This window comes from Streptomyces sulphureus DSM 40104, from assembly GCF_000381025.1.
Classification (GTDB): domain Bacteria; phylum Actinomycetota; class Actinomycetes; order Streptomycetales; family Streptomycetaceae; genus Streptomyces; species Streptomyces sulphureus.
In genome coordinates, this window is the sequence record NZ_KB905815.1 from 628287 (window position 1) to 685957 (window position 57671).

The following is a 57671-nucleotide window of genomic DNA, read 5'->3' on the forward strand; positions in this document are numbered from 1 at the left end:
CGGCACGACGTACGCTACGAAGCCTGCGGAAAGCTCGTCGTCGCCCAGAACCAGGGCGAGTTGGAACGCCTGCACGCGATTCACGCTCGGGCGGTGGCCAACGGGGTGCCCGATGTCCGCATGATCGGCCCCGCGGAGATCAAGGAGATCGAGCCGCACGCGCGCGGCATCGCCGCCCTGCACTCGCCGCACACCGCCATCGTCGACTACCCCGGCATCGCCCGGGCGCTGGCAAGCGATGTCGAAGCCGCCGGCGGCCAGGTCAAGTTGGGCCACGAGGTCAAAGCCGTTCACGAACGGTCCGCGGAAGCCGTGGTGGTCACCGAACACGGCGAGGAGCGCTTCGACCTGGTCATCACCTGCGCGGGGCTGCAGTCCGACCGGCTCGCCCGCAGCTCGGGCGATGCCTCCGCGCCGGCCATCGTGCCCTTCTTCGGAGACTACTTCCTCCTCCGCCGCGAGACGGCCGAACTGGTGAAGGGCCTCATCTACCCCGTTCCCGACCCCCGTTACCCCTTCCTCGGCGTCCACCTCACCCGCCGTATCGACGGAACGGTCGTCCTCGGCCCCAATGCTTTCCTCTCCCTGGCCCGAGAGGGCTACCAACGCGGCACGATCTCCCTCCCCGACCTCCGCGAAGCCGTCGGATCGCTCGCCTTCTGGCGCTTCGCCGCCCGCAACATCCCCGCTGCCTTCCGCGAGTCCAAGTCCGTCCTCAGCACCCGATCCTTCGTCGAACAGGCCCGCACCTACGTACCGGAGATCTCACTCGCCGACGTACGCCGCGGCCCCCGGGGCATCCGCGCCCAGGCGATGCACGCAGACGGCAGCCTGGCAGACGACTTCGTCATCACCGGAACCTCCCGCGTCCTCCACATCCGCAACGCCCCCTCACCGGGCGCCACCTCATCGCTGGCAATCGCCGAACACATCGTCCGCGAAGCGCTCAACCGCAAGAACCCGCAGATCGCCGAGAGTTGACGCACTCCCCCGTCAGGACCTGCTCGGGCTACCGGTGCCACGTGCTCGTGCGACTCGGGCGGTGTGCGGCAGGCGGCGGGGACGAGCGGGCCGGGGACGCCGTGCGCGGCACCGAGCAGGTGGCGCCCCTCCGGGCGCCGGCGGGCATCAACCCCGCAGTTCCGCCACCGCGTAGCTTTCCTTGACGAAGCGCAGATGGCTCCAGCTGTCGACGTCGCTGACGCCGGGGAGAGAGCGCACCCTCTCCAGCGTCTCGGTGAGTTGGCCGTGCATGAAGGTGCGCACCGTTGCCAGCAGGTCGAAGCGGCCCAGGGTGCGGGCGAGGAAGCTTATCGACGGTGTGGCGAGCAGAGCTCGGCTGACCTCGCGGTGGTCGCCGGCGAGGCGGACGCCGAGGCCCATGGCGAGTTGGTGGTCCTGCCCCGACTGACGGACGAGGGCGCCGACGCGGAGGACCTCGCCTTGCAGCAGGCGCACGACGCGGCGGCGGACGCCGGCCGGTGACAGGTCGACCAGGTCGGCGAGGTCCACGTACGAGGCGCGGCCGTCGTCCTGGAGGGCGCGGAGCAGGGCGATGTCCACGTCGTCCACCTCGTGGGTGACCTCACCGACCGGGCCGACGACGTCGCGGAGCAACTCGGTGTAGGGAAGCGTCTCGACGGCCCGGACGCCGGGCAGGGAGCGCAGTTCGCTGACCACCGCGTCGATCTGCAGCGCTGAACCGGCGCGGATCTCGGCGATGACGGACGCCTGACCGCTGGTCAGCGAAACGAAGGGCACATCGTCGCGGGCGGCGATCCGGGCGGCCACGGGCTCGGCGCGGCCGGTGACCGTGAGGCTCGCATAGGCGAGGGAACCCCGACCGATCACCGCGGGGTGGACGACTCCGCGTATCTCCACCTCGCCGGTGGAGAGCAGGCGCTGCATGCGGGACGCCACCGTGGAGCGAGACAGGCCGGACCGGCGGGCGATCTCACGGTGAGCGAGCCGGCCATCCGATTTCAGCAGTTGAATGATGGCTTCGTCGGCCATGTCCATGACGCCCCCGCGGAAATTTCCTCGAAGTCAGTTTGGCAGTCCCCACCCGCCAAAACATACAGACGACCTTCAACATCCGCCAGAAGTAACGCTTGTCGGCTGCTCTGACAAACCATTCGTGACTTGTTCCCCAGCAGCAGCGAGCGAACTGCTTGCCAGATATATCGAGCCTCCATATGGTCTCGCCAACTCGCTGCCGGACGGAGGGTCGTCGCCAGGATTGGCTCCGCGCTCGCCCGGCACTCCGGCCCGACCTGTCTGAGGAGCCGACCGTGCCAGAAGCAACAGCGGCGTCCCCGAAGGAGCACCAGAAAACCGAGAGCGGGCTGGCGCGCAACGCGCTCAACCTGCCGGAACTCGTCTTCACCGCCATGGCGGCCCTGGCGCCGCTGACCCTGGTCGCGGCCGTCATGCCGCTGCACTTCTTCGTCGGCGGAGCCGCGGTACCGGGTGGCTACCTGGTGGCGGCCGTCGTCATGGGCCTGTTCGCCGTGGGGCTCACGACGACCATGCGCTACGTCCGCAACACGGGGGCCTTCTACGCGATCATCACGCGCGGGCTCGGCAAGGAGGCGGGCTCGGCCGCCGCCCTGCTCGCCGTCATGGCGTACAACGCGCTGCAGATCTCGACCTACGGAGCCCTCGGCCTCTACGCCGGCGACGTCGCCAATCGGCTCTTCGGCGTCCATGCGCCCTGGTGGCTCTACGCCGCCGTCGCCCTCGCGGTCGTCGGCGTCCTCGGCTACCGCGGGATCACCGCCAGCGCGAAGGTGCTCAGCATCGTCCTCGCTCTGGAGATGGTGGCGCTGACGGTCCTCGCCGTGGCGATCTTCATCGACGGCGGCCCTTCGGGCTTCTCCTCCGAGCCCTTCTCGCCCTCGGCGGTGCTCGACCCCGGGAACGGCGCAATGTACGGGCTGATATTCGGCGCTTTCATGGGGTTCGAGTCGACGGTGATCTACTCCGAGGAGACCTCCGGCGGAGCCCGTACCGTGCGACGTGCCACGTACGTCGTCGTCGCGGTCATCGGGCTGTTCTACGCCGTCATGGCCTTCGCCGTCGTGACCGCCTACGGCGCCGACGACATCGCGGGAGCGGCGGGCGACAGCCCCGCCGACCTCGTACTGACACTCTTCGACAGGTACTCGGTGTCGTGGTTCGGCGAGGTCGTCACGCTCCTGCTGCTCCTCAGCGCCTTCGCGGCGCTGCTCGCCCTGCACAACGCCAGCAACCGGTACACGTACGCCCTCGGCCGGGAGCTGCTCGTCCCGCCGGTCTTCGGCCGGACGCACCCGGCGACGAAGTCGCCGTGGGTCGCCGGCGTGGCCCAATGCGGCCTCGCAGCCGTGGTGTTGGCGGTCTGCGCCGTCCTCGACGTCGACCCCTACCTCGGCCTGCTGTTGTGGGGCAGCGCGTTGGGCTTCCTCGGGATGATCGCCCTGTGGTCGATGTGTGCGCTGGCCATCGTGGCCCACATGCGCCGTCACCATCCCGGCGCCGGACTGTGGCGGACCCTCGTCGCCCCGCTGCTGTCCGCTCTGGCCCTCGCGGGCATCTTCGTCCTGGTCGTCGTGCACTTCGACCTCTTCTCCGGGGGCACGCCGGTCGTGAACACCGTCCTCTTCGTGGTCGCCGCCTCGTCGGTGGTGGGGGGTCTGGCCCGCGCCCTCTATCTGCGCGCACGGGCACCGCGGGTCTACGAGCGGTTGGGTACGACGAACGCAGCCTCGGACGACGACACCGGCGACGCCGACACCGGCACCCCGAAAGGATGATCACCATGTCCCCACGGGACACCCCGGACTACCGCCCGCTGGACCTCGGCGACGTCGCCGACACCGCGGTCGACGTCTTCGAGGACCCCGACGACGTACGACTCGGTGACCGGGTCCTGCACGGCCTGCCCTTCCGGTTCAGCAGCGACAGGGACCGCGCCGTGCTCCTCGTCCCGCCGGGCGGCTCCGCCCGGATCGCCGCCGACGGTCGGCCCACCTGGCTCGTCTTCGCCCACGCGCTTCTCGAACCCGAGCTCTTCGAGGGCGGCCGCGTCGGCGCCCCCGTGGGCACGTACCGGCTGGAGTACCGCGACGGCACCAGCGTGACGAGGACGCTGCGGCAGCGCTTCGAGATCGGTCCGACGCCGCGTCGCTGGGACGGCCGCCCCCTCCCTCTCGACTGGGGCCAGACACCGCTGCTCGCGCGCAACGACGCCGAGCACGTGCTCATGGACCGCGCCTGCGGCCGGTACGACGAGGCCGGGGCCCGCCTGGTGGGCATCGACGACCCGCAGTCACGCGTGCCGTACGTCCTGCCGTACCGCTTCTACCTGTGGGCGATGGAAAACCCCCGTACCGATGCGGAGTTGGACGGCATCGTGGTCGAGGCCGGCGGCGCGTCGGTCGTCCTCGGCGCCGTGACCCTCAGCGACCTCGACGAGGAGCCGTTCACACGGACCGTCGCCCGCGAGGTGCTGGTCGAGATGCGCGACGGGGGCGTCACCGAGTCGCTGGAGCTCGAAGTCGACCGGGGCACGGCGTCGTACGTCTACCGCACGGCGCCGGACGTGGAGACGGCCCCCGAGCTACCCGGCGGCTGGGGCCGCAGCCGCCCCGAGGAGTGGGGCACGGGCTACGCCAAGGTCTCCGCCTCCCCCTCGGCCACGGTCAGCGTCCGCGACGGCGGCCGGGAGCAGGGCGCGTTCCGCTGGGGCGACCTCGTCGAGCGCGGGGCCCTCACCTTCGGTTGGGGCAGCGTCCGTCTGCCCGGGCCCGACCAGAACTGGGTGAGAACGACCGTGCGGGACGAGGCCGGAAACCCGGTGGCCTGCCGTATCCGGTTCCAGACCACCGACGGCATCCCGCTGGCCCCCTACGGCCACCACGCCCACATCAACTCCGACGGCGGCACCTGGAACCTCGACATCGGGGGCGACGTCCGGCTCGGCAGCTACACCTACGCCGCCATCGGCGGGACGTGCGAGGGCTGGCTGCCGACGGGACCGGTCCAGGTGGAGGTCGCCCGGGGCTTCGAGTACCAGCCGATCAGGGAGACCGTGACGATCGCGCCGGACCAGACGGAGCTGGAGCTGGAGCTGGTCCGCCGGTTCGACGCCCGGGCCCGCGGCTACGCGAGCGGCGACACCCATGTGCACTTCATGTCGACGCAGGGCGCCGAGCTGGAGGCGCGGGCCGAGGACCTCCAGGTGGCCAACCTGCTGCTGGCGCAGTGGGGCGAACACTTCACCAACACCGAGGAGTTCACCGGGCACCCGCACGTCTCGCACGACCACGGAACGGTGGTGTACGCGGGGCAGGAGAACCGCACGAACATGCTCGGCCACATCAATCTCCTGGGGCTGCGCGAGCCGATCATGCCCTGGTCCACCGGCGGCTCCGAAGAGGACGAGCTGGGCGGCGGCCTGGCGACGACGCTCTCGCACTGGGCGGACGAGTGCCACGCGCAGGGCGGGACGGTGGTCCTCGCCCACTTCCCTGTGCCCTACGGCGAGACCGCCGCACTGCTGGCCACCGGCCGCCTCGACGCCGTCGAAACGATCGCCTACGACGACTACAACATCAGCGAGTACTACCGCTACCTCAACGCCGGCTTCCGGGTCCCGCTCGTCGGCGGCACCGACAAGATGACCAGCGAGGTTCCGGTCGGCCTCGTGCGCACCTACGCGGCGGCGGACGCCGGCGGCGTCGAGTACGAGGCGTGGTGCGCGGGGATCAGGCGCGGCGACACCATGGTCTCGAGCGGGCCGCTGCTGTGGCTGCGCGCCGACGGGCAGCCGCCCGGCTCTCTGCTGACCGGCCGCGACTCCGTCGACCTCGGCATCGAGCTGGAGACGATCTTCCCCGTCGAGCGGATCGAGTTGATCCGCAACGGGGAGGTGGTCCGGACCGAGTACGTCGATCCGGACGCCTCCACTCACCGGCTGGACCTGACGTGGGAGGTGACCGGCTCCGACTGGTTCGCGGCGCGGTGCTTCGGCGCGGCCGACGCCGGCCCACGGCACGCCGACACCTGGAACCGACCGGTCTTCGCGCACACCTCGCCCCTCTACGTCTCCTCGCAGCCCGACTACGAGCGCCACGACCCCGAGGTCGTGACCACCATGCTCGCCATGATCGACGCCGCCCGGCGCCACATCACCGAGCACGCCCGCACCCGATGGGCCGGCACCGTGCACCACCGCCACGGCGAACCGGATCACCTCGCCTACCTCACTCGCCCCTTCGACGAGGCGAGCGCCGCCCTCCGCGCCCGCTCCGACCAGTGACCATCCCCGACGCACCCCCTCCCGCACTCCGGAGAGCAGAGCAGCAATGACACTGAACCCCGACGCCATGAGCGCGTTGACCAACACGCCCGCCCCACCGTTCGCCTGGTCGCCGAAGGGGTGGCCTTCCGAGCGGCCTTTCACCGACCCGCGGACCCCGGAGACCTGGCTCTACACCGGCCGGTACTCCTACGCACCGGGCGAGCGGGTCGACTTCCACGTCTCCTCCACGGCCGACGAGTTCGAGCTGGAGATCATCCGCGACGGCGCCGAACCCCGCACCGTCCACCGCGAGCGCGGTCTCACCGCGCCCCGGCAGGAGACACCGCAGGACGCGTACGCCTCGGGCTGCGGCTGGAAGGTCACCCACGACTGGCAGGTGCCGGAGGACCTGGAATCGGGCTTCTACCTCGTCGTGGTGCGCAACCCGATGCCGCACGGCGTCTGGGAGCGCGAGCACTTCTTCGTCGTGCGGGGCGCCGCCACGCGTCGCAACAGGATCGCGCTCGTCCTCACCACCGGCACACTGAGCGCCTACAACGACTGGGGCGGCGCCAACCACTACCGCGGCATCGGCGACGATCCGCGCAACGACTCGGGCTCGCCGCTCTCGTCGACGCAACGGCCCGTCGGCCGCGGCATGCTGCGCAAGCCGGTCGGGGCACCGCGCGAGTACCACCCGTACACGCCCGGCATCGGCTGGGTGCCGCGCTACGACTCCTACGAGTGGGCACGGCTCAACGGCTACAGCCGCCATCACGCCGACGCGTTCTGGGCGACGTACGAACGCCCCTTCGTCGTCTGGGCGGAGCAGGCGGGCTACCGGCTCGACTACCTCACGCAGATCGACCTGCACGAGGACCCGTCGGTGCTCGACGACTACGCGTGCGCGGTGGTCGTCGGCCACGACGAGTACTGGACGTGGCAGATGCGGGACGTCGTCGACGCGTTCGTCGAGCGCGGCGGCGGGTTCGCCAGGTTCGCCGGAAACTTCCAGTGGCAGGTGCGGCTCGACGAGGACAGCACCACCCAGTTCTGCTACCGGCTGCCCTCGCTCGACCCGGAGGCGGCAGCCGCTCCCCACCTGGCCACCACCAACTGGGAGGCCAAGAGCGTGGGCCGCCCCGGCGCCACCACGACCGGCCTCAACGGCCTCGGCGGCATCTACAACCGGTACGGCGCCGCCGTCCCGAGGTCCTCGGGCGGCTTCACCGTGTACCGGCCCGAGCACTGGGCCCTCGACGGCACCGACCTCTACTACGGCGACCTGCTCGGCGGGGACCCGGCCTTTCTCGCCGCCTTCGAGGTCGACTCCGTCGAGTACACGTTCCGTCGCGGTCTGCCGTACCCCACCTTCGAGGACGGCGCCCCCGAGGACTTGCAGATCCTCGCGATGTGCCCGGCCGCCAAGGGCGAGGAGGACCGGTTCTTCGGGCAGCACCCCATCGGGGGCCCCGAGGCCGAGGTCTACGCCTACAACGCCGAACTCGGCGACGACCTGCCCGACTACGTGCACGAGAACCAGATGCGCGGCGCCGGAATGATCGCCGCGTTCACCCGCGGCGCCGGCGAAGTCTTCAACGGCGGCTCGACGGAGTGGCCGCACGCGCTGGAGGTCGGGGACCCGTTCGTCGACCGCATCGTGCGCAACGTCCTGGACCGCTTCTCAGCCGGGGAGAACCGATGAACATCGAGGCGATAAAAACCGTCGGCCGCGATACCGGGCGTGCCGTCGTACCCGACCCGGCCGACTACGACCACGTCGGCGACGGATGGTCGGAGACCGAGTACCGGGCCGTCGAACTGGCCGACGACTCGTTGGGCGGCCTGTGGGAGGGAGAACCCGGCCGGGTCTCGTTCGACTCCTGGCCGTACACGGAGTTCTGCGTGCTCGTCAGCGGCCGGGTGGCGGTGATCGACGCAGCCGGAGGGCGCCGCGAGTTCGGAGCGGGCGAGGCGTTCGTCGTGCCCCGCGGATTCTGCGGCACCTGGGAGACGGTCGAGCCGTCGGTCAAGTACTTCGTGGCGATGCGATGAGCCAGGACAACGGCTCCGCCGACGGCATGACCGACCCCTTCGTCGGCCCGCTCGACAGCTCACGGACTCCCCGTTTCGCCGGGCCCGCCACGTTCGCACGGCTGCCCAGGAGGGACGAGGTGCCGCGAGCCGACGTGGTCGTGGCCGGCGTACCGTTCGACACCGGTGTCTCGTACCGTCCCGGCGCACGGTTCGGCCCGTCCCACGTCCGGGAGTCCTCACGGCTGCTGCGGCCCTACCACCCCGCGCTGGACGTGTCCCCGTTCCAACTGGCCCAGGTGGTGGACGGGGGCGACCTGGCGGTCAACCCGTTCGACATCGGCGCGGCCCTGGAGACGGTGCAGGCCGGAGCGGCCGAACTGACCGACGACGGCGCACGATTGCTCACCGTCGGGGGCGACCACACGATCGCGCTGCCGCTGCTGCGGGCCGCGGCGGAGCGCCACGGCCCGGTGGCGCTCGTCCACTTCGACGCCCATCTCGACACCTGGGACACCTACTTCGGGGCCGAGTACACCCACGGCACGCCGTTCCGCCGCGCCGTCGAGGAAGGCATCCTCGACACCGAGGCGCTCTGCCACGTCGGCACCCGGGGTCCGCTGTACGGCAGGAAGGACCTCGAGGACGACCGGCGCTTCGGCTTCGGCATCCTCACCTCGGCCGACGTCTACCACCAGGGCGTCGTTGAGGTCACCGAGCGGATTCGCGAGCGGGTCGGTGACAGGCCGCTCTACGTCTCGGTCGACATCGACGTCCTCGACCCCGCCCACGCGCCGGGGACAGGAACGCCCGAAGCCGGCGGCATGACCAGCCGCGAGCTGCTGGAGATCCTGCGCGGTCTGCGCGGACTCGACCTCGTGGGGGCCGACGTCGTGGAGGTCTCGCCGCCGTACGACCATGCCGAGCTCACGGGCATCGCGGCCTCCCACGTCGCCTACGACCTGGTGACGCTGCTGGCGCTGCGCCGGCGGACAGACCTGCCCGACAAGGAGGGACCCCACGCATGAGCAGATACGCGGTCACCGACCCGGCGTCCGGCGCCGTCGTGCGCGAGTACCCGACAGCCACCGGAGCGCAGATCGAGTCGGCCCTGGCCGACGCGGTCACCGCGGGCAGGGAGTGGGCACGCTCCACGAGTGCGGCCGGGCGCGCGGCACTCGTCGGCCGGGTGGCGGAGCTGCACGACGAGCGCAGGGACGAACTCGCGGCCGCCATCGTGCGCGAGATGGGCAAACCGCTCCTGGAGGCCGTCGAGGAGGTGGAGTTCAGCTCCGCGATCTACGCCTACTACGCGGAGAACGCCGAGAAGCTGCTCGCCGACGAACCCGTCGAGCCGCTCGACGGAACGGGCGACGCCGTCGTCAGGCGGTCGCCGTTCGGCGTGCTGCTCGGCATCATGCCGTGGAACTTTCCGAGTTATCAGGTGGCCCGGTTCGCCGGCCCGAACCTGTGCGCCGGCAACACGATCCTGCTCAAACACGCCCCGCAGTGCCCGGATTCGGCCGCGGCGCTTCAGCGGATCTTCGACGACGCCGGCTTCCCACGCGGTGCGTACGTCAACATCCACGCCACCGACGCGCAGGTGGCGACGCTCATCGCGGACCCGAGGGTGGCCGGGGTGTCCCTCACGGGCTCGGAGGCCGCCGGAGCGGCCGTCGCCGAAGTCGCCGGACGCAACCTGAAGAAGGTCGTCCTCGAGCTGGGCGGGTCCGACCCGTTCATCCTGCTCTCCACCGACGACCTCGACCGCACCGTCGAAAAGGCGGTGGCCGCCCGCCTCGACAACACCGGTCAGGTCTGCAACGCCGCGAAGCGCTTCATCGTCGCCGACGAGCTGTACGAGCCGTTCCTCGCCAAGTTCACCGACGCCCTGCTCGCGAACGCCGAGGGCATCAGCCCGCTGTCCTCGGTGGCCGCAGCCGAGCGGTTGGAGGCGCAAGTGCAGTCGGCCGTGGAGCAAGGCGCCCGCCTGACCAGCTCGGGGAAGCGCGAGGGCGCTTACTTCCCGACCGGTGTCCTCACCGACGTCACCGCGGAGAACGACGTCTACCACCAGGAGCTCTTCGGCCCGGTCGCCATGGTGTTCACAGCGGGGTCCGAGGATGAGGCGCTCGCGCTCGCCAACGACACTCCGTTCGGCCTCGGCTCCTACGTCTTCACCACGGACCCGGAGCAGGCCGCCAGGGTGGCGGACGGAATCGAGGCGGGCATGGTGTTCGTCAACGGCGTCCAGGCAGAGAGCGCCGAGCTGCCGTTCGGCGGCGTCAAGCGTTCGGGCTTCGGCCGCGAACTCGGCCGTCACGGCATCGACGAGTTCGTCAACAAGAAGCTCATCCGCACGCTCGCCTGACGCCGCCGCAGCCCGACCGCCCAGGTCGCCGGAGACCATCCCGGCGGCCTGGGCGGCACGCTCACGCTCCGAGCAGGGCATCGTTGCGTACGGGCAACTCGCGCCCCGCCCGGCTCGTCCGTGCCAGGAGAGCCGACCGCGACGGCAGGGTGCGCGCCCCTCGCACCCGCCCCGACCGACGCCTACCCCGCCCCGGGAGTCCCCCGGCGCAGCGCGAGACAGCACACCGCCGCGCAGGCGGCGAGGCCGGGGAAGACCAGCATGGAGGGCCTTCGAGGAGTACCGCACCGAGTACGGCTGCCGGGCGCTCCAGTACGAGCTGGCGAACCCGGCGCTCGCGGAGCGCCCGGAACTGATCCTCTCGCTCCTGCGGGACCAGCTCGCACAGGAGAGTGACGGGCAGCGGCCGAGCCACCCGGCGGACGACGCCCGCCAAGAGGCGGTCCGGAAGGCCCGGCGGGAGCTGGAGGGCGGCGCGGAAGCCGCCCGTTTCGACGCGCTCCTGCACGACGCCGAACACGCCTACCCGGCACGGGAGGACAACGAGTACTGGACGATCAGCGCCCCCAACGCGCTGATGCGCTGGGCGGTTCTGGAAGTCGCCCGGCGGCTGGTGGAGCGCGGCCTTCTCGCCCGCCCCGACCACGTCTTCTTCCTGGAGCCGCAGGAGGTCCGGCAGGCGCTCCTCGACGCCGCCGATGTCAGAGAGCTCACCACGCGACGGCGCGGGGAGCACCGCTGGGCCTTGGAGAACCCCGGCCCCGGCACCTACGGCGAGCGACCGGGCCCGCCGCCTCCCATGGACCAACTGCCGTCCGAGGTACGGGAGACCATGGGGGCCTTCCAGTGGACGATGCAGCAGATGAACGGCTCGGCGCCGGCGCCCCGGGACGGTGACGCGCACCGGGTGAGCGGCGTGCCGGGCGGGGCCGGCCGCTACACCGGTATCGCCCGAGTCGTGCTCAGCGAGGCCGAGTTCGACAAGATCCGCTCCGGCGACGTCCTCGTCTGCCCGATCACGTCACCGGTGTGGTCGGTGGTCTTTCCCAGCATCGGTGCACTGGTGACGGACACGGGCGGCGCACTCTCGCACGAGGCCATCATCGCCCGCGAATACGGCGTTCCGGCGGCCCTCGCCACGGAGAACGGGACCCGCGTCCTCGCCGACGGCATGCTGGTGACGGTCGACGGCATAGCGGGAACGGTCGAGATCATGGAGCGGTAGCAAGCGGTCGCCGGGGGGCCGCCTGCGTATGCGCGGTGGGCCCCCGGCGGGAGGTCACTCCTCGGGGACGCGTCCGCCCTGGGTCGGCTCGATGCGGGCCCTGACGACGGGGCCGACGATCAGGTCGTAGACGAGAACGCCCACGACGCCGCCGATGAGGGGCCCCGCAAGGGGAATCCACCAGTAGCCGCTGAACCACTGGAAGTTCCCCGGAAAGGCGATGGAGCCCCAGCCTTCGAGGTAGGTGAACAACCGCGGGCCGAAATCGCGGGCGGGGTTGATGGCGTACCCCGCGTTGGTGCCGAAGGCCAGGCCGATCACGGTGACCACCATGCCGATCAGGAACGGCCCGAGATTCGATTTCGGCGCCATGTTGCGCGTATCGGTGAGCGCGCAGATCAGCAGGAGCAGTACGCCGGTGCCGACGATCTGGTCGAGCAGCGGCCCCCACCAGGAGTCCCCGAAGTACTCGGCGGGGAACGTCGCGAAGATGGAGAAGGTGTCGAGCGACTTCTCGCGGGGGGTGCCGGCGTCGGCCGTGAACGCGTCGATCGCCCACCGGTACGTGGCGTAGACGAGCGCGGCCCCGGCGAAGGCACCGACGACCTGCGCCACCCAGTACGCCGGGACCTTGGCCCACGCGAAGGTCCGCCGCACAGCCAGCCCCAGCGTCACCGCGGGGTTGATGTGGGCACCGGTGATACCGCCGGCGACGTACACGCCGAAGACCACGGCGAAGCCCCAACCCCAGGAGATGACGAGCCAGTTGGCTGCGGTGAAATCCCCCGGCTGACGGCCCGACCCCGGCAGCCCCGCGACGGCGACAGCGACGGACCCGCACCCCAGCAGGACCAGGACGAAGGTGCCCAGGAATTCGGCGAGCAGTTCACCGCCGAGGCCCTCACGGTAGCCGCGTCGTTGTGAACCGTGCTCCGCACGGCGCTCGCCCATCGGTCCTCCCTCGCTCGGGGCGGGCGGTTCCTCCCGTCGCATGCACGACGGACCGCCCCTCTCGTGAGGGGAACGTAGGCGGAAGGCGCACCTCCTGCCGGGCGGTTGCCCGCGTGTCCGGGATTTCTCCACCGAGCGGCGCAGAGCGTGGGGGGCCGGATCGGGCGCGGACCGGGCGTCATGTGCGAGAGAGGCGCCGGCGGGCGGAGGTCGCGGACGCCGGTTCACATATCGCGGTCTCGTCGCCGCACGCCGTGCCGGTATGTCCGCCACTCAGCACAGTCGCGCCACCCTACGCGGCGGCTTCTCGCGTCTGGGCGCCACCGCACGGCTCCCTGCGGGAAGCGAAGAGTGAAGCCTGTTGGTCGTCTACTGCGTCGGCGTCGCCGTCCTCTCCGCGCTCGCCGCTTCCAGGCTGCGGGTCGGAGAACAACGGGACGCAGGCATTTCGGAGACCGGCGCTGCCTCCTCATCCGAAAGGACACCGGCGCGATGAACCGCCTCTTCCTTCCCGACACAAAACCCGTCGACACCTCGGTGCACGGCTTCGCCCGCGCCCACGGCTCCCTCGTGGAGCTGCACGAGAACCCCCTGTTCCTCACCGCGACCGCCCCGCACCCGGACCGCCGTACCGCGCTGGTGTCCGGCGGCGGCTCCGGACACGATCCGCTCCACGCCGGTTTCGTCGGCCTCGGCATGCTCGACGCCGCCGCCCCCGGCCGGATCTTCGCCTCGCCGCACAACCGCCAGGTCTACGAGGCGAGCCGCGCGGTCGCCCGGGAGGAGGGGGTACTGCACATCGTCAAGAACTACACGGGGGACCGCATCAACTTCGGCATCGCCGCCGAGCGGCTGCGTGCCGACGGCGTCGAGGTGCAGCGCGTCCTCGTCGACGACGACCTCGCCACCGAGAGCCACCAGACGGCGACGGGCCGGCGCGGCACGGGCGCCGCCCTCGTCGTCGAGAAGATCCTCGGAGCCGCCGCCGACACCGGTCTGGGCCTCGAGGAACTGGCCCGGCTCGGAGGCGACGTCGTGGCCGCCTCGCGCAGCCTCGCCGTCGCCGGCCGGGCGCAGACGTCCTCGTCGCGGGGCGGCGAGGCGTTCTCCCTCGCGGAGGACGAGTTGGAGTACGGCGTCGGCATCCACGGCGAACGGGGTGCCGCGACCATCCAGCGTCCGGCGCTCGGCCGCATCACGGAGCAGATGACCACCGAGCTCCTCGACGGCCTGCCGGATGTCGGGGACGGCGTCCTCCTGCTCGTCAACGGGCTGGGCGGGACCACTCCGCTGGAGCTGTACGCCGTCCACGAGCTCGTCAGTCAGGAACTGGAGAAGCGGCGCGTGGAGGTGGGGGCACGACTCGTCGGCACCTTCGTGCCCGCCCTGGACATGAGCGGCTTCTCCCTCACCCTGACCTCCCTGCGCCCCGGTTGGCTCGACCGGTGGCAGGCCCCCGTACGCACACCCGCCTTCCCCTGCACGGAGCCGCGCTCATGACGACGATCGACCAGGACCGCGTGGTACGCACCTACGCGCAGGCGTCCCACACCGCACACGACGCGCTCACGGCGCTGGACCAGATCTCCGGCGACGGCGACTTCGGCGACAACCTGCGAGAAGGGCTCGACCGGACGGTCGCCGCACTCGACGCCACAGACGACGCCTCGGCGACCGAGGTGGCGGGGAGCGTCTTCCTCGACGAGGTGGGCGGCACCAGCGGCCCGCTCATCGGCCTGCTCTTCAGCGAGATCGGCCGCGCACTCGCCGGCACGGCGGACGACCGTGCGGGCTGGACCGACGGGGTGCGTTCAGGACTCGCCGCGATCCAGCGGGTCGGCGAGGCCGAGCCGGGCGACCGCACGCTCGTCGACGCGCTGGTGCCGGCGCTCGCCGCGCTGGAGGGCGACGACTCGTGGACGGGCGTCGCCGAGGCCGCACTCTCCGGCGCCGCGGCGACCGCGGGCACCCGGGCCCGCCGCGGCCGCGCCTCCTACGTCGGGGAACGCGCCGTGGGCAACCCGGACCCGGGCGCCACCGGTGTCGCCCTCCTCTTCTGGGCCCTCGCCCGCGTCGCCGAACCGGACTCCGGGCTCGGCGACATCGAGGAGCTGGTGCCCGTCCCGACCGACCGGGACCGCGCCGGCTGACCGGGACGGGGTTGCCCGTCGGATCGGAACGGCGCCAAGTGCCGTCCGATCCGACGGGGTGGAAGGTCCCGCGGGCCTGCGGAAGAGGGTCCGACGGTTCCGCGGGCCTCCACCACCGCCCGCGCCCGGTCTCCGACCGACCGGCTTCCCCGCTCGGTATGCACTGCACGGTCCTCACCGGCGGGGCTTGTCGGCCACGCCCCGTCCGGGCGTCCCAACCGACCGGCGATTCCGAAGAGTTGCCGCCTCCTCCCGGCAGCGGACCGCCTCCGCACCGAGCGCGGCGCGACAGGACCGCACCCGCCCGCCACGGTGTTCACCGTGGCGGGCGGACGGCAGGCAGGCACGCAGCGCCGACGCACGACCGGCCGGCGCGGGCGTCGCCCCGGGCGAGCGGTCAGGTGCGGGTGAGCGCCTGGGTCGGCGGAGTGCGCAGGGCTCTGCGCGTGGGGAGCTCCGTCGAGAGGAAGGCGATGGCCGCGACCACCGCTGCCAGAGCGGGCAACAACCAGGCGGGCCCGGACGGCACCGGCCGGCCGAGGAAGCCTGCCGAAAGCAGCACCAGGGGGATGACCGAGAGCGCTAGCCCGCCGACGAACGCGGCGACCGTGAGCAGCGCCGCCTCGCGCCGCATCATCGCGCGGACCTGATGCGGTGTCGCCCCGACGAGTTGCAGCGTGGCGAGTTCGGTCCGCCGTGCCGCGGTGGTGGCGACGAGCTTGTTGGCGATCCCGACCAGGAGGTACGCCAGCAGCACGGCGAGTACGGCGATGTTGATCCACAGTTCGGGCGGTACACCCCCCACACCGCCCTTCTCCGCCGCGCCGGGGTCGTCGTCGAGGGCCAACCCCGGGTGCGAGGCGACGAGTTCGGTCACCTCGCGCTCGGCGGCTTCGGAGCCGTCGGTCGTGACGTAGAGCTGCTGGTCGAGTCCCGTGGTGGTGTGGGAGACGGCCAGGTCGCGGGAGAGGACGAGCTCGCCGAAGCCGAGGCCGCGCCCGTACGTCGCCACGACGCGGGCGGAGACCGGGGCGCCGTCGCCGAGGTAGAACTCCGCCGTGCTGCCCACGTGCACGTCACGCGACTTGGCGGCGTCGGCGCTGACGGCGACGGTGCGGCCCTTGAGGTCCGCGAGGTTGCCGTCGCGCACGTCGAGGTCGAGCACGCCGCGGGCCTCGTGGTCGAGCACCATCGCGGGCGCGCTCTCGACCTCGGTTTCGTTGAGCACCCGGAACGGCCACAGGGCGGTGGTCGTGGTGACGGGTGCGGCCGCTTCCACGCCCGGCCGGTCCCTGAGGTCGTCGGCGAGGTTCTCGGGGACGCCGCCGAGTCCCGGTGCACTCACGCCGAACTGCGCCCGGGTCGCGTCGCGGACCTCGCCCGAGGTGGCGGCCACCACGGTGGTCTGGGTGAGCGTGTAGGTGAGGGTGAAGACCACGGCCATCGCCAGGGTGCTGGCGGCGCCTGCGGCGCGCTGCGCATAGCCGTGGCTGTTGGCCACGGCGAGCCAGGTCGGCGCCGGCGTCGACCCGGAGAGCCTGCGGGACAGCGCCCGGCCGACGCGGCCGACCAGCACGGGCCCCACGAGCGCGAGGCCGATCGCCGCGAGGATGCCGGCGAGCGCGGTGCCCACGGCCCCGACCTGCGACCGGATCAGCAGCGGGCCGATGGAGAGCGCGGTACCCCCGATGATGAGCCCCAGCCCGATCCGCGCCCGCACGGGCGACGGCTTGCGGGGCTCGCTGCGGGACTCGGCGACCGCCTCGGTCGCCGGCATCCGCGACGTACGCCAGGCGACGCACCACGCCGCCACGCTCACCACGCCGACGAGGAACACCACGCCGGCGACGGCGGGCAACGGGCCGTAGGTGAGGGGCAGTCCGGACGGCAGCATCCCCGTCCACACCAGCAGGTCCCGGAACCGCTCGGCGAGAAGGTAGCCGAGCGCGGCCCCTGGGACGGCAGCCGCCGCCGAGGTGAGCACCGCCTGGAGGGTGACGATCCGCCGGATCTGACGCGGGGTCGCGCCGACGGCACGCATCAGCGCGAGTTCGCGCCGCTGGGACTGGACGGCGACCGAGAGGGCTCCGGCCACGATGAACCCGACGACGAGCAGCGTCACACCGGTCAACGAGCTTGCGAGGGTGGGCAGGAGGGAGCGGGCGGCGGTCGTTCCGGGGGACTCCGCGTCGCCTCGGGCGGCTCCGGTCGTCACGTTCAGGTCGTCGTCGGCGACGGCCTGGCGCACCTCGTCGGCAGCCCTGTCGGCCTCGCCCGGCTCGGCGCGCACGGCGACGAGGTCGGCGGACGCCGGGGAGTCCTCGCCCGAGGCGTCCTGCGTGCCGGCGGCGGTGCCGGGAGCGGCCAGCCGAGCCGCCGCGGCGTCGGTGAAGTACACACCGCTGCCCGGCACTTGGAGCACGGCGGAGACCCGGTAGGTGCCCGTGCGTCCGGCGGCGACCACGGTGACCCGGTCGCCCGGCTCCGCGCTCGCCGCGGCGGCCGTGCCCTGGTCGAGGGCGACCTCGCGCGGCCCCGCGGGGGCCGAGCCGCGGACGTCGTGGGCGGCGAGCAGGCCGGTCGAGGACCAGCCGTGCCCGTTGACGCTCGCGTCCGCTGCGGGTGCGGCATCGCCGCTGTCCGTGACGACGGCTGCGGGGAAGCTCCGGTCGCTCACCGTGTCGGCGACGCCGGGCAACCGCGCCAGCCTGTCGGCGAGTTCCGCGGGGACCTGGACGCGCTCGGGGAGCGAGATCGACGGGAGGAAGGGCTTCGGCGGCTGGTGGCTCTGGCTCGCCGAGACGACGACGTCGGCGCGGTCGAGCCGCTCGACCGGCGCGTGCGAGCGCCAGCCGGAGTCGGCGAGGACGCCGATGCCGGTGACCATGGCGGCACCGCCCAGCGCCGCGCAGACCACGGCGAGGAGCGCGGCGATCCTGCGGCGCACCATGTGCCATGCGCAGTACAGCATCGGCTACTCCGTCTCCAACTTCGTGACACCGGCGGCGAGTTCGGCGGCGGTGGCCTGGACGAACGTGTCCACGACGCGTCCGTCGGCCATCACGGTCGCCAGGTCGGCCCGCGCGGCGGCGGCCGGGTCGTGGGTGACCATCACGACGGTCTGTCCGAGGGTGTCGACCATGTCGCGGAGGAGCGCCAGCACTTCGCGGCCGGTACGCAGGTCGAGCGCGCCCGTCGGCTCGTCGGCGAAGACGACGGCGGGACGGGCCGCCAACGCGCGGGCGATCGCGACGCGCTGCTGCTGCCCTCCCGACAACTCGGCCGGGCGGTGGGAGAGTCGCTCGCCGATGCCCACCCGCTCGACGAGGCCGCGCACCCACTCCCGGTCCGGCGTCCGGCCGGCGAGCCGCAGCGGCAGGGTGATGTTGTCCTCGATACTCAGCGACGGCACCAGGTTGTAGGACTGGAAGACGAACCCGACGCTGTCCCTGCGCAGTTCGGTGCGGGCGGTCTCGCTCAACGTGCCGATCTCGGTGCCGTCGACGAAGACGTGCCCGGTCGTCGGCGTGTCCAGCCCGGCGGCGCAGTGCATCAGCGTGCTCTTGCCCGAGCCCGAGGGGCCCATGACGGCGAGGAACGTGCCGCGCTGCACGGTGAGGGAGACGCCGCGGAGCGCCTGCACGTCCCCGGGGTAGGTCTTCGTCACGCCTTGCAGCACCACCGCGGGCGCCTGCGGACGGCTCTGCGCGACGCCGGCCGCCGCGTCCCACGCGTACCTCACGACGCCCTCCGTATCCCGTGGCGAACGGCGAACGCGACGGCGCCGAGTGCGACTCGGTGCTCGGCGCGGGCTCCGGCGGTGCGGGGCGGGGGCGCGGGCCGTGTCCGCGGCTTCCGGGGGCTTGCGAAGCCGCTGCAGGGCTCGGTCACGTGGGGCTCCTTGCGGTGCTGATGAGTTCCTGCTCGACGTTACGGACGCTCGTCATCGGCGACGATCCGGCAGGCCGGAAGGTATGGGTACAGCAGGCTGTACCCCGTGCCGGCTGAGCGTCGGGCCCCGGCATAGAGTACGGGACGTGCCAACGACCTGCGCACTCGCACGGATTCGGGCCCTCGCGGCGTCGACCGGGCGGCGGCGCCCGGTCGACGCTCACCGGTGGGCGCGGTTCCGTACGGAGGACTCGAGCGCCCGGGCTCCCGAACGTCCCGCCGCCGCCCGGAAGTGAAGCATGCGAATCGTGATAGCCGAGGACGACCCACTGCTGCGCGAGGGGCTCGCCCTCCTGCTCCGCGCGGAGGCGCTCGAGGTGGCGGCCGCGACCGGCACGCCCGACGCCTTCCTCGCCGCCGTCGAGGCGCATGACCCGGACGTCGCCGTCGTCGACGTCCGCATGCCGCCTACCCACACCGACGAGGGGATCACCGCGGCGATGCGGGCCAGGCGGAGCCGCCCGGATTTGGCCGTGCTCGTCCTCTCCGCCCACGTGGAGCAGGCGTTCGCCACCGAGTTGCTGGCGGGTGGCAGCGCCCGGCTCGGCTACCTTCTCAAGGAGCGCGTCGGCAGGGTCGAGGACTTCCTCGACGCGTTGTACCGGGTGGCGGCGGGAGAGACCGCGATCGATCCCGAGGTCATCGCCCAACTCTTCGCGCGGGCCCGCCCGGACGCCCGGCTCGCCCGCCTGAGCCCGCGGGAACGGGAGGTACTGGCCCTGATGGCCGAAGGGTTGGGGAACACCGCCATCGCCGAGCGCCTCGCCGTCACCGAAGGCGCCGTGCACAAGCACATCCGCAGCATCTTCACCAAGCTCGACCTGACACCGACCGACCGCACCGACCGCCGCGTCGCCGCGGTCCTCCGCTACCTCGACGACGCACAGCGCAGGTCCTGACGCAACACCCGGGCCGAGCCCCGCCGGTGTCGGCGTCCCTCCCGCGGCCCGACGGTGCACGGACGCCGGGCTCGCCCGGCGGCGATGACGACGCCGCGCGCTCCGCCCGACGCCGTGCCTTGACTTCCCTGAGGCAGGCCCGACGCGGCCGACGGCAGCGCGAACCCGGCCGACGAGGCGCCCGGCAACGGGCTGCATCGCGCCGACAGCGACGCCCGGCGCCCGGCACATGCCCGGCCCCACGTCGGGGCGTGCCCCGACTCCACACTCAACAGCGCCCGTACGCAGGAGAACACCCCGCAACCTCGGCCCACGACGCACCTGGCAACGACCGGCACCGGACTTCGCCCTCGCACCGACAAGGACGCCCGCCACCCGGCCACGCTCAACTCCCGCCCCGCACCCCGCACAACGGGGCGCCCCCGCCCGCGCCTGCCTCCCGGCCGGATTCCTCCTCGTCATAGGGTTGCAGGCGAACGAAGCGGACAGGGAGCGACATGGAGCCGAGCCCCGAGTGGCCGGGCGGCGGGAGGCGGCGTACGGGGGCCGCTGCCGTCGCCGCCCGCACAATCTCCCGGGCGTTCGCTGCGCTGGAGCAGTTGGCGGGCGGGCTCGCCACCTCGGTGCTCGCGCTGCTCGTGCTGCCGTGGCTTCTCCTCGGCGTCCTCACCGTTCCGTTGGGTGTCGGGGTGCTGCTCACGCCCGTCGCACTGAGTGCGGCGCACGCGTTGGCGCACAGGGAACGTGAACGGCTCGGGCGCTGGGGTCCCGAGGTCGTGGGCCCCGAACGGCCGTCGACGCAACTGCGCTTCGCCCGGGCCGATCCCGTGACGCGCCGCACGCTGCGCTGGCTCGTACGGCACGGCACGTTCGGGCTGCTGCTCGGCGCGCTGGGCGTGCTGCTGCCGCTCTTCGCCCTGCGGGACATCAGCTTTCCGCTCTGGTGGCGCCTGGCGCCCGAGGGCGTCACGAGCACGTCCATCGGGATCGGGACCGCCCGTTCCTGGGCGGACGCCGGCGCCGCCGGGCTGCTCGGGCTCTGCTGGTGCGCCGCCGTCCTGTGCCTCTCCCCCGGCATGGCCCGATTGCAGGCAGGCGCCGGCCGGCGCCTGCTGGCGGCCAGCCCGGAGGCGGACCTGTCGCTGCGGGTCGCCGAGCTCACCGCGAGCCGGGCCGCGGCGCTGGACGCACACGCCAGCGAACTGCGGCGGATCGAGCGGGCGTTGCACGACGGTGCACAGAACCGGATGATCCGGGTCACCGTCCTGCTCGGCGCCGCCCGCCGCATGGCGGCCCGGGACCCTTCGCAAGCCGAGAGCCTGCTGGAGCAGACGCAGACCGCCGTCGAGGACGCGCTCGCCGAACTCCGCTCCGTCTCCCGGAGCATCCTGCCGCCGGTCCTCGCCGACCGGGGACTCGAAGCGGCCCTGACGGCGCTCGCCGCCGACTGCGCGGTGCCGTGCACCGTCGAAGTCGAGGCGGCGGAGCGGTGCGCCGCCTCCGTCGAAGCGACCGCGTACTTCGTCGTCGCCGAGGCGTTGACGAACATCGCCAAGCACAGCGGGGCGCACCGCGCCGCCGTGAAGGTGAGCAGCAGCGGCGGACGACTCCGCCTCCGCATCGAGGACGACGGCCACGGCGGCGCCGAGGAGGAAGGCGGCTCCGGAATCGCCGGCATCCGTCGCCGCCTCGCCGCGCACGACGGTTCGCTCACCCTGGACAGCCCACCGGGCGGCCCGACGATGCTGGAGGTGCGCCTTCCCTGCGGGGTGTGAGCCGCGCACCGAACGGACCGCGAGACACCGGGAGTTGCTCGGCCCTCCGAACCGGGGAGCCGTCGACCGAACCGGCCGAACGCCCGCGCGCCCCACCGCGCGTCGCGCACGTCGGGCGGAGCCCGTCTCGGCAGCCTGCTCGGCGCACACGTCGGAAGAGTCGCCGCACCGGTCCGCGAGCGACCGGCACGGCCCCCGGAAGGCGAGAGCCGCGGAGTCCGAGCAGGCCGACGGGCGGCACGCCGGCGGGCATCCCTCCCCAGCGAGGGGACGGGCCAACGGCCGTACGGGGAGTGCCGAACCGCAGACGCGAGCACGGCCCGCACCCTCAGCCACCCGGCTCTTCGAGCACCCCGTGGAGCACCTCCAGCGCCCGCTCCCGGTGGGCGTCGAGTTCGGCGACGAGCCGGTCGGCGTCGTCGGACCTGACCGCTTGCACGATCCGCTCGTGGGCGTGGACGGATTCGGCCCGCTCCTCGGGGAGGTTGTAGTACATCGCGCGGTACACCTCGGTCGCGTCCCAGAGCAGCCGGATCAGGCGGAGCACGTGGCGCTGGCCGGGCGCCTCCATGAGATGGAAGTGGAACCGGCGGTTCGCCGCGAGCTCCGTCGCCACGTCGCCGGCTTCCGCCGCGCGTGCGCACGCTGCGGCGTCGGCGTCGATGCGGCGCAGCGCCGCGTCGTCGAGGCGCGGCAGCGCGAACCGGACGGCGCGCTCCTCGAGCACCTGGCGCAGTTCGTAGATCTCCTGCAAGTCGCCGTACTGGAGCTCCGTCACGAAGTACCCCCGCCGGGGCCGGTAGGTCACCTGGCCCTCCTGCTCCAGGACCCGCAGGGCCTCGCGGACCGGTGCGACGCTGAGCCCGGTCCGTGAGGCGACGTCCTCCTGGTTCACCCGCTGCCCGGGCCGGAGCGTGCTGGAGACCATGAGGCGGCGCAGCGCGTCGACGGCGTGCTGCTGTGCCGTGGCAGGCGCGGAGAGTTGGGGATCGTTCACCGCCGGCATGACCCCTCGCGCCTCGGAAGCCGGTGGGCACCGGCCGGACGGTGCCTGCTCACCGGAACGCCTGGATACCGGTGAGCGCCCCGCCCACGACGAGCGCGTGGACGTCCGCCGTGCCCTCGTAAGTGACCACCGACTCCAGGTTGTTCATGTGCCGGATGACGGGGTACTCCAGCGAGATGCCGTTCGCGCCGAGCACCTGGCGCGCGGTGCGGGCGACGTCCAGCGCGGCGTTCACGTTGGCCAGCTTGCCCATGCTGATCTGTTCGGGGCGCAGCCGTTCCTCGTCCTTGAGCCGGCCCAGGTGCAGTGCGAGCAGCGTCGCGCGGTTGACCTCCAGCGCCATGGCCGCGAGCTTCTGCTGCTGGATCTGCGTCCCGGCGATCGGCTTTCCGAAGGCGGTGCGCTCCATGCTGTAGTCGAGCGCCGCCTCGAAGCAGGCGCGGGCAGCACCGGCCGCGCCCCAGACGATCCCGTACCGGGCCTCGTTGAGGCAGGAGAGCGGGCCGCGCAGGGAGGTGGCCTCGGGCAGCACGGCGTCCGCGGGCAGGCGCACGTCCTCCAGGACGAGTTCGGCCGTGACGGAGGCCCGGAGCGACAGCTTCTTGCGGATCTCGTGCGCGGAGAACCCGGGGGTGCCGCGGGGGACGAGGAAGCCGCGCGGCCCCTGGTCGGTGACGGCCCACACCACCGCGACGTCGGCGAGGGAGCCGTTGGTGATCCACATCTTCCGGCCGTTGAGGACCCAGTCGGAACCGTCCCGCCGCGCGCGGGTGCGCATGGCCCCGGGGTCGGACCCGGCGTCTGGCTCGGTGAGGCCGAAGCAGCCGACGGTCTCGCCCGCCGCCATCCCCGGCAGCCAGTGCTCCTTCTGCTCCTGGGAGCCCCACCGCCGGATCGCGTACATCGCGAGGGAGCCTTGGACGGAGACGAGGCTGCGGACGCCGCTGTCGCCCGCCTCCAGCTCGAGGCAGGCGAGACCGTACGCGGTGGCACTCGCGCCGGCGCAGCCGTACCCCTCCAGGTGCATGCCGAGGACTCCCAATCCGCCGAGCTGCGCAGGGAGTTCGCGAGGGATGCGGGCTTCCTCGTACCAGTCGCCCACGTACGGGGTGACGTGGTCCTCGACGAAGGAGCGCACCGTGTCCCGGATCTCGCGCTCCTCGTCGGAGAGTTGGTGGTCGATGTCCAGGAAGTCCCCGGGCCGTGGCCCGCTGTGGGGCTTGCCACCCTGTCGCGTCATGGTTTCCGCCTCCCTTGGCAAGAAATCCTCGAAAATCTAGGGTAGGTAACCACAGACTCGACTCCCCCTCAACGGAGAGCCGCTCCATGACCGCAGCCCTGGAAGACCTCCGCATCGTCGACTTCTCCCGCGTGCTCGCCGGGCCGTTCGCGACGATGGTCCTGGCGGACCTCGGGGCGACGGTGACCAAGGTCGAGCGTCCGGGGACGGGCGACGAGACCAGGGCGTGGGGCCCGCCCTACGACGAGACCGGTCAGGCCACGTACTTCCAGGCGGCCAACCGCAACAAGGACAGCGTCGTCCTCGACCTCCGCAGCGACGAAGGACGGGCCGAGGCGCGGCGGTTGGTGTCCGGCGCCGACGTCGTCGTGGAGAACTTCCGCCCCGGCGTCATGGACCGCCTCGGTCTCGGTTACGATGCCGTGCGCGCCGGGTCGCCCGGCGTCGTCTACTGCTCCCTCACCGGCTTCGGTGCGGGCCCCGGCGCCGCACTCCCCGGGTACGACCTGCTGATCCAGGCGGTGGGCGGACTGATGAGCATCACGGGCGAACCCGAGGGCGAGCCGCAGAAGGCGGGGGTCGCCCTCGTCGACGTGCTCAGCGGACTCTTCGCCGCCGTCGGGGTGTTGACGGCGCTGCGCCACCGCGCGCGCACGGGCGAGGGCCAGCGCGTCGAGGTGGACCTCCTCTCCTCGCTGCTCGCGGCGCTCGCCAACCAGGGCTCCGCCTACGCCGCGGCGGGACACGTCGCCGGCCGCATGGGCAACGCGCACCCGAGCATCGCACCGTACGAGCCGCTGCCCACGGCCGAGGGCGAGCTGGTGCTTGCGGTCGGCAACACTCGCCAATTCCGCTCCCTCGCTGCGGTGTTGGGCCGCCCCGAGCTCGCCGACGACCCGCGCTTCGCCGACAACGACCTCCGCGTGAGCCACCGGGACGAGCTGCGGAGCCTCCTCGTGGACGCCCTCGCCGGCCGCCCGGCCGCCGCATGGATACGCGAGCTGGAGGACGCCGGCGTGCCGGCCGGACGGGTCAACGACATCGCCGGAGCCTTCGCTCTCGCCGAGTCCCTCGGCCTCGCCCCGATCGTCGAAGTACCCCGCGCCGACGGGACGTCGGTACGGAGCGTCCGCAACCCGATCCGCCTTTCCGCGACCCCGGCCACCTACCGCTCGGCACCGCCGGAGCTGGGCGGCGCAGGGGCGCCCGTTTGCTGACGAGGCGGCAGAGGGCGCTCGGTCCCCACAGGACGCGTCGGGGCGTCGAGCTTGCCAGCACGACAACGGGAACAGCTCCGGTCAGGGTGCAGCTCTCGAGGTCTCCGGCGGACTCAGGCGGTCCCACGAGTGGTCCTCGGGCCGGGACAGACGCGGGGGTACGGCGCGTGGGCGGACTGGTTGGGTGCGCCGCGGCATACGTTCGCATCGTGTTCGGTGCGGTCATTGCGCAAAGGCGGGACTATCGGGAGACGTAGCAGATCTTCCGTCCGGGCTCTGATCCCACGAAGCCGGATGTGAAGTTCTTCGAGCACGTCATCGAGGCCACGCCCGCCGCAGCGGACGAGATCCTGTACGTAGGTGACCGGTTGGACAACGACATCCGGCCCGCGGCCGAGGCAGAGATGCTGACTGCGCTGGTTCGCCGAGGCCCGTGGGGGACGATTCAGCAGCACGACCCGGAAGCCGACACGGTCGCGACGATGCGGATCGACTCGCTGGCTGAGCTTCCAGAGCGTGTGGCGGCGTGCAATGCGCGCTGACGGTGGTTGCCCAGGCGCGGAGGCGGCGGCCAAGTCGCGCATTCGGCTTCCACGGCGTCGAGCCAAGCCCACATAGCCGAGGAGCCGTTTGCCCGGTTGTCTCCGCAAGCGGTGGCGCCGAGGTGCGACTTGGACCCGAAAATCGAACGCATGATTGAATCGCAACCATGGTCTCCGCACGATTCCCCCCAGACCTCATCGAGTTGCAACGCGCCCACAACCGCACCTACGAAGCGCTGGCCGACCACCCCGAGGACGCTGCGGCCCTGCGCCGTCGGCTGCTGCGGCTCTCCAGCCGGCTGTTCTGGCATCCTTACTTCGACTCGCCGGGAGGGGCCGCGCGTCCGGAGCTGCGCCGGCGGGCCCGGGAGGGGCCCGCCGGAGCGTGAGCGGTCGTCGGCAGGTGTTGCCGTCAGGCGGCCGTGCGTACCTCGGGTCGCGTGCTTGCGGTGCGGTGCCTGAGGAGGCGGAAGGCGGCCAGGGCGAAGAGCGCGGCGACGGCGAGGAGGAGGGCGGTCGAGACGAGTTGGAGCGGCCAGAAGTGCGACGCCGGGTGGTAGTCGTGGTAGAAGCCGACGGCGTCGAGCTTGTCGTAGGCGGCACGGCAGGGCGCGACGTCGTAGATCTGCCCGCAGCCGGAGACGAACTCGTGGCGCCCGCCCGAGGAGTCGACGACGCCCTGGTCGACGTTGATCCCGGCGCCCGGGAGGAACTCGGCGGGGCTGCTGTTCCGTGTCACCGACGGCCACAGGTGGGGCGTGACGAGGTGGAGGCCGCCCCACAGCAGCAGGAGCCCGAGCGGAGCGGTGCCGAGCGCGGCGAGGGAGCGGCGCCAGAGCAGCCCGACGAGCGCGCCGAAGGCGAGCCCGGCGAGGGCCAGCGCGACGACGACGGGACCGTTGGCGTAGTAAGTCGCCGTGCTGTACCACGACTTGGCGGAGCCGATGCGGCCCTGCCCTGTCGACCAGGCGAGACGGTGGAAGACGGCGAGCAGTCCGGTGCCGGCGGCGACAGCGGCGGCCGGCAGTGCGAGCTTCGCCGCGAGCCACCGCGAGGGCGAAACGCCCAGTGTCCAGGCGAGCCTGGCGGTGCCGCTCTCCAACTCCCGCCCCACGAGGGAGGAACCCGCCCAGGCGGCGACGACGGCGGGGACGGCGAGAAGGGCGAGGGTGGTGTAGGTGTACGCGTCCCGGTAGAGGATGATCGCGTCCTGATCGTAGGCGCACCGCTGCGAGGTGCAGGCTTCGTAATCCGCCCATGCCGAGGCCGAGGCGTCGGCGAGCGGACCGCCGACTGCCCACAGCAGCGCCGACATCACGAGGACGAACGCCACCCACAGGATGAGCGCGGGACGGTGCAGGCGCACCAGGAGGCCGGACAGCGCGAGGAGTTCGGACCGCCCGTGCGGTGCGGTGGGGGTGAGGGTGGTCATACGGCTGCTTCCTGGGTCTCGGCCGGAGCGGACGGGGCGGGGGTCTGCGGGGCGCGCAGGTAGGCGAGGACGAGCTCTTCCAGCGAGGGCTGTTCGGAGCGCCAGCCCTCGGGCACGGGGGCTTCGGCGCGGAGGAGCGCGGTGAGTTGGCGGCCCGTCCTGCGGGACTCGACGACCGTGTGCGGGTCCGGCTGGTCCGCGGCGTCCGCGGGGCCGATCGCGACGGTGTGCGACTGGAGCAGGTCGTCCGTGCCGCCGTCGAGCCGGACGCTTCCGTCGCGCAGGAGCAGCAGGTGGTCGCAGACGTCGTCGAGCTCGGCGACGACGTGCGAGGACATCACGACGGTGGTGCCGTGCTCGGCAGCCCGGGTCATCAGGAGGCCCATCAGCTCGTGGCGGGCGAGCGGGTCGAGGTCGGCCATCGGCTCGTCGAGCAGGAGGAGTTCGGGCCGTTTGGCGAGCGCGAGGGCGAGGGCGACGCGGGTGCGCTGCCCGCCCGAGAGGGAGCGGACGCGACTGCGGGGGTCGAGGTCGCCGCCGGCGACGATCTGCTCGGCGGCGTCCGCGTCCCAGCGTGCGGGGTTGAGCCCGGCGCCGGTGCGGAGCGTCTCCGCGACGGTGAGCTGCGGGTAGAGCGGCTTGTCCTGGGCCACGTACCCGACGCGGGCACGTACGGCACCCGGTTGCTCGCCGAGCGCGTGGAGCGCGCCCTCGGTCGGCGCCTCCAGCCCCGCGGCGAGCGAGAGGAGCGTCGACTTGCCCGCGCCGTTCGGGCCGACGACGGCGCACACGCACCCGGCAGGCAGACGGAAGGTGCAGTCCCGCAGCCCCCAGGTGCCGCGCCGGCCGAACTTCTTTCCGAGTTCGACCGCTTCCATAGCGGTGTTGGTCATCCTTGTTGCCTTTCGGAGTTCTCGAAGTGCTCGTCCAGTACGGCGGTGAAGAGCGCCGCCACGTCGTCCCTGTGGAGCCCGGCCGTTCGGGCGCGTACGGCCCAGTCGGCGAGTTCTGCCCGCAGCGGGGACTCGGCGGGGGCGGTGCCGAGCACTTTGCGCACGAAGGTGCCGAGGCCGCGGCGGGCCTCGACGAGCCCCTCGCGCTCCAGTTCGCGGTACGCCTTCAGGACCGTGTTCGGGTTGACGGCCGTCGCCTGGACGACCTCGCGGGCCGTGGGCAACTTGTCGCCGGGTTGCAGCAGGCCCATGCGGAGCGCCTGCTTGGTCTGCTGGACGATCTGCACGTAGGTGGCGACGCCACTGCGCCGGTCGATGCGGTACTCGACCACTCGGACAACCACCCTTTCACTAATTGAGTAGTGAAAGAGTGGTGGCAGGTGGGGTGAGTTGTCAACTGCGGCGACCGGCGGGGAACTCGGCGAATGGGACGGTCAACCCGGCGAGCGCGGCGTGTGGTTGGGCGTCGGCGGGTGTGTTGCGGCTTCCGGGGCTGTCGACGCGGGACCGTCCGCGGTGCGTCGGGGCACGTCCTGCCGTCCGCGGCGGCCGCCGGTCCCCGGCTTGCACGCCCGCAGTCCGGGCACGAGCATGACAGTTCGCACCGGCACCCGCGGATGCCGCCCGTCCACGGGACGCCGCACGAACGGCGGGAACGAGCCGTAGCCCCCGACCCCGACACCCATCCGGAACCAACGCCCAGGAATAACCGACCACTTCACCCGCACCCCGAACCACCGGGGAGTGGCTCGCGTCTCATCCCACGCCTGAGACGGGGCGGAGTCGGGCGACAGGCGCGGAGCGGAGACCCTTGGACCATGGAGACAGTTGAAGCGGAATGGCACGTCCGGCGGCTGGAGGGGCTGCTGCGCGAACTGCGGCGCCAGACGGCGGCGACGGACCCGGACCAACTGCTGCGGTGGCTCGACCGCCAGGTCGGCTCGCGCGTGGCGCTCCTCGGCGCCACCGGAGAGGTGCAGGCGGCGACGAGCGGTTTTCCGCACTCCGCGCTCGAACCGCTCGGACCGCTCCTCTCCCGCCTCCTCGACGGGCACACCGCCACGGCCGCGGTCCGCGCCGAGGGTCACCACGTCCACGCGGAAGCCGTGGAGACGTCCGGCGGACGCGGGGCTCTCGTGGTGGTCGGGGACACCCCGCTGCCGTCGGCCGCCGCCGCGCTCGTCTCGCACACCGGCAGCGTCCTCACGATCCTCGACGGCGCGCGGCGTGCCGCCGAGATGGACCGCAACTATCGCCTGAAGTCACGGCAGTTGCGGTTCGCCCTGCTCAGTTCGCTGATGGACGGCGACCCGGTGCTCGCCCGCCGGATGACGATCGGCTCCGTACCGCCGCTCCTCGACGCCGAGCGCGTCCGCGTCTACCTCCTGCACTGCGTGCCGAGGGAGCGCGACGACATCGCCGACGGCTTCCAGGACCCGTCGGGCTACCACGGCCGCGGTCTGATGGTGCAGTGTCCCGCCTTCGCCGAGCACCTCATCTGCGTCGTGCCCGAGCCGGCGGGAACGGAACCGCCGGACGAGGGGCTTGCGCCGCTGCTGCGCCGGCTGGTGCGGGAGAAGCCGCGGTACGCACTGGGGATCAGCGAGCCCCAGCCGCTCCACGGCACGGGCACTGCGTACGCGCAGTCCCTGCACTCGCTCGCCGTGGCCCGCAACCTCCCCGCGCGCGTGGCCGGTTACCGGGGCACGGCGCCGCTCGGGGACACGCTGCCCCGTCCCGAGGCGCCGGCCTGGGCGCACGACTTCCTCCGCCCGTTGGAGTCCGCCAAGGCGCTCACCCTCGACGCCGCGCGCCTCAGCGTCACCTTCCCCAGGACTCTCGTCGCGCGCCTGCTCGGGGTGAGCCGCAACACCGTCGCGGCGCACCTGCACATGGTCGAGGAGGCGCTCGGGCTCGACCTCGGCGACCTGCGCGACCGCGCGGCGCTCGGCCTGGCGCTGGCGCTCGCGCCGTCCCGCCGGCAGCCGGACGAGTCCGCTCCGCGCGCGACGCTGGAGCATCTGCTGCGCTCGGACCCCGCCGCCGCCTGGGCCTCCTCGTTCCTGCACCCGTTGCGCGACACGGGGCACGTCGAGTCGACGCTGCGGGCCTGGACGGCCGCCAACGCGGACGCGCGCAGAGCCGCCGAGCGCCTCGGCATCAGCCGCAACACCGTCAGGGCACGCTTGCGCACCGCAGAACGCCTCCTCAACCGCGACCTCTTGACGAGCGGTTCGGGCGTCCACGACCTTGTGCTGGCGCTCGACATCACGGGCGGGACGACACCGGCGGACTGAGCACCGTGCACACCCGCCGCGCGAACCTGAGCAGAGTGCACGGTGGTTCGGCGCTCGCGGCGCTCCTACGATCGTCATCGAGGGTCGGCCGACCGCACGGGGGCGAGAGGGCGATCGCCGGCGTCGCATCGGGGGAAGCGCCGCGCGGCAGCCCACGGTCGGCCGGCCCTCGACGCGGTCCGCGAGCGCCGCCCTCCGCCGTCGGCGGGGGTGTGCCGTGCGCCGCCTGCCGCCATCCGCATGCGCGTCGTCCGCCGTCGGGGTCACGGCAGGTGCAACGGGCCCACCGCTGTGGTACCTCGCCCTCGATCCAATCGACGAGCGGGAGGTCTCCCCATGCGTACAACCCTGCGCGCCGCAGTCGTCACCGTCGCTCTGGCAGGCTTCGGCCTGTCCGGTGCGGCAGCCGCCCAGGCGGACGGCTTCGGCTGGTACGACTCCTACTTCCACAAGGACAAGGGGGTGTCGGGCACCTCCATCACCACCCCGACCCTCCACCTCACGGACTTCGACGCCAAGGAGAGCACCACGGGCAAGGCCCGTGGCGGCCTCTTCTGGCACTGACGGAGCGCACCGGCACGGGCCGGCCCGGGGAGTTCCCCTCGGGCCGGCCCGTGCGCGTCCCAACTCGCCGCACCCGTAGGGCGGATGGCCGTCCCTTGCCATCCGGCGGGCCAACCGCCAGGGTGGCATTGGTCCAGACCGCAGCCTTGAACGCCCGACACCGAGGTACCCGCGATGCCGCACCCGCGCCGCAAGCCGCCGAGAGACACCCGCCCGACCCGGCGCGCGGTGACAGGGGGTTCCCGCGGCGCCAACAGGCGCCTGCTGCTGGGCAGTTACACCGGGCAGGGCGGAGCGACGGGGATCGGCGTCGCGGAGTACGCGGCGGACGGGGCCGTCTCGCTCGTCGGCGAGGTGCCCGTCGAGAACCCGTCGTACCTCGCGCTGCACCCGTCGGGCAGGACGCTCTACGCCGTCAACGAGCAGGAGAAAGGCGGGATCACGGCCGTCGCCGCGGGGGACGACGGAGCGTACGAGGTGCTCGGCACCGTGTCCGCCGGCGGGTCCGCGCCGTGCCAGGTCGCCGTGCACCCGTCGGGCGACTGGCTGTTGAGCGCCGCCTACGGCTCGGGCACCGTCGCCGTGCACGCAATCGAGCGCGACGGCGCACTGGGCGCGCTCACCGCACACGTCGTCCACGACGACCCGCCGCCCGGGCCAGGGCAACAGGGGCCGCACGCCCACCAGTTGCTCCCCTCCCCCGACGGGCGGTACGCGCTCGCCTGCGACTTGGGGACCGACACCGTCTACAGCTACGCGTTCGACGAGACGGCCGGCACCCTGCGCGAGGTCTCCCGGGCCCCACTCACCCCCGGCGCAGGCCCGCGGCACCTCACCTTCCATCCGAACGGCGTCTACGCCTACCTCGCCAACGAGTTGGACGACACGGTGGCCGTCTGCGCCTACGAAGCGGCCACCGGCACCCTCACCCCCGCGCCCCCGCAGAGCACCGGTACGACGGCGCCGAGCGCCCCCTCACAGCTCGTCGTCACGGGCGACGGCGCCCACGCCTACCTCGGCAACCGCGGCGACGAGACGCTCACCCGGTACGCCGTCGAGGACGGCGGAGCCGGCCTCCGCCTCCTCGACACCGTGCCGCTCGACGTGGCCTTCCCCCGCCACCTCGCGCTCTCGCCCGACGGGCGGCTGCTCTTCGTCGGCGGGCAGCGTTCGGACGCGGTGCAGGTCTTCGCCGTCGACGAGGCGAGCGGCGAACTCTCCCCCGTCGAGGAAAAGTTGGACGTCCCCTCGCCGGTCTTCCTGCTGCCGCTCTAGCGGCTCAGCCGCCGGGCGCGACGAGCGCGGCGAACCTGCCCGCCACCGTCCGCCAGACCCGCCGCGATTCCGCCTCGTCGCGCTCGGCGGTGCGCACCAGCTCCTCCCGGTCGAAGCCGCGCGCCGCGAGCTCCTCCCGGTCCCAGCCGGCGATCCGGGCTGCATCGGCCTCCGGGTGGAACTGCACGCCCCAAGCGCGCTCGCCGACCCGGAACGCCTGCACGGGGCACCGCTCGCTCTCGGCGAGCCACACCGCGCCGGAGGGCAGCCGGGTCACCGCGTCGACCCGGTTCTCGACGGCGGTCACGCGCTCGGGCAGCCCGGAGAAGAGCGCGTCCTCCGCCGCCTCTGGGCGGAGCGTCAGCGGAGTGCTGCCGGCCTCCGGCAGGCCGTGGCGGGCGGTGACGGCGCCGCCCGCCACGTGTGCGAGGAGCTGGCCGCCGAGGCAGACGCCGAAGACGGGCGTGCCCGACTGCAGGGCGAGGGTGGCGAGTTGGCGCGTGCGTGCGAGCCACGGCGCGCGGGCGTCCTCGTCCGGCAGGTAGCCGCCGCCGAGGACCACCAGCGCGCCGTACGCGTCGAGCGCCTCGGGGAGCGGTTCGCCGCGGTAGGCGTGGACGTGGTCGAGGGTGAGGCCGTCCTCCTCGAACCAGCCGCCGAGGCGGCCGATCCCCGAGGTCGGCGTGTGCTGAACGACGAGTGTCCGCGCCACGTGCGGTGCTCCGTTTCTCGGCTTGCGGGTCCTGCACTCCCTGACGAGGGGCTCAGGAGGTGCGGTGCTTGCGGCCGAGCCCGCCGAAGAACCAGACGTCCTCGTCGAGCCGCCGCTCCGGGTCCTCGTCCCAGCGGTTGACCGGGACGACGCCGGGGTCGAGGAGCTCGAGACCGTCGAAGAACCGCTCGATCCCCGCCACGCTTCGCGGCACCACGGGCGCGGAGACGCCGCGCTCGCGGTAGAAGACGGCCGCCTCCGCCGCGCTCGCCGGCGCCGCGTCGCCGCAGGCGTGCGAGAGGGCGACGTAGGACCCCGTCGGCAGCGCGTCGACGAGGGTGGCGACGACGTCGTACGGGTCCTCGGCGTCCTCGAGGAAGTGCATGATCGCGACGAGCGTCAGCCCGATCGGCTTGCTGAAGTCCAGGGTGCTGCGCACCTCTTCGGAGGCGAGGACGGCGGCCGGGTCGCGCAGGTCCGCCTGGACGTAGCTGGTGGTGCCTGCGGCGCTCACCGGCGTGAGGAGGGCCTGTGCGTGCGCGAGGACGACGGGGTCGTTGTCGACGTAGACGACGCGGGCGGCCGGCGCTATGTCCTGCGCGATCTCGTGGAGGTTGGGGCTGGTCGGGATGCCTGTGCCGATGTCGAGGAACTGGCGGACGCCCTGCTCGCCCGCGAGGCGGCGCACGACGCGGTGCATCCACGCCCGGTTCTCCTGGGTGCCGAGGCGTATCTCGGGCCAGCGGCGCGCGAGTTCGTCGGCGACCTCCTGGTCGACCGGGTAGTTGTCCTTGCCGTCGAGGAGGCAGTCGTACACCCGCGCCGGGTGCGGCCTCGTGGCCTCGAAGCGGTTCTGCGCGTCCTCCGGCACAGCCGTACTCCTTAGCACGCTGGATTCTCCGTCCGGGATACCTCCGCGCGTACCGCGCGGCCTGCTGGGAAGGGTGGTGCGAAGGCGCAAGAATCGCACCGGAGCGCCTGCTTGTCACCCCCGGCGATCATCCGGGCCGTCCGGACGCGTTCCCCGGTCCGGGTCCGCAACGACGGTGAGGGGTGCGGTATATCTGGGTTGCCCGCGTATGCCGTACACGGGCGGCGCTCGGCCCACGGCGGGGAGGGGTGTACGCACCGCTGATCCCGCGGAGTACCGTCGGGGGTCACGGGACGGGAACCTAGGGAGACGAAACGTTGATGGACAGCCGTACCGCAGTCGTCGAGGAGTTGATGGAGCGCTTCCCGCACATTCCGCGGGAGGCCGTACTCAAGGAGGACCTCCTCCGCGGCGGGATCAACTTCGACGAGTCGGCGCTCAGCGGCAACGAGGACGGCGACGTCAAGCCGAAGTCCTACTTCATCTTCTCCTTCGACCACCGCACCCTGCCCGAGCTGGGGGCGGCGGCGCTCAAGCGCCCGCCGGAGGAGATCGTCCTCACGGGCGGCCCGTACGAGCTGCGCCGCACCGTCGTCTCGGTGCGCGTCAATCCGGACTCGCCGTACACCGTGAAGCCGGACGACGAGGGCGTGCTCGGCCTCTACCTCGACGGCCGGTTCATCGGCGACGTCGGGCTGCCGCCCATGCCCGAGTACTACCGGCACAAGCTCTCCAACGGGAAGTCCGTGATGGAGGTGGCGCCGACGATCCAATGGGGCTACCTCATCTACCTCACCGTCTTCCGCGTCTGCCAGTACTTCGGCGCCAAGGAGGAGTGCCAGTACTGCGACATCAACCACAACTGGCGCCAGCACAAGGCCGCCGGGCGCCCGTACACGGGGGTGAAGCCGGCCGACGAGGTGCTGGAGGCGCTCGACATCATCGCGCAGTACGACACCGCCGGCACCTCCCGCGCCTACACGCTCACCGGCGGCTCGATCACCTCCAAGGTGCAGGGCCGCGACGAGGCCGACTTCTACGGCAGCTACGCCAAGGCGATCGAGGAGCGCTTCCCCGGCCGCTGGACGGGCAAGGTCGTCGCGCAGGCGCTCCCCAAGGAGGACGTCCAGCGCTTCCACGACTACGGCATCCGCATCTACCACCCCAACTACGAGGTGTGGGACCGCCGGCTCTTCGAGCTGTACTGCCCCGGCAAGGAGCGGTACGTCGGCCGTGACGAGTGGCACCGCCGCATCCTCGACTCCGCCGAGATCTTCGGGCCGCGGAACGTCATCCCCAACTTCGTCGCGGGCGTCGAGATGGCGGAGCCCTTCGGCTTCACCAACGTCGACGAGGCGATCGCGTCGACCACCGAGGGCCTTGAGTACTTCATGTCGAAGGGCATCACGCCCCGGTTCACCACCTGGTGCCCGGAGCCGACGACGCCGCTCGGCAAGACCAACCCCAAGGGCGCCCCGCTCGAGTACCACATCCGCCTCCTCGACGCGTACCGCGCCACCATGGACAAGCACGGCCTCACCTCTCCCCCCGGCTACGGCCCGGCGGGCGCGGGCAACGCCGTCTTCTCGGTGAGCTCGTTCATGGACACGCTCGCGCCCAACGAGGCCGCGGACGAGCCGTCGGCGGCGGCCGCGGGCTGAACACCGCTTACGCGCGCCCGTCTCCGCCGCCCGGCGGGGGCGGGCGCTCGGGCGTTCCGCCGGAGATCCCGCAGAGCAAGGAGAGACGCAGTGCTGGTGCTGCTGCCCCCGTCCGAAGGCAAGGCCGAGGGCGGGGAAGGACGCCCCGTCGACCCGGCGTCGCTGACGCTGCCCGAACTGGCGCCCGCGCGGCGCGCCGTCCTCGACGAGCTGGTGGCGCTCTGCTCCGGCGACGACGACGCCGTCGAGAAGGCGCGCACCGTCCTCGGGCTCAGCGCGGGCCAGCGCGCCGAGGTGGCGAAGAACGCCGCGCTGCATCAGGCACCGACGCTCCCCGCCCGCGAGCGGTACACGGGCGTCCTCTACGACGCGCTCTCCTTCGCGACGCTGAGCCGGACCGCGCGCGAGCGTGCGGCGCGCTCGGTGCTGATCTTCTCCGGGCTGTGGGGAGTTGTGGGCCCCGAGGACGCGATCCCGGCCTACCGGTGCGCGGGTGGCGTCAAGCTGCCAGGCGTGGGCGGACTCGCGGCGCACTGGCGCGGCCCGCTCGGGGAGGCGGTGCCGCAGGCAGCCGGGGAGGGGCTCGTGCTGGACCTGCGCTCCTCCGCGTACACCGGGATGTTCAAGCCGGCACGGGGGTTGGCGGAGCGCACCGCGTCGGTACGGGTGCTCCACGCGCGGACGGTGGACGGCGTGGAGAAGCGCTCCGTCGTGAGTCACTTCAACAAGGCGACCAAGGGCCGCCTCGTACGGGAGCTGCTGGAGTCGGGCGCCGAGCCCGCGGGGCCGGAGGAGTTGGCGGAGGCGCTGCGGGCGCTGGGGTACACGATCGAGGCGCGGGAGGCGCAGACCGGGCGGGTGCAGCAGTTCGACGTGGTCGTCAGCGAGCTGTAGCGGGGCTCAACCGCCGTTGCGCGTACGGAAGTCGGCAAAGTCGAAGCCGGGTGAGACGAGGACGCCGAGGAGCACCGGCTCGTCGGCGAGAGGCCGGGCCGTCTGCCAGGTCCCGGCTGGGACGAGGCCCTGGAGCTGTGCCCCTGGATCGGGGCCGAGTTCGACGGCGGTCGTCCCGTCCGGCGCGGCGCCGTTGCCGCCGAGCCGGAGCTCCAGCGGGCCGCCGAGCTGCCAGAGCCACACTTCGTCCGAGGCGACGACGTGCCAGGCCGATGCCTCGCCCGCGTCGAGGAGGTAGTGGATGAGCGTCGCCGCCGGGCGCGTGCCGCGGTCGTCGCCGAGGTGCACGGGGACGTCGCTGGTGTAGGTCCTCCGGTACCAGCCGCCTTCCGGGTGCGGCGCCAGCCCGAACCGTTCCCTCAACCGCTGCGCGTCTCTCACGCCGACCAGCTTCCCACCGTCGGCCTCCGATACCGGACATTACGGGTGCGGGTGCTGCCAACTCGGGCCTGCGCCAGGGGGGTCGCACGACGAGCGGCCCGTATTGCGCAGCGCGCAACGGCCGTTGCGCGGTATGGGTGCCGCGGGCAGGATGGCGGCATGGACCACTCCCCGCTCGACCTCGCGCCCGTGCTTCCCGTCGTCGTACTCGAAGATCCGGAGAACGCGGTTCCGTTGGCGCGCGCGCTCGCGGCGGGCGGGCTGACGGCCGTGGAGGTCACCCTCCGCACACCGGGCGCCGTCGAGGCGATTCGGCGCATCGCGGCCGAGGTGCCCGAGGTGGCCGTCGGCGCGGGTACCGTGCTCGGGCCGGAGCAGGTCGAGGAGGCACGCGCCGCAGGGGCCGGTTTCCTCGTCAGCCCGGGGTGGACGGAACGCCTCCTCGGCGCGGCGCAGCAGAGCGGGCTCCCCTACCTCCCCGGCGTCTCCACGGCGTCGGAGGCGGTCGCACTGCTGGAACGCGGAGTCCGCGAGATGAAGTTCTTCCCCGCCCAGGCGGCAGGCGGCGTCCCCTACCTCAAGGCGCTCGCCTCTCCCCTGGAGTCCGCCCGCTTCTGCCCGACGGGCGGCATCACGCCGGAGAACGCGGGGGAGTACCTGGCGCTCCCCAACGTCGGCTGCGTCGGCGGCACTTGGCTCGCCCCCGGAGACGCGCTCGCCGCGGGGGACTGGGCGCGCGTGACGCGGCTTGCGGAGCAGGCGAACGGGCTGCGGCGGTGAGGCTGCCGGCGTCGAGTCGGGCGGCCTTCGCGACTCAACCCCGCAAGTGTCCCGTGTCGTTGAAGAGCCGCACCGACGCGTTGCCGTCGGCGTAGTAGGCGACGGCGGAGAGGGAAGCCGCCGAGAGCTCCATACGGAAGAGGGACTCGGGCGGCGCACCGAGCGCCAGCCGCACCAGGGTCTTGATCGGCGTGACGTGCGTGACGAGCAGGACGGTCCTCCCCCGGTAGCGCGCGAGCAGCTCGTCCCTGGCCGCGGCGGTGCGGCGGCCCACGTCGGCGAACGACTCGCCCCCGCCCGTCGGTTGCGCCTCGGGAGAGGCGAGCCAGGCATCGAGGTCCGACGGGTGGCGCTCGCGCACCTCCCGGAAGGTGAGGCCCTCCCAAGCGCCGAAGTCGGTCTCGCGCAGGCCCTCTTCGGCGCGCACCTCCAGGCCGAGCCGCGCCGCGACGACCTCGGCCGTCTCGCGGCAGCGTCGCAACGGCGAGGTGACGACGGCCTCCACGGTGCCGCGGGCGGCGAGCGCGTCGGCGGCGGCGCGGGCCTGCGCCCTGCCCGCCTCGGAGAGTTCGGGGTCGGTGCCGCCGCTGCCGGAGAAGCGCTTCTGCGGGGTGAGGGACGTCTCGCCGTGCCGCAGGAGGACGAAGGTGGCGGGCGGACCGAGGTCGGGGCCCCACCCCTGCACGGTCCGCGGGGCGCGCTCGGCGCTCGCCCCGCCTGCCTGCACCGCCGTCTCCGCGACGGCAGCCTTCTCGGCACCCCGCCCCGCGGCCGCGGTCTGTGCCTCCAACTCCGCCGTCGACGCCCCCGGTTGCCACTCGCCGCCCTCGGCGCCCGCGTCCATCGCCTCGTTGGCGAGGCGGTCCGCGTGCTTGTTCTCGGCGCGCGGAATCCACTCGTACGTCACGGCACCCGGCGGGAAGACGCCGCGTGCCTGCTCCGCGAGGGGCTGCATGTCCGGGTGCCTGATCTGCCAGCGCCCCGACATCTGCTCCACGACGAGCTTGGAGTCCATCCGCACCAGGACGGCGGCCTCCGGGTCGAGCGTGTGCGCGGCACGAAGTCCGGCCAACAGCCCGCGGTACTCCGCCACGTTGTTGGTGGCGCGTCCGATGTACTCGGCGACCTCCTGGAGGGTCCCGCCCGTCGCGGCGTCCTTGACGACGGCGCCGTAGCCGGCGGGCCCGGGGTTGCCGCGGGAGCCGCCGTCGGCCTCGACGAGCAGGGTGCGGTGCGCAGCCGTCACAGACCGGACTCGGGCGTGCGGACCAGGATGCGGTTGCAGTTCTCGCAGCGGACGACGGTGTCGGGGGCTGCGGAACGGAGATCGTTGAGCTCGGTGATGTTGAGCTCCAGGCGGCACCCCTCGCAGCGGCGCTGGTAGAGCTTGGCCGCGCCGACGCCGCCTTCGCGCTCGCGGATGCGGTCGTAGAGCTTCAGCAGGTCTTCGGGGACCGCGCCGGCGGTGACCTCGCGCTCCTTGCGGGTGGAGGAGATCTCGCCGTCGATCTCGGCGAGCGCCGCGTCCCTGCGCTCGGTGACCTCGGCGACGCGGTTGCTCGCCGACTCGGCGCGCTCGGCGAGCTCCTCCGCACGCTCCTGCGCGGACTCGCGTCGCTCCATCACCTCCAGGACGATGTCCTCCAGGTCGCCCTGGCGCTTGGCGAGCGAGGCGAGTTCGCTCTGGAGGTTCTCCAGGTCCTTCGGGTTGGTGACGGCGCCCGAGTCGAGGCGCTGCTGGTTGCGCGCGGCGCGCTGGCGGACCTGGTCGACGTCCTGCTCGGCCTTGGTCTGCTCGCGAGTGGTGTCGCTCTCCTCGGTCTGCGCGGCGACGAGCAGGTCGCGGAGCTGCACGAGGTCGGCCTCGAGTTGCTGCACCTCCTGGTGTTCCGGGAGGTGGGAGCGGCGGTGCGCGAGCTGGGTGAGGCGGGTGTCGAGGTCCTGCACGTCGAGGAGTCGGATCTGGTCGGCTGGCGCGGCGTTCAGTTGGGGGCTCCTGGTGTGGGTCGGTCGGTGTTCCGCGCGGCGGACGCGACGGAGGAAGGGGCGGCGCCGGCGACCGGGGACGCGGCGTGTGCCGTCCACGGGTCGGTGACCGTGCGCGAGACGTGGATGCCCAGGTCCCAGCCGCGCTCCGCTGCGGCGGCGTCGAGTTGGGCTGCGGCCTGCTCGCACCAGGGCCACTCCGTGGCGAAGTGCGCGGCGTCGAGCAGGCAGAGCGGGGAGTGCTCGCGGGCCTCGGAGACGGGGTGGTGGCGCAGGTCGGAGGTGAGGAAGGCGTCGACGCCCGCGGCACGCGCCTCGCCGAAGAGGCTGTCGCCGCTGCCGCCGCTGACGGCGACCGTGCGAATCACCTGCTGCCGATCGCCCGCGGCGCGGACGCCCTGCGCCGTCGCGGGGAGGCGCTCGGCCGCGCGCCTCGTCAACTCGGCGAAGCTGAGCGGCTCCTCGGGGGCGCAGACCCGGCCGAGGCCGCGGCGCCCCGCCTCGTCGGAGGCGTCGGGGACGAGCGGCGCGACGACGCGGAGCCCGAGGGCGCCGGCGAGCGCGTCGGAGACGCCGGGGTCCGCGGTGTCGGCGTTGGTGTGCGCGACGTGGAGCGCCGTGCCGTTGCGGATGAGGGTGTGCACCACGCGGCCCTTGAAGGTGTCGGCGGCGACGGTGGTGGTGCCGCGCAGGTAGAGCGGGTGGTGTGTGACGAGCAGGTCGGCGCCGAGCGCGACGGCCTCGTCGGCGATCTGCTGCACGGGGTCGACGGCGAAGAGCACGCGGCCGACGTCCGGATCGTGGTGCAGATCGCCGACGACGGTGCCGACGGCGTCCCACTGCTCTGCGCGCTCGCGCGGCCACAGGGCGTCGAGCACGGCGATGACTTCGGAGAGTGCGGGCACGGAGGAAAGGCTACCTGCCGTCCGGCGCCGCGCGAGGGGCCCGGGGAGACCCTTGCGGACGAACTCGGCCGAGGGACCGCCGAGGCGCATGGAAGGCCGCCGCACGGCGCAGAGTTGGCGGCGGCGAGCCCGAGGAGCAGCGGTTCGACGGACCCTGTCCGCCCCGTCGGCCACAGAAACCCCAGAGGCCACAGGGGCACGCGACCGGGTGTTCTGCGCTTCACCCTTCCGCGTGAACGAACTCAACTCCCGTTGTTCGACAGGAAGTACGAGACCTAGCTTGCTTCTGTCACAGGAGGTGATCGCGTCGTGACGTCTCGTACCGACGACGGCAACGCGCCCGCGCCAGCGGCGCCCGGCAGCAGCTTCACCATCGCAGCCGACGGCTCCTACGCCGCCCGGCTGGCGCCCGCCGAGCCCGGCAGCGCCGCGCCCAACTGGTACCCGGAGCGCTGGACGCTCGCGGGTCCCGAACCCTACGCCGTTCCGCTCCCCGGCAACCAGCCGGAGGAGCCCGGAACCCAGGTCCTCCCCCTCACCGACGGCCGGGTGCTCATCGCCCGCGACGTAGGCGGCGAGTATGCGCTCGCGCTGCTCTACCCCACCGACTCGGGGACGGGCGAACTCCCCCTGGGCGCCGTCGAGTCCCCGCGGCTCACGTTGCTCCCGCCCTCCCCGTGCGGGACCCGCGTCTACGCCCTCGCGCAGGGGCGCGAGGGCGCCGCCGTCTGGCTCGTCGCCGGGGGGACGCCGGGACGGCCCGAACTGCTCGCGCGCGTACGGGGGCGGTGCAGCGGCGGCGCCTGGCTCGACCCGGAGGGCCGGCTCCTCGCCGTCGACCGGGCCGAGGCAGGGGGCGGTTCGGCGCCCGTCAAGAGCGTCGTCGTCGACCTGGCGCGGGGCGGCGAGGTGAGCCCGCTCCTCCAGATCACGGAGACGAGCAACGACCGGCTCCTCCTCGCCGACCGGGACAGCGGCCTCCTCCTCGTCCGCTCCGACGCGCCGGGCGAGGAACGCCTCGGCTGGGGCGTGCTCGGCAGCCACCGACCCGTCCGCTTCCCGGAGGCGCTCCACCCGCACGGCGTCCGCCTCACCCCCTTCGCGACGCAGCCGCGGCAGACCCTCCTCCCCGAGCGGTGCACCGTCGCGCTCCTCGCCCGGCCGATGCCCGCGCCGGGCACCGCGGCACCGCGGGACGCGGGGGCGCACGGGGTGCGCATGCCGCTCGGCGGCGAGGGCTGGCTGGCGGTCTGGCGCCCGGCGCAGCGCGGGGTGCGCCATATCCCGCCGCCGCAGGGGTGGTTGACGGGGCACGGCCTCTGGAGCGCCGAGGGCGACCTCCGCCTCCCGTACTCGGTGCCCCACGCGCTCTGCGGGCTCGCCTGCCTCCGCACTCCCCTTCCCGAGCCGCCGGAGGCCGGTGGGCAGACGCCGGCGCAGGAACGCTCCGTCACGCCGGAGGCCGAGGAGCCCGGCGCCGGAAACGAACCGTCCGCCGAAGACGCTCCTCCCGCCGACGGTGCGCAGGAACAGCGCCCCGAGGAGAGCTCATCCCACACGCAGGCCGCCGAGGGGACTCGGCGCCATCCTTCCAACGAGCCGTCGAGCCCGCGGGAACCCGGCACCGAGCACCCCCGCATGCCCTCGCAACGCAACTCCTCATCCGGCCGGGGTTTCCGCCCGCCCGGCTCCGCGCCCCGACTCCCCGGCATGGACAAGGACTCCCAGCAGGGCGACGACGACACACCTCCGAGACCCGACCCCGAGGGCGACCGGCATCCCACGGGGGAGGCGGCGCCTCCCCGGCAGCCCACCCACGGGGCACCCTCGGGGAACGACGGCCCGCACCCGCCGCCCAGCGCCGACGGCTCCGATCCCCCGCCACCGGCACCGCCTGCCGCCTCGGGGCCCGCTGCCGAGCCCGCCGGTCCGGCGGCCACCGGGGCGGCTCCTCCGGCCGGTGCGTCGACGGCGCACGGGAAGCAGCCCGGCACCTGCGGGCAAGTACGGCCCGCGTCGCAGTCCGCGGGGCCGGACACCGGCGGCATCCCCGGCCTGCACAACTCGCCTCCTGCTGAGGTGGGTTGGCCTCCCGTAGTCCCTGTCCACGGTCCCGGCCCGTCGACGTCCGCCGCTCACCCGGCCACCGAGCCGACACCGCCGGACAAGCCGACCGCACCACCCGCTCCCGCACAACACCCCGACACCAGCACGCAGGAACCACCCACCTCGCAGGCCCCGACTCCGGACACCCGCGGCATCCCCGCACCGCACAACCCAACGCCTGCCACGGCGACTCGGCACCCCGTAGCTCCCGCCCCGTCGCCCACCGCCGCTCGCCCGACCACCGAGCCGACACCCCCGCACAAGCCGACCGCACCACCCCCTCCCGCACAACACCCCGACACCAGCACACAAACACCACCCGCACCGCAAGCCCCGGAGACCACGAACCAACGCACCACCGGACTGCCGCAGGGAGCGCCCCCCAACTCAGCACCGACCACAGCAACTTGGCAATCCGCTCCCCCCGTCCCGTCGTCGGGGCCACCCGCCCGCCACCCCGCCGAACCGGCCGCGGACGCACCGGACTTGGACCGCCCCGCCGAGGAGCAGAGCCCCGGCGGTACCGCCAAGGTGCCCACCGACCGCCCTTCGGGCGCGGACGGCCCCGCCACCGGTCCGCAGCACTGGACCCCGCGGGCAGGAGCACCGTTCCTGGCCCTTCAACTCCCCGCTGTCCAGGCGTTGTCGGCGGCCCGCGAGGGGCAGTGGGAGGCGCGTACGGGGCAGGCGTCGGCCGAGGCGCACAGGAGGATCACAACCCCGCAACAACCCGGGCGCCCGGAAGAGGCGGGGGCGTGCCGACGGCCGGGCGCGGCGGCGGAGTTCTCCGCGGGCAGCGCCGCGGCGCACCGGCCCGTACCGCTTCAGGAGGCGCCGCTGGCAGCGGCCGAGAGAACGTGAGGACGAGCCGACGCGCCGTTAGAATCCGGTCGGGTACGGCGCAAGCAAAACCACGGAGTTACCTCGCGATGTCCGAGATCCAGACCGACTCGCCCCGTGAAGAGCGCCCCCCGGGGAAACACAGGGGGCCGGCCTCCGTTGCGGAGGAGCGGGAGCCGAGTGTTCCCGCGCAGGGGCAGGGGCGCCATCGGCGGCCACCGCAGCAGCCGGACGCCTCGGCCGCCTGAGCGGCTGACCGCGGCCGGCACACACCAAAAGGGGGAAAGACAACCCGAGGGCGGTGTCGAGGAGTTCGTCTCCCCGACACCGCCCTCGCGGTGTGCGCGCCGCGCTCAGGTGTGCTCGACGACGGTGTCCGCGAGCACCGTCGCGTCCTCCCGCTCCACAGCCGTCGCGGTGAGCTGGATGCGCCCCTCGCCGAGGTACCAGAGGCGGACCCGGAGCGTCTCACCGGGGAAGACGACGCCGGCGAAGCGCGTGCGGTAGCTGCGCACCCGCGCCGGGTCGCCGCCGAGGACGCTGTCGACGACGGCCTTCAGAGCCATGCCGTAGGAGCTGAGCCCGTGCAGGATGGGGCGGTCGAAGCCGGCGAGCGCCGCGAACTCAGGATCGGCGTGGAGGGGGTTCCAGTCGCCGGAGAGGCGGTAGAGCAGCGCCTGGTCCTCGCGGATCGGCTTCTCCACGACGGTGTCCGGCTCGCGCTCGGGCTCCGCGATCCGCTCGGAGGGCCCGCGCTCGCCGCCGAACCCGCCCTCGCCGCGGAGGAAGAGCTGCGTCTCCTGCTCCCAGAGCGGCCCTTCGGCATCCGACGCCGCCGACTCGATGACCAGCACGGCCGCCTTCCCCTTGTCGTGGAGTGCGATGATCCGCGAGGTCTGCTCGGCCTCGCCGCGCATCGGCAACGGCCGGTGCACGCGCACCAGTTGACCGCCGTGGAGGACTCCGGCGAGGTCGACGTCGAGGCCGGGCGCCGAGAGCGCGTCCGTCACGTTCATCCGGCCGCCGGCCACCGTGGCGAAGGTGGGGAGGACGTGGAGGCGGTCCTCGAGGAGGTACCTCAGCTCCTGCGGATCGAGCGCGGGGGTGCCGGCTCCGAGGCCGAGGTGGTAGAGCTGAACGTCCTTGTGGTCCCAGGCGATCCGGGTGGTGGTGGGTTCGGCCGCGAGGGCCCGCTCGGCGTCGATCGGCATCCCGGTGTGACTCCTTCCCCGCCCGGGGCCGCCACCGCCGGGAGGCGCGCGCACGCCCGGGCCGCGCTGCGTCGGCCCGATCCTACCGATCGGTAAGGGAGTTGGGACCCCCGTCGACGCGGACCACCGCACCCCCGACACCGCAGGACCGACGGGGCGCCGACTCGACAACGCAGGCACAAGCCTTCATGGGTCACGCACAGCAACGCCGACCCGCTGCTCCACCGGACCAGAGCGACCAGCGGCAGGCACCGGCTCACGTACGAAGGTACGAGGCCCCGTTGAGGTCGAGCACGGCGCCCGAGCTCCACTCCCCCGCCGGCGAGGCGAGCCACGCCACGGCGGCAGCCACCTCCTCCGGCTGCGCCACCCGCCCGAACGGGCTCTGCGCACGGACCGCTTCGCCCGCCTCGCCGCCGAGGCGGTCCGCGACCCGCGGTGTCTCGATGAACCCCGGCGCGACGGAGGAGACGGCGATGCCGTACGGCGCGAGCGCGAGCGCGAGCGACTGGCCGAGGGCGTGCACGGCGGCCTTGGTGGCACCGTAGGCAGGGTGGTCGGGCTCGCCTCTGAACGCCCCGCGCGAACCGATGTTGACGATCCGGCCGCCGCGGCCCTGGGCGATCATCCGCGCCGCCGCCTGGTGGGCGAGCCCGGCGGTGCCGAGCAGGTTCACCGCGGTGTGCTGCTGCCAGGCCGCCGTCCAGGCGGCGTACGACGTGTCGACGGGAGGGTGCGGCAGGTTGACGGCGGCGTTGTTGACGAGGATGTCGAGCCCGCCGAGGCTCTCCACGGCCGCCGCCACGAGCCGCGGCGGCTCGGCCGCGTCCGAGAGGTCGCCGCCGAGCAGGGCGTGCGCGCCTGCCTCGACGGCGGGAAGGAGCGCGAGCGTCTCCTCCGCCTGCGCGCGGCGGCTGCCGTAGTGCACCGCGACGCGGTCCCCCGCCGCCGCGAACTCCCGCGCCAGAGCGCGGCCCAGACCGTCGGCAGCGCCCGTCACCAGGACTCTGCGGCCGGTGGAGGGGAACTCAGCGTGCATCGGTCTGCTCCTCGTGATCCTCGGGTCCCGTGCCCCCGGACACGGGGGACGACGCGGCGGGTGAGATCCGGTCGCCTGCCGGTGCGTTCGGTGTGGCGCCCGCGGCCGGCGAGGCGGCCCGCCGGCGCGGCCGCGGCAGCGCGGCGACGCCCAGCACCGCGCACCCCAGCAGCACGAGCCCGCCGGTGAGAAACGCGAGCGCGTACCCGGAGGCCAGGGAGGCGACCTGCTCGTTTCCCTGGATGCGGGAGGCCGCGACGGTCGAGAGCACCGCGAGGCCGAGCGCGCCGCCGAGCGTACGGGAGGTGTTGATCATGCCGGAGACGAGGCCGGCGTCCTGCGGGGCGGCGTCCGCCGTGGCGACGGCGGCGAGCGTGGTGCTCGCGAGCCCGGCACCGAGCGCCATCAGGACCCCGGGGCCGAGGACCGTCACGGCGAAGCCGTCGCCTGCCGTCAGGGTGCCCGCCCAGAGGTAGCCGGCGGCGGCCGTCAGGGTGCCCGCGACGGCGAGCGTGCGTTCCCCGACGCGGACCATGATCCACGGCGCCGCCTTGGAGCCGAGGACGATCGAGACCGACATCGGCAGGAACCCCAACCCGGCCTGGAGCGGCGGGTAGTGGAGAACGTTCTGCATGTGGAGGGAGAAGAAATACCACATGCAGACCATCGCCGAGCCGTTGACGAAGAGGACGGTGTTCGCCGAGGCGACGGAGCGCAGCCGGAAGAGGCCGAGCGGGATCAGCGGTTGCGCCGTGCGCCGCTCGACGAGGAGGAAGAGGCCGAGCAGCACCGCCCCGCCGAGGAGCGGCACGAGGAACTGCGGCGAACCCCAGCCGTGCGTCTCGGCGTTGACGATGCCGTAGGCGAGCGCCCCGATCCCGGAGGTCACGAGGACGGCCCCGAGGACGTCGAGCCGCGGGCGCCCCTTGCCGCGGTGCTCCACCACCCACACCGCGGCGACGACGAGCACGAGCGCCCCGACGGGGACGTTGACGAGCAGCACCCACCGCCAGGAGAGGAACTCGGTGAGGACGCCGCCGACGAGGCCGCCCATCGCGCCGCCGCCCGCACCCACCGCGGTCCAGGTGCCGATGGCGCGGGTGCGTGCGGGGCCCTCGGGGAAGGTGGTGGTGAGGATGGTGAGGGTGGCGGGTGCGAGCGCTGCGGCCCCGACGCCCTGGAGTGCGCGCGCGGCCACCAACTGCCACGGCTCCTGCGCGAGTCCGCCCGCGAGGCTGGTGAGCGCGAAGAGCACGAGCCCGGTGACGAAGACGCGTTTGCGCCCGAAGAGGTCGGCGGCCCGCCCGCCGAGGAGCATGAAGCCGGCGAAGGTGAGGGTGTAGGCGTTGACGACCCATTGGAGCCCTGTCGCGCTGAGCCCGAGGTCGGCGCGGAGCGAGGGCAGCGCCACGTTGATCACGGAGACGTCGAGGACGACGAGGAACTGCCCGGCGCACGCGGCGAGTACGACGCCCCACCTGCCTGCCGGTGTGCGCACTGCTGCGGCCCTGCCGCGCCCTGCTGTCTCGGATGCCATAGGGAGCATCCTGGCACCCGCCACCGACAACCGCGTCGGAAAGACGGTCCCGGCCCCTCGGCCCCGCGACCTAGGGCGCAGGTGCCGCACCGCCTACCGCGCAGCCGGAAGCGTGCGGCAGCATGGGGGCGGCCGCCCGCGCGCCCTGCACGGGAGCGGCGCATCGGAGACGAGGCGGCCGTCCGCCCGGCGCACGGCGGCCCGTTGGCCCCTGCGCACGCACCACACGACCACGGGAAGCCCATGCACCAGCGCCCCTCCCCCGAACTGCTCGCCGCCTTCGACAAGGCGAAGGGATTCATGCCCCGCGACGAGGGCATGGCGCTCCACGCCGCCGCCGTCGAGGCGGCGGGACAGGGGCTGCCGCTGCTGGAGATAGGCACGTACTGCGGCCGCTCCACCCTCCTCCTCGCCGACGCCGCGCGCCGGGCAGGCGTCACCGCGCTCACCGTCGACCACCACCGCGGCAGCGAGGAGCAGCAGCCCGGCTGGGAGTACCACGACGCCGAACTCGTCGACCCGGCCGTCGGCTTGACGGACACGCTGCCCGAGTTCCGCCGCACGCTCCACGCCGCGGGACTGGAGCGGCACACCGTCGCGCTCGTCGGAGCCTCGCCGCAGATCGCGGCCGTCTGGGGCACCCCGCTGGGGCTCGTCTTCGTCGACGGCGGGCACACCGACGCGCACGCCACGGCCGACTACGAGGGCTGGGCGCCGCACCTCGCGGAGGGCGGGTTCCTCGTCATCCACGACGTCTTCCCCGACCCGGCCGACGGCGGCCAGGCGCCGTACCGCGTCCACAGGAGGGCGCTCTCCTCCGGTGCGTTCACCGAGGTCTCGACCGTGCGCTCGCTCCGCGTGCTGCGCCGTACAGGACCGGGCATCTGAGCGCCGTACGCCGCGGCTACCATCGCCACTCGTGTCGAACACCCTCCCCCCGCCCCTGCCCGACCGGCCGCCGGGACGCCGCGGACCGCGCGGCGCCGTCCTGCTCGCCCTCTGCGCGCTCGTCCCCCTCGTGCTCTTCGGCTGGCTCGGCTGGCGCGTGTGGGGCGGGGACGACGGCCCCGGTACGGCGCAACGCGACCCGGACGCGCGGCCGTCCGGAAGTCCGTCCGCGCAGGAGAAGGAGCTGGACGGCCGCACCGTCGTCCTCGACCCCGGGCACCACCCGGGCAACCGCGACCACGCACGGGAGATCAACCGTCAGGTCGACATGGGCGAGGGCAAGAAGGAGTGCGACACGACGGGCACCGAGACCGAAGACGGCTACGCCGAGGCGGAGTTCACACTGGCGCTGGCCCAGCGCGTGGAGCGGCTGCTGGTCTCGAAGGGCGCCGAGGTGGTGCTGGTGCACTCCGGCGGCGAGAAGCGCGGGGACGTGGAGTGGGGGCCGTGCGTCGACGAGCGCGCCCGGATCGGGAACGAGGCGAGGGCGGACGCCGCGGTCTCGCTCCACGCGGACGGAGCCCCCGCGGACGCCCGCGGCTTCCACGTCATCCTCCCCGGCAAGGTCCGCACCCGGGGCGCGGACACCCGCGCCATCGTGGCGCCTTCGGCCCGGCTGGGCCGGGAGTTGGCGTCGGGGTTCCGCGCGGCGACGGGTGCACGGCCGGCCGAGTACATCGGCGACGGCAGCGGCCTCGACACCCGCAAGGACCTCGGCGGCCTCAACCTCAGCCGCGTCCCCAAGGTCTTCCTGGAGTGCGGCAACATGCGCAACGCCCGCGACGCGGCCCAACTCTCCTCGCCCGCGTGGCAGAAGCGCGCCGCCGCGGGGGTGGCCGACGGCCTGACCGCGTACCTGACGCACGGCAACGCGGCGGGTGACCGCCGGTAAGCGCCGGTCAACAGCGTTGCGCACAGGGGGAGTCGCCACCCTCGCACGGAGGGGGAAGACCTGATCGATCTCACAGTGCGAAGAAACGAACCCGCCGGATGCGGCAGGGGGTTCATCCGTACGATGGGGCCTCACCCCCGGCAGACCATGACCACGACGAAACCGACTAAGGACCCCACGTGAACATCCGCTCGCTCACACGAGGCGACGGCGCGGTGGCTGCAGCAGCGGTCCTGCTGTTCATCGCCTCGTTCCTCAACTTCTACACGGCAGACGACTGCGGAGAGAGCTGCAGCGACCTGCCGAGCGCTTGGGACACGGACATGGTGACCGTGATCCTGCCGGCGGTGTACCTCCTCGGCATCATCGCCGCCGTACTGGTCGTCCTCGGCCGGCTGATGCAGCAGGACGTCAAGTTCGCGACGCTCAGCCTCGGGCAGTGGGGCGTACCGCTCGCCGTCGCCGCCTTCTGGAGCTCGTTCTGGTCGCTGGTGCTGAAGCCCGACGCCTCCGGGCTCAGCCTCGGCGCGGGCGCGTGGCTCGGCTTCCTCGCCAACCTCGTCATCGCCGGCTTCGCCCTCGCGACGCCGCTCGTCCCGGCCCTGCGCACCCCGCTGATCCCGGCGGGCGGGCCGAAGCAGCCGCAGATGGGCCAGATGCCCTACGGCCAGCAGCCCGGCGGTTACGGCTACCCGGGCGCACCCCAGCAGGGCCAGCCGGGCCCGTACGGGCAGCAGCCGTACGGCCAGCAGCCCCAGCCGGGCGCACCGCAGCCGCAGGACATGGGCGCGGCCCAGCCGTTCCAGCCGTTCTGGTTCGCCGTGCCGGTCGCCAGGCCCCTCTTCCCCGAGGACGGCTCTCCGCAGCCGGTCGCCGAACTCACCCCGGGGACCTGGTTCCTCGCGGTCGACCAGCGAGGTCAGGCGCTCATCGCGCAGACGCAGGACGGCCGCCGCGGCATCCTCCAGGACACCAGCGGCATCCAGCGCGGCTGACGCCGCAGCGGGCTGCCGGACCGGGGGACGCACGGGGGACCCCGCCGGCAGCCGGCACAGGTGAGGGGCCCGCACCGAGGTGCGGGCCCCTCACCTGTGCCGGAATCAGCAGCAGTCGGCGGCGTCGGGCTCCAGCCCCGACGGCAGCCGCTCCCCCGAGAAGACCTGCACGGTCGCCTCCTCCCCGCCGAGCGCGGCAACCGCGAGGAGGAGCGAGCCGGCGGTCCACGCCGTCCGCTCCCGCGGCCAGACGACGCCGTCCTCGAAGACATACCCCGTCCAGTACATGCCGTCCTCGGCGCGCAGGTGACGGATCGAGCGGAGGACGTCGAGCGCGCGGTCGGACTCGCCCATCGCCCAGAGCGCGAGGGCGAGTTCGGCGCTCTCCCCTCCGGTCACCCACGGGTTGGGCGAGACGCAGCGCACCCCGAGCCCGGGGACGACGAAGGTCTCCCAGCCGTCCTCCAGCCGCTGCTTCGCCTCGGTTCCCCGGACGGCGCCGGAGAGGACGGGGTAGTACCAGTCCATCGAGTAGCGGCTCTTGTCGAGGAACCGCTCGGGGTGGGAGCGGACGGCGTGGCCGAGCAGTCCCGTCGCCAACTCCCAGTCGGGCTGCGGCTCCTCGCGGTGCTCGGCGAGCGCGAGGGCGCAGCGGAGTGCCTGGTGGACGGAGGCGGAGCCGGTGAGGAGCGCGTCGTGCACGGGGGTGCCGTCCGGCTCGCGCTTCCATCCGATCTGGCCGCCCGGCTGCTGGAGCCGGAGGACGAACTCGACCGCCGCCGCAACGGTCGGCCACATCTGCTCGGCGAACGTGTCGTCGCCCGTGGCGAGGTAGTGGTGCCAGACGCCGACGGCCGGGTAGGCACAGAAGTTGCTCTCGCGTGAGCGGTCCGTGGGGGTCGAGGCGTCGCCGTCGTGGTAGGCCGCGTACCAGGAGCCGTCGGGGAGTTGGTGCTCGGCGAGCCAGGCGTAGGCGGCGGCGGCGCGCTCGTGCTCGCCTGCCGCGTCGAGCGCCATCGCCGCCTCGACGTGGTCCCACGGGTCGAGGTGGTGGCCGCGGAACCAGGGTATGGCGCCGTCGTCGCGCTGCACGGCGGCTATCCCGGCGACGGTCTCCGCGGCCTGCTCGGCGGTGAGCACACCGGACAGCACCAACTGTTCGGTCTGCCCGGGCTGCGGACGGTGCGGTGTCACGCGGCGGCCTGGGGCGCGTGCGGCTTGGTGGCGTACGCGACGAAGCTCTTGCCGATCAGCGGGTCGAGCGCGCGCTCGGCGACGCGGGTGGCGAGCGGCTTCTTGACGATGTCCCAGACGAGGAGCTTGTGGTAGGCGCGGACGGGGAGCGCGGCGTCGTCGCCCTCCTTGTGGACGCCGAAGGCGCACTTGAGCCACCAGTACGGAGAGTGGAGGCCGTGCGCGTGGTGGGTGCCGTAGGGGCGCAGGCCCGCCTCCCGCATGCGGCCGAGGAGTTCGTCCCCGCGGTAGATGCGGATGTGGCCGCCCTCGACCTCGTGGTACGCGTCGCTCAGCGCCCAGCAGACCTTCTCAGGACCGTACCTGGGCACGGTCACCGCGATCCGGCCGCCGGGCTTGAGGACGCGGACCATCTCCGCGAGGACGCCCTTGTCGTCCGGTATGTGCTCCATCACCTCGGAGATGACGACGACGTCGAAGCTCTCGTCGGGGAAGGGCAGCGCGAGCGCGTCCCCCTCCATGGCGGTCGCCGTTGCACCTGCGGGGGCCTCGCCCTCCTCGTCCATCGCCGCGAACCATTTGGCGACCTCGCGGATCTCGTCCGCGTTCCGGTCGAGTGCGACGACGTGCGCCCCGCGCCTGTAGCACTCGAAGGCGTGGCGTCCCGCTCCGCATCCGAGGTCGAGTACGCGGTCGCCTGGGGCGAGCGGGAAGCGGGTGAAGTCCACGGTGAGCACTTGGAGTTCTGCCTTCCTGGCGGGGCGGTGCGGTGGCTTCCGGCCGGCGAGGGCGGCCGGGGACGGCTCAGCCGGGGTGTGCGGCGGGCCTGGGGGCTTCGGTCTGCGTCGCGAGCGCGGCGCGGTAGTGGCGGACGGTGGCGCGCGCTGCCTGCTGCCAGGTGAAGCGGGCGAGCACCCGTGCGCGCCCGGCGGCCCCGATACGGGCGCGGAGTTCGGCGGCGGAGAGGAGCCGCACGAGGCCGGTGGCGAGCGCCCCCGCGTCCCCCGGCGGCACCGCGAGGCACGTCTCGCCGTCGGCCCCCGCGACCTCGGGGATGGCGCCGCCCGTCGTGGCGAGGAGCGGCGTGCCCGTGGCCATCGCCTCGGCGGCCGGGAGCGAGAACCCCTCGTAGAGCGAGGGCACGCAGGCGAGTTCGGCGCCCTGGAGCAGCGCGGCGAGCTCCTCGTCCGTGATCCCCTTGACGAACTCGACGGCGCCTTCGAGCCCGTACTCCGCGACGGCGTCGGCGACGGGGCCCTCCGCGGGACGCCTGCCGATCACCACGAGATGTGCGTCGGGTCGCTCGACCCGCGCCTTGGCGAGCGCCTCGACGAGGTGGACGAGGCCCTTGAGCGGCACGTCGGCGCTGGAGGTGGTGACGATCCGGCCCGGCACCTTCGGGACCGCCGGGTCCGGCCGGTAGGTGCGCGCGTCGGCGCCGATCGGGACGGTGTGGATGCGGTCGGGGCGTACGCCGAGGTCCTCGACGATCTCGCGGCGCGAGGACTCCGAGACGGTGAGCACGGCGGGCAGCCGCCGCGCCACGTGCTTCTGCATCCTGGTGAAGCCGTACCACCGGCGGACGGAGAACCGGCGGCGCCAGTCGGCCGCCGCTTCCAGCTCCAGTCTGCGGTCGACGGTGATGGGGTGGTGGACGGTGGTGACGAGGGGCGCGCCGACGTCACCGAGGAGCCCGTACCCGAGCGTCTGGTTGTCGTGGACGACGTCGAACTCCCCGCTGCGGGCGCGCAGATGGCGACGGGCGCGGAGCGAGAAGGTGAGGGGTTCGGGGAAGCCGCCCGTCCACATGGTGCCGACCTCCAGGAGGTCGACCCAGTCCCGGTACTCGCCGCGGCGCGGGGTGCGGAAGGGGTCGGGCTGCCGGTAGAGGTCGAGGCTGGGGAGCTCGGTGAGGGCGACGCCGTCGTCGAGCACCGGGTAGGGCTGGGCGCCGATCACCTCGACGGTGTGCCCCAACGCGGCGAGCTCGCGCGAGAGATGGCGCACGTAGACACCCTGGCCGCCGCAGAAGGGGTTGCCCTTGTACGTCAAGAGGGCCAGGCGCAGGGGGCGTTGGCCGTCCTCCGCCGGTTCGGGCCCGGCGGTGTTCCGGGGGCCGGGCTCGCTGTCGCGTACGGCCTCTGCGGTCACTCGCGGCCCCCTTCGCCTCAGTTTCGTGGACGGAGCGTAGCCGCTCGCGTTAATCTAGAACAAGTTCCAACAATGCCGACGGGGCGCAGCGCCCGCGGAGAAGAATCTACCGGCCGGTCACTTCCGGAGTACGGGGGGCACAGGTGATTCACGCCACCCCTGCCGGAGCCGCCGTCCGCGGACTCCACCGGACGCACGACGGACCGCCGCAGCCGTACGCGCACAGCCCCGGCACGGCGCGAAACGGCGAGGACGCATGACCGCACACCCCATCCCCCGCACCGCCCGGCTCACCCCCCGCCAGGCGGCCCGCCGCAGCAGCATCCTCGCGGCCACCGCCGAACTCGCCCGCAGCGGCGGCTTCGACGCGGTCCAGATGCGCACGGTCGCCGAGCGCTCGGGCGTCGCACTCGGCACCGTCTACCGGTACTTCCCCTCCAAGATCCACCTCCTCGTCGCCGTCCTCGGCGAGCAGTTGGAGGCGATGCACCGCAAGCTGCTGCGCCACCCGCCCGACGCCGAGGACGCGGGCGAGCGCGTCGCGCAGACGCTGACGCGGGCCTTCCGCTCGCTGCGCAGGGAGCCCCAACTCGCGGACGCCATGGTGCGGGCGCTGACCTTCGCCGACCGCTCGGCGGGGCAGGAGGTGGCGGCCGCCTCCCGGCTCACCACGGCGGTGATCCTCGACGCGATGCGCCTGCCGGGCGAGCCCGCGCCCGAGCAGCTCTCCGCGGTCCGGGTGATCGAGCACACCTGGCTCTCGCTGGTGGTCGCCTGGCTCTCGGGGCGCGCCTCCGTCGACCAGGTCGCCACCGACCTCGCCACCGCCTGCCGGCTCGTCGGGGAGCGGGAGACCGGCGCTGTGACGCCACCCACACGCTGAAAACTAGTACTTGTTCTCGTCACAAGGGAGAATCCCCTTGTCCGGCAAGGGAGAAGGGGGCCAACCCATGGCGAACTCGGCGCAGCCGCCGCAGACGACCGATCACGGCGGCGGCGTGTGGAGCATCCCGGTGCCGATCCCCGACAACCCGCTGGGCCACACCCTCGTCCACCTCGTCGAGACGGACACGGGGCCCGTCGTCGTGGACACGGGCTGGGACCACCCGTCCTCCTGGCAGGCGCTCACCGAGGGGCTGCGTGCGTGCGGCACCTCCGTCGAGGAGCTCAAGGGCGTCGTGCTCACGCACTACCACCCCGACCACCACGGCCTCAGCGCCCGTGTGCGCGAGGCGTCGGGCGCCTGGATCGCGATGCACGCCGCCGACGCCGACGTGGTGCGCCGCAGCCGCGAGACGGCGCCCGCGAGTTGGCTCCTCTCGCTCCTCGACCGGCTCGCCCTCACCGGCGCCCCCGAAGAGGAGATCGCCCCGCTCCGCGCCTTCGCCGCCGAGGCCGGACCCGACGCCGTCCCCGGCCACCACGCGGCGCTGCCCGACCGGGAGATCGTCCCCGGCGAACTCCTCGACCTGCCGGGCCGCCGCCTCCGCGCGATCTGGACGCCGGGGCACACACCCGGGCACGTCTGCCTCCACCTCGAAGAGGAGCACCCGAACCCCGGGGCGCTCACCGGCCACGGCCGGCTCTTCTCCGGCGACCACCTCCTCCCGACGGTCTCCCCGCACATCGGCCTCTACGAGGACCCCGAGGACGACTCGGTCGACCCGCTCGGCGACTACCTCGACTCGTTGGAGCGCATCGACCGCCTCCAGCCGGCCGAGGTGCTCCCCGCCCACCAGTACGCGTTCACCGACTCCCGGGGACGCGTCGCCGAACTCCTCTCGCACCACGGGCAGCGGCTGGAGGAGATGTACGCGCTCCTCGCCGAAGGCCCGTGCACGCCCTGGGAGTTGGCGGAGCGGATGACGTGGAACCGGCCGTGGGCCGATATCCCGTTCGCCTCACGCGGGATGGCCGTCTCCGAGGTGGCGGCGCACCTGTGGCGGTTGGTGAAGCTGGGCCGCGCCGAGCAGGTGCCGGAGAGCGATCCGGGGAGGTACCGCGCCGCCTGAGGCCAATGTCGGGCTCGTCCCGATGTGTGCGCGTGTGCTCCCGTCGACGGGTACGCGGCCGGAGGGCGCCCGCGGTGCTGCGGCTACAGTGGCCGAGGTACTCATGTACCCAACAGGTCCCGACTGGGGGAAGGCCGGTGCGAATCCGGCGCTGACCCGCAACCGTGAGCGGCCCCAGGGCCGCGAGCCGGAAGACCCGGTGGCGGACCACTGGCTCGGGTGCCCGCCGGCAGGGAGCGCGGGCACCGGCACCGTCGAGGTATACGGAGCCGAGCCCGGTAGACGGCCCCGCGGAGCAGCGCGCCCCGCGCGGCGGTACGACCGTGCACGGCTGCGGTCAGGTCCCGTCGCAACGGAAAGGCAGCGCTCGCCATGGTCTTGGGGTTCTCGGAGTCGGCTCTGCCCTGTAGGCGCCGCCGTTGGGCACGGCGCACGGCCGCGGTCGCCGTCGCGGCCCTCGGCCTTGGTGCACTCGCGCCCGCGGCGTCCGCCGAGGACTCGAAGCCCAAGGCGCCCGCGGCGCTCTACGGCGCGGGGGACCCCACCTACGACGGCGTCTGGCGGCAGTCGCTCGCACTCCTCGCACAGCACGGCGCCGGCGCCGAGCCGGCGTCGAAAGCCGTCACGTTCCTCGCGGACCAGCAGTGCGACGACGGCTACTTCACCTCCTACCGGCCGCACCCCGACGAGTCCTGCGACCCGAAGGAGACGCCGGGCGACACCAACGCGACCTCGCTCGCCGTACAGGCGCTCGCCGCCGTCGGCGGGCAGCGCGCCGGCGTCGACCGCGCCGTCGAATGGCTCAGGTCCGAGCAGAACGACGACGGAGGCTGGGGCTACGAAGCCGGCAGCCCGACCGACGCCAACTCGACGGCGCTCGTCGTCGGCGCGCTCCGCGCCGCGGGTGCGAAGCCGGCCTCCGTCCGCAAGGGTGACGAGGCGCCGCAGGACGCGCTCGCCTCCCTCCAACTCGGCTGCGACGCACCGCAGAAGGAGCGCGGCGCCTTCGCCTACCAGCCGGAGAAGAAGGGCGCGCTCACCCCCAACACGGCGGCGACCACGGCCGCCGTGCTCGGCGCGTACGGCAAGGGCATGCTCGTCGAGCCCACGGCCGAGGGCGCCGAACCCGAGGCGCTCGACTGCGCGGAAGGCGGCGGCCACACCGCGCAGCAGCGCGCGGAGGCCGGAGCCGCCTGGCTCGTCGCGGAGTTGCAGCGCAACGGCGGCTACCTGAAGTCCTCCCTCCCCGGCCAGGACGACCAGCCCGACTACACCGGCACCGCCGACGCGGCGCTCGCCCTCGCCGCGGGCGGCCACGGCGAGGCGGCGCAGCAGCCCCTCGGCTGGCTCCGCAAGAACCTCAAGGAGTGGAAGAAGTCGACGACCGACCCGGCCGCCATCGGCACCGCCCTCCTCGCCTCCCGTTCCGCGGGCGGCGACCCGGCGAAGCTCGGCACCGCGACGCTCGACCGCCTCAACGCGACGGGCCCGGCGCCCTCCCCCGCCGCCGAGGACGAGGAAGACGACGGCAACAGCACCGTGTGGACGTGGTCGCTGGTGCTCGTCGGGCTCGCCGTCGGCGGGGCGATCGGCCTCGTGCTCTCGACGCGGAGGAAGAAGTGAGGGCGCGCGCGGGGCTCCTGACGGCGGCGGTCGCCTCCGCCGCCGTGCTGGCAGGCGGCGCCCCGGCGCAGGCCGCCGACAGCTACCGGTACTGGTCGTTCTGGGAGGCGGAGAGCAGCGGCTGGTCCTACGCGTCCCAGGGCCCCGCGACGGCGAAGCCGGACGACGGCGCGGTGATCGGCTTCCGGTTCGCCGTCAGCGAGGACTCGGGTGACGCCGCCTCGCCGCGCCCGCGCACCGAGTTCGCGAAGGTCTGCGGCGATACGTCGAAGAAGGACGGCAAACGCGTCGCGCTCGCCCTCGACTTCGGGAACGGCACCGACGCGCCCGCGGGGGAGCGCCCGCCGAAGCCGAGGACCGAGTGCGCGCAGGTTCCCGAGGACGCCTCGGCCGCCGAAGCGCTCGCCGCCGTCGCCGAACCCCTGCGGTACAGCTCGGATTCGATGCTCTGCGCCGTCGAGGGGTACCCGGCGAAGGGCTGCGGCGAGCAGGTCTCGGGCGACGGCGGCGGCAAGGGCGGCGCCGCGGACTCGGACTCGGCGGACTCGACGGACTCGACGGACTCGGCCGGCAAGGAGGACGACGGCGGCCTCTCCCCGGGCGCCGGGATCGCCGCGGGCGCCGCGGCCGTGGTGATTCTCGGCGGTGCCGCCGCCTGGCAGACCAGGCGGCGCCGGAGCTGACGTGGCGCACCACCCTGAACTCCCG

The 57671-nt window shown here is 73.2% G+C and carries 50 protein-coding genes, 1 pseudogene and 1 riboswitch (2 of these 52 cut by a window edge); of the genes and pseudogenes, 30 read left to right on the forward strand and 21 right to left on the reverse strand.

Going from position 1 to position 57671, the window contains the following annotated elements:
• Positions 1–981: the 3' portion of an L-2-hydroxyglutarate oxidase gene (gene lhgO, locus F603_RS0110800; protein ID WP_019546029.1), read on the forward strand. 240 nt of this gene lie to the left of the window's left edge; 981 of the gene's 1221 nt are visible here — the last part of the coding sequence; the start codon falls outside the window, past its left edge; its stop codon occupies positions 979–981.
• A gap of 147 nt (positions 982–1128) precedes the next feature.
• Here the strand turns inward: lhgO and F603_RS0110805 are convergent, their stop codons facing one another.
• Positions 1129–2019 (reverse strand): Lrp/AsnC family transcriptional regulator, encoded by an 891-nt coding sequence (locus F603_RS0110805; protein WP_019546030.1) that lies wholly within the window; start codon positions 2017–2019, stop codon positions 1129–1131.
• Positions 2020–2291: 272 nt separating this feature from the next.
• On the opposite strand from F603_RS0110805, the gene F603_RS31940 reads away from it, so the two are divergent.
• The 7 genes from F603_RS31940 (at position 2292) to F603_RS31945 (ending at position 11913) form a co-directional block, all read left to right on the forward strand.
• Positions 2292–3794, forward strand: coding sequence for an APC family permease (locus F603_RS31940; RefSeq protein ID WP_019546031.1), 1503 nt, complete (start codon positions 2292–2294; stop codon positions 3792–3794).
• A 5-nt stretch (positions 3795–3799) separates the two neighbouring features.
• The gene (locus tag F603_RS0110815) at positions 3800–6301 is read left to right on the forward strand and encodes a CehA/McbA family metallohydrolase (RefSeq protein ID WP_019546032.1); all 2502 of its coding nucleotides are present in this window, start codon (positions 3800–3802) and stop codon (positions 6299–6301) included.
• A gap of 46 nt (positions 6302–6347) precedes the next feature.
• Positions 6348–7988, forward strand: coding sequence for a N,N-dimethylformamidase beta subunit family domain-containing protein (locus F603_RS0110820; protein ID WP_019546033.1), 1641 nt, complete (start codon positions 6348–6350; stop codon positions 7986–7988).
• Complete coding sequence (locus F603_RS0110825) at positions 7985–8338, forward strand: cupin domain-containing protein (protein WP_019546034.1); 354 nt, start codon at positions 7985–7987, stop codon at positions 8336–8338. Before F603_RS0110820 ends, F603_RS0110825 begins: the two co-directional genes overlap by 4 nt.
• A complete protein-coding gene (speB, locus tag F603_RS0110830; RefSeq protein ID WP_019546035.1) occupies positions 8335–9345 on the forward strand; it encodes an agmatinase in 1011 nt (336 codons plus the stop codon). Before F603_RS0110825 ends, speB begins: the two co-directional genes overlap by 4 nt.
• The gene (locus F603_RS0110835; protein WP_019546036.1) at positions 9342–10688 is read left to right on the forward strand and encodes an aldehyde dehydrogenase family protein; all 1347 of its coding nucleotides are present in this window, start codon (positions 9342–9344) and stop codon (positions 10686–10688) included. The genes speB and F603_RS0110835 overlap by 4 nt, the downstream gene beginning before the upstream one ends.
• A gap of 577 nt (positions 10689–11265) precedes the next feature.
• The gene (locus F603_RS31945; protein ID WP_019546037.1) at positions 11266–11913 is read left to right on the forward strand and encodes a PEP-utilizing enzyme; all 648 of its coding nucleotides are present in this window, start codon (positions 11266–11268) and stop codon (positions 11911–11913) included.
• Between the two features lie 54 nt (positions 11914–11967).
• On the opposite strand, the gene F603_RS0110845 is transcribed toward F603_RS31945, so the two are convergent.
• Positions 11968–12864 (reverse strand): MIP/aquaporin family protein, encoded by an 897-nt coding sequence (locus F603_RS0110845; protein ID WP_019546038.1) that lies wholly within the window; start codon positions 12862–12864, stop codon positions 11968–11970.
• A 492-nt stretch (positions 12865–13356) separates the two neighbouring features.
• Here F603_RS0110845 and F603_RS0110850 point away from each other — a divergent pair, with 492 nt between their 5' ends.
• Positions 13357–14364 (forward strand): dihydroxyacetone kinase subunit DhaK, encoded by a 1008-nt coding sequence (locus F603_RS0110850; RefSeq protein WP_019546039.1) that lies wholly within the window; start codon positions 13357–13359, stop codon positions 14362–14364.
• Positions 14361–15014 (forward strand): DAK2 domain-containing protein, encoded by a 654-nt coding sequence (locus F603_RS0110855; protein ID WP_019546040.1) that lies wholly within the window; start codon positions 14361–14363, stop codon positions 15012–15014. Before F603_RS0110850 ends, F603_RS0110855 begins: the two co-directional genes overlap by 4 nt.
• Positions 15015–15411: 397 nt before the next feature.
• Here the strand turns inward: F603_RS0110855 and F603_RS0110860 are convergent, their stop codons facing one another.
• Positions 15412–17985 carry an FtsX-like permease family protein gene (locus F603_RS0110860; RefSeq protein WP_019546041.1) on the reverse strand — a complete coding sequence of 858 codons (2574 nt, stop codon included), beginning with the start codon at positions 17983–17985 and terminating at the stop codon, positions 15412–15414.
• Positions 17986–17988: 3 nt separating this feature from the next.
• Positions 17989–18756, reverse strand: coding sequence for an ABC transporter ATP-binding protein (locus F603_RS0110865; RefSeq protein ID WP_019546042.1), 768 nt, complete (start codon positions 18754–18756; stop codon positions 17989–17991).
• 448 nt (positions 18757–19204) lie between these two features.
• Here F603_RS0110865 and F603_RS0110870 point away from each other — a divergent pair, with 448 nt between their 5' ends.
• Entirely contained in the window at positions 19205–19864 is a 660-nt protein-coding gene (locus tag F603_RS0110870) for a response regulator transcription factor (RefSeq protein WP_019546043.1), read from the forward strand.
• Between the two features lie 497 nt (positions 19865–20361).
• On the forward strand, positions 20362–21639 hold the full coding sequence (locus F603_RS0110875) for a sensor histidine kinase (RefSeq protein WP_019546044.1): 1278 nt from the start codon (positions 20362–20364) through the stop codon (positions 21637–21639).
• Positions 21640–21967: 328 nt separating this feature from the next.
• On the opposite strand, the gene F603_RS0110880 is transcribed toward F603_RS0110875, so the two are convergent.
• Positions 21968–22645, reverse strand: a complete 678-nt coding sequence (locus tag F603_RS0110880) for a GntR family transcriptional regulator (RefSeq protein WP_019546045.1) — start codon at positions 22643–22645, stop codon at positions 21968–21970.
• Between the two features lie 49 nt (positions 22646–22694).
• Positions 22695–23885, reverse strand: coding sequence for an acyl-CoA dehydrogenase family protein (locus F603_RS0110885; protein ID WP_019546046.1), 1191 nt, complete (start codon positions 23883–23885; stop codon positions 22695–22697).
• A gap of 86 nt (positions 23886–23971) precedes the next feature.
• Between F603_RS0110885 and F603_RS0110890 the strand changes: the two genes are divergently transcribed.
• The 3 genes and pseudogenes from F603_RS0110890 (at position 23972) to F603_RS0110900 (ending at position 26033) form a co-directional block, all read left to right on the forward strand.
• Positions 23972–25102: a CaiB/BaiF CoA transferase family protein gene (locus tag F603_RS0110890; protein ID WP_019546047.1), complete on the forward strand. Its 1131-nt coding sequence runs from the start codon at positions 23972–23974 to the stop codon at positions 25100–25102.
• 129 nt (positions 25103–25231) lie between these two features.
• Positions 25232–25644: pseudogene (locus tag F603_RS33995) on the forward strand (HAD family hydrolase).
• Between the two features lie 167 nt (positions 25645–25811).
• Entirely contained in the window at positions 25812–26033 is a 222-nt protein-coding gene (locus F603_RS0110900) for a hypothetical protein (RefSeq protein ID WP_019546049.1), read from the forward strand.
• Positions 26034–26056: 23 nt separating this feature from the next.
• Here the strand turns inward: F603_RS0110900 and F603_RS0110905 are convergent, their stop codons facing one another.
• Genes F603_RS0110905 through F603_RS0110915 form a run of 3 tightly spaced genes read right to left on the reverse strand, consistent with a single transcriptional unit; the run spans position 26057 to position 28361 of the window.
• A complete protein-coding gene (locus tag F603_RS0110905; RefSeq protein ID WP_019546050.1) occupies positions 26057–27076 on the reverse strand; it encodes a hypothetical protein in 1020 nt (339 codons plus the stop codon).
• Positions 27073–27969 carry an ABC transporter ATP-binding protein gene (locus F603_RS0110910; RefSeq protein WP_026328320.1) on the reverse strand — a complete coding sequence of 299 codons (897 nt, stop codon included), beginning with the start codon at positions 27967–27969 and terminating at the stop codon, positions 27073–27075. The genes F603_RS0110905 and F603_RS0110910 overlap by 4 nt, the downstream gene beginning before the upstream one ends.
• Positions 27966–28361 carry a GntR family transcriptional regulator gene (locus F603_RS0110915; protein WP_019546052.1) on the reverse strand — a complete coding sequence of 132 codons (396 nt, stop codon included), beginning with the start codon at positions 28359–28361 and terminating at the stop codon, positions 27966–27968. The genes F603_RS0110910 and F603_RS0110915 overlap by 4 nt, the downstream gene beginning before the upstream one ends.
• Positions 28362–28847: 486 nt before the next feature.
• On the opposite strand from F603_RS0110915, the gene F603_RS0110920 reads away from it, so the two are divergent.
• The 3 genes from F603_RS0110920 (at position 28848) to F603_RS0110930 (ending at position 32165) form a co-directional block, all read left to right on the forward strand.
• Positions 28848–30326, forward strand: coding sequence for a helix-turn-helix domain-containing protein (locus tag F603_RS0110920; RefSeq protein ID WP_019546053.1), 1479 nt, complete (start codon positions 28848–28850; stop codon positions 30324–30326).
• A 336-nt stretch (positions 30327–30662) separates the two neighbouring features.
• Positions 30663–30890, forward strand: a complete 228-nt coding sequence (locus F603_RS0110925) for a hypothetical protein (protein WP_019546054.1) — start codon at positions 30663–30665, stop codon at positions 30888–30890.
• Positions 30891–31064: 174 nt separating this feature from the next.
• Positions 31065–32165, forward strand: a complete 1101-nt coding sequence (locus F603_RS0110930) for a lactonase family protein (protein ID WP_019546055.1) — start codon at positions 31065–31067, stop codon at positions 32163–32165.
• A gap of 4 nt (positions 32166–32169) precedes the next feature.
• Here F603_RS0110930 and F603_RS0110935 read toward each other — a convergent pair whose 3' ends face one another.
• Positions 32170–32877: a type 1 glutamine amidotransferase gene (locus tag F603_RS0110935; protein ID WP_019546056.1), complete on the reverse strand. Its 708-nt coding sequence runs from the start codon at positions 32875–32877 to the stop codon at positions 32170–32172.
• A 52-nt stretch (positions 32878–32929) separates the two neighbouring features.
• Entirely contained in the window at positions 32930–33748 is an 819-nt protein-coding gene (locus tag F603_RS0110940; RefSeq protein ID WP_019546057.1) for an SAM-dependent methyltransferase, read from the reverse strand.
• Positions 33749–34068: 320 nt separating this feature from the next.
• Between F603_RS0110940 and F603_RS0110945 the strand changes: the two genes are divergently transcribed.
• Together F603_RS0110945 and yaaA are read left to right on the forward strand one after the other, a co-directional pair.
• Positions 34069–35409 (forward strand): radical SAM protein, encoded by a 1341-nt coding sequence (locus tag F603_RS0110945; protein ID WP_019546058.1) that lies wholly within the window; start codon positions 34069–34071, stop codon positions 35407–35409.
• A gap of 90 nt (positions 35410–35499) precedes the next feature.
• Positions 35500–36303: a peroxide stress protein YaaA gene (gene yaaA / locus F603_RS0110950; protein ID WP_019546059.1), complete on the forward strand. Its 804-nt coding sequence runs from the start codon at positions 35500–35502 to the stop codon at positions 36301–36303.
• Positions 36304–36309: 6 nt separating this feature from the next.
• Here yaaA and F603_RS0110955 read toward each other — a convergent pair whose 3' ends face one another.
• Positions 36310–36744 (reverse strand): cupin domain-containing protein, encoded by a 435-nt coding sequence (locus F603_RS0110955; RefSeq protein ID WP_019546060.1) that lies wholly within the window; start codon positions 36742–36744, stop codon positions 36310–36312.
• 159 nt (positions 36745–36903) lie between these two features.
• On the opposite strand from F603_RS0110955, the gene eda reads away from it, so the two are divergent.
• Positions 36904–37524, forward strand: a complete 621-nt coding sequence (gene eda / locus F603_RS0110960; RefSeq protein WP_019546061.1) for a bifunctional 4-hydroxy-2-oxoglutarate aldolase/2-dehydro-3-deoxy-phosphogluconate aldolase — start codon at positions 36904–36906, stop codon at positions 37522–37524.
• 34 nt (positions 37525–37558) lie between these two features.
• Here the strand turns inward: eda and F603_RS0110965 are convergent, their stop codons facing one another.
• From F603_RS0110965 to F603_RS0110975, 3 genes are read right to left on the reverse strand one after another with little or no spacing between them, the layout of a single operon-like run.
• Positions 37559–38770, reverse strand: coding sequence for a bifunctional RNase H/acid phosphatase (locus F603_RS0110965; RefSeq protein ID WP_019546062.1), 1212 nt, complete (start codon positions 38768–38770; stop codon positions 37559–37561).
• Positions 38767–39510: a zinc ribbon domain-containing protein gene (locus tag F603_RS0110970; RefSeq protein ID WP_211231072.1), complete on the reverse strand. Its 744-nt coding sequence runs from the start codon at positions 39508–39510 to the stop codon at positions 38767–38769. The genes F603_RS0110965 and F603_RS0110970 overlap by 4 nt, the downstream gene beginning before the upstream one ends.
• Complete coding sequence (locus F603_RS0110975) at positions 39507–40415, reverse strand: Nif3-like dinuclear metal center hexameric protein (protein ID WP_037955786.1); 909 nt, start codon at positions 40413–40415, stop codon at positions 39507–39509. Before F603_RS0110975 ends, F603_RS0110970 begins: the two co-directional genes overlap by 4 nt.
• A 309-nt stretch (positions 40416–40724) precedes the next feature.
• Here F603_RS0110975 and F603_RS36385 point away from each other — a divergent pair, with 309 nt between their 5' ends.
• Positions 40725–43382: a hypothetical protein gene (locus F603_RS36385; protein ID WP_019546065.1), complete on the forward strand. Its 2658-nt coding sequence runs from the start codon at positions 40725–40727 to the stop codon at positions 43380–43382.
• A gap of 332 nt (positions 43383–43714) precedes the next feature.
• On the opposite strand, the gene F603_RS0110985 is transcribed toward F603_RS36385, so the two are convergent.
• The 3 genes from F603_RS0110985 to F603_RS0110995 all read right to left on the reverse strand — a co-directional run bounded on the left by F603_RS0110985 (position 43715) and on the right by F603_RS0110995 (position 47148).
• Positions 43715–44572, reverse strand: a complete 858-nt coding sequence (locus F603_RS0110985; protein ID WP_019546066.1) for a MaoC/PaaZ C-terminal domain-containing protein — start codon at positions 44570–44572, stop codon at positions 43715–43717.
• Positions 44573–44828: 256 nt separating this feature from the next.
• Complete coding sequence (locus tag F603_RS0110990; protein WP_019546067.1) at positions 44829–45611, reverse strand: SDR family NAD(P)-dependent oxidoreductase; 783 nt, start codon at positions 45609–45611, stop codon at positions 44829–44831.
• Entirely contained in the window at positions 45601–47148 is a 1548-nt protein-coding gene (locus F603_RS0110995; RefSeq protein WP_019546068.1) for an MFS transporter, read from the reverse strand. Before F603_RS0110995 ends, F603_RS0110990 begins: the two co-directional genes overlap by 11 nt.
• Before the next feature lie 243 nt (positions 47149–47391).
• Between F603_RS0110995 and F603_RS0111000 the strand changes: the two genes are divergently transcribed.
• From F603_RS0111000 to F603_RS0111010, 3 genes are all read left to right on the forward strand, one after another.
• A complete protein-coding gene (locus F603_RS0111000; RefSeq protein ID WP_019546069.1) occupies positions 47392–48036 on the forward strand; it encodes a class I SAM-dependent methyltransferase in 645 nt (214 codons plus the stop codon).
• 31 nt (positions 48037–48067) lie between these two features.
• Positions 48068–48988, forward strand: a complete 921-nt coding sequence (locus F603_RS0111005; RefSeq protein WP_019546070.1) for an N-acetylmuramoyl-L-alanine amidase — start codon at positions 48068–48070, stop codon at positions 48986–48988.
• 179 nt (positions 48989–49167) lie between these two features.
• The gene (locus tag F603_RS0111010) at positions 49168–49983 is read left to right on the forward strand and encodes a hypothetical protein (RefSeq protein ID WP_019546071.1); all 816 of its coding nucleotides are present in this window, start codon (positions 49168–49170) and stop codon (positions 49981–49983) included.
• A 105-nt stretch (positions 49984–50088) separates the two neighbouring features.
• Here the strand turns inward: F603_RS0111010 and F603_RS0111015 are convergent, their stop codons facing one another.
• The 3 genes from F603_RS0111015 to F603_RS0111025 form a co-directional block, all read right to left on the reverse strand.
• Positions 50089–51177, reverse strand: a complete 1089-nt coding sequence (locus F603_RS0111015; RefSeq protein WP_037955672.1) for a prenyltransferase — start codon at positions 51175–51177, stop codon at positions 50089–50091.
• Positions 51174–51914, reverse strand: coding sequence for a class I SAM-dependent methyltransferase (locus F603_RS0111020; protein ID WP_019546073.1), 741 nt, complete (start codon positions 51912–51914; stop codon positions 51174–51176). The genes F603_RS0111015 and F603_RS0111020 overlap by 4 nt, the downstream gene beginning before the upstream one ends.
• Positions 51915–51981: 67 nt before the next feature.
• Positions 51982–53328 carry a glycosyltransferase family 4 protein gene (locus F603_RS0111025; protein ID WP_019546074.1) on the reverse strand — a complete coding sequence of 449 codons (1347 nt, stop codon included), beginning with the start codon at positions 53326–53328 and terminating at the stop codon, positions 51982–51984.
• A 256-nt stretch (positions 53329–53584) separates the two neighbouring features.
• Between F603_RS0111025 and F603_RS31955 the strand changes: the two genes are divergently transcribed.
• The 5 genes from F603_RS31955 to F603_RS0111050 all read left to right on the forward strand — a co-directional run.
• Positions 53585–54211: a TetR family transcriptional regulator gene (locus F603_RS31955; RefSeq protein ID WP_019546075.1), complete on the forward strand. Its 627-nt coding sequence runs from the start codon at positions 53585–53587 to the stop codon at positions 54209–54211.
• A gap of 67 nt (positions 54212–54278) precedes the next feature.
• Positions 54279–55340, forward strand: coding sequence for a Strvi_7410 family MBL fold metallo-hydrolase (locus F603_RS0111035; protein ID WP_019546076.1), 1062 nt, complete (start codon positions 54279–54281; stop codon positions 55338–55340).
• 126 nt (positions 55341–55466) lie between these two features.
• Positions 55467–55538, forward strand: a riboswitch (cobalamin riboswitch).
• A 174-nt stretch (positions 55539–55712) separates the two neighbouring features.
• Positions 55713–56963, forward strand: coding sequence for an SCO2321 family membrane protein (locus F603_RS0111040; protein WP_019546077.1), 1251 nt, complete (start codon positions 55713–55715; stop codon positions 56961–56963).
• The gene (locus F603_RS0111045) at positions 56960–57646 is read left to right on the forward strand and encodes an SCO2322 family protein (RefSeq protein WP_019546078.1); all 687 of its coding nucleotides are present in this window, start codon (positions 56960–56962) and stop codon (positions 57644–57646) included. Before F603_RS0111040 ends, F603_RS0111045 begins: the two co-directional genes overlap by 4 nt.
• Before the next feature lies 1 nt (position 57647).
• On the forward strand, positions 57648–57671 hold the 5' end (the start) of the coding sequence (locus tag F603_RS0111050; RefSeq protein ID WP_019546079.1) for a CbiQ family ECF transporter T component. 1365 nt of this gene lie beyond the right edge of the window; 24 of the gene's 1389 nt are visible here — the first part of the coding sequence; it begins with the start codon at positions 57648–57650; its stop codon lies beyond the right edge, outside the window.

Coding starts and splice junctions, on each gene's coding strand:
- F603_RS31955 (WP_019546075.1), top strand. CDS start 53,585: ATGACCGCACACCCCATCCCCCGCACCGCCCGGCTCACCCCCCGCCAG.
- F603_RS0110815 (WP_019546032.1), top strand. CDS start 3,800: ATGTCCCCACGGGACACCCCGGACTACCGCCCGCTGGACCTCGGCGAC.
- F603_RS0110925 (WP_019546054.1), top strand. CDS start 30,663: ATGCGTACAACCCTGCGCGCCGCAGTCGTCACCGTCGCTCTGGCAGGC.
- F603_RS0110845 (WP_019546038.1), bottom strand. CDS start 12,864: ATGGGCGAGCGCCGTGCGGAGCACGGTTCACAACGACGCGGCTACCGT.
- F603_RS0110860 (WP_019546041.1), bottom strand. CDS start 17,985: ATGCTGTACTGCGCATGGCACATGGTGCGCCGCAGGATCGCCGCGCTC.
- F603_RS0110900 (WP_019546049.1), top strand. CDS start 25,812: ATGGTCTCCGCACGATTCCCCCCAGACCTCATCGAGTTGCAACGCGCC.
- F603_RS0110835 (WP_019546036.1), top strand. CDS start 9,342: ATGAGCAGATACGCGGTCACCGACCCGGCGTCCGGCGCCGTCGTGCGC.
- F603_RS0110905 (WP_019546050.1), bottom strand. CDS start 27,076: ATGACCACCCTCACCCCCACCGCACCGCACGGGCGGTCCGAACTCCTC.
- F603_RS0110995 (WP_019546068.1), bottom strand. CDS start 47,148: ATGGCATCCGAGACAGCAGGGCGCGGCAGGGCCGCAGCAGTGCGCACA.
- F603_RS0110885 (WP_019546046.1), bottom strand. CDS start 23,885: ATGACGCGACAGGGTGGCAAGCCCCACAGCGGGCCACGGCCCGGGGAC.
- F603_RS0110890 (WP_019546047.1), top strand. CDS start 23,972: ATGACCGCAGCCCTGGAAGACCTCCGCATCGTCGACTTCTCCCGCGTG.
- F603_RS0110855 (WP_019546040.1), top strand. CDS start 14,361: ATGACGACGATCGACCAGGACCGCGTGGTACGCACCTACGCGCAGGCG.
- F603_RS0110945 (WP_019546058.1), top strand. CDS start 34,069: ATGGACAGCCGTACCGCAGTCGTCGAGGAGTTGATGGAGCGCTTCCCG.
- F603_RS31945 (WP_019546037.1), top strand. CDS start 11,266: ATGCGCTGGGCGGTTCTGGAAGTCGCCCGGCGGCTGGTGGAGCGCGGC.
- F603_RS0110930 (WP_019546055.1), top strand. CDS start 31,065: ATGCCGCACCCGCGCCGCAAGCCGCCGAGAGACACCCGCCCGACCCGG.
- speB (WP_019546035.1), top strand. CDS start 8,335: ATGAGCCAGGACAACGGCTCCGCCGACGGCATGACCGACCCCTTCGTC.
- F603_RS0110820 (WP_019546033.1), top strand. CDS start 6,348: ATGACACTGAACCCCGACGCCATGAGCGCGTTGACCAACACGCCCGCC.
- F603_RS0110910 (WP_026328320.1), bottom strand. CDS start 27,969: ATGACCAACACCGCTATGGAAGCGGTCGAACTCGGAAAGAAGTTCGGC.
- eda (WP_019546061.1), top strand. CDS start 36,904: ATGGACCACTCCCCGCTCGACCTCGCGCCCGTGCTTCCCGTCGTCGTA.
- F603_RS0110990 (WP_019546067.1), bottom strand. CDS start 45,611: ATGCACGCTGAGTTCCCCTCCACCGGCCGCAGAGTCCTGGTGACGGGC.
- F603_RS0111040 (WP_019546077.1), top strand. CDS start 55,713: ATGGTCTTGGGGTTCTCGGAGTCGGCTCTGCCCTGTAGGCGCCGCCGT.
- F603_RS0111035 (WP_019546076.1), top strand. CDS start 54,279: ATGGCGAACTCGGCGCAGCCGCCGCAGACGACCGATCACGGCGGCGGC.
- F603_RS0111000 (WP_019546069.1), top strand. CDS start 47,392: ATGCACCAGCGCCCCTCCCCCGAACTGCTCGCCGCCTTCGACAAGGCG.
- F603_RS0110805 (WP_019546030.1), bottom strand. CDS start 2,019: ATGGACATGGCCGACGAAGCCATCATTCAACTGCTGAAATCGGATGGC.
- F603_RS0110850 (WP_019546039.1), top strand. CDS start 13,357: ATGAACCGCCTCTTCCTTCCCGACACAAAACCCGTCGACACCTCGGTG.
- F603_RS0110825 (WP_019546034.1), top strand. CDS start 7,985: ATGAACATCGAGGCGATAAAAACCGTCGGCCGCGATACCGGGCGTGCC.
- F603_RS0110920 (WP_019546053.1), top strand. CDS start 28,848: ATGGAGACAGTTGAAGCGGAATGGCACGTCCGGCGGCTGGAGGGGCTG.
- F603_RS0110985 (WP_019546066.1), bottom strand. CDS start 44,572: ATGCCGATCGACGCCGAGCGGGCCCTCGCGGCCGAACCCACCACCACC.
- F603_RS0110870 (WP_019546043.1), top strand. CDS start 19,205: ATGCGAATCGTGATAGCCGAGGACGACCCACTGCTGCGCGAGGGGCTC.
- F603_RS0110880 (WP_019546045.1), bottom strand. CDS start 22,645: ATGCCGGCGGTGAACGATCCCCAACTCTCCGCGCCTGCCACGGCACAG.
- F603_RS0110875 (WP_019546044.1), top strand. CDS start 20,362: ATGGAGCCGAGCCCCGAGTGGCCGGGCGGCGGGAGGCGGCGTACGGGG.